We start from the raw sequence: 57,671 nt of genomic DNA, 5'->3' as shown, positions 1-57,671 counted from the left end.
AGCAGTGCTCCGCGCTCACCACCGTGGTCAGAGCCGAAGAACAAGAAGTTTTTGCGGCCCAGGCTGACCGTCCGCAGCGCATTTTCAGCGATATTGTTATCGGCTTCAGCCCAGCCATCGTCTGCATAGTACGTCAGTGCTGGCCACTGGTTCAGTGCGTACGCGAACGCCTTCGCCAGCTCTGAGTGTCGCGACAGCGTTTTCATCTTTTCACGCAGCCAGCTTTCCAGGGATTTCAGTCGCGGTTTAGCTTTCTGCTGACGCTCACCAAGACGCTGCTCTGCCGGCATTCCCCGTATTTCAGCCTCGATAGCATACAGTTCGCCTATCCGTTTCAGGGCTTCCTCCGTCAGCACTGATGGAGTACGAACGTGCACATCATGGATCTTGCGGCGGGCGTGAGCCCAGCAGGCTGCTTCAGTTATCTGTCCATTGCGGTACAGCTCGTTGAACCCGGCGTACGCATCCGCCTGCAGAACACCGCTGAAGCCCGCAAGATGGCTCTGCGGATGGATGCCTTTTCTGTCCGGGCTGTAAGCGAACCACACGGCCGGCGCCAGCGCTGACCCGGCGTTGCGGTCGTCGCGAACGTACGTCCACAACCGCCCGGTCTTCGTCTTTTTATTACCTGGTAACAGTACCGGGACGGGCGTGTCATCGGCGTGGAGTTTGCCACCCATCAGGACATAGTCCTGAAGCGCCTCTTCCAGCGGCGACAGTAGCCGGCAGCATGCATCCACCCAGCCCGACAGCAGTGAGCGACTCAGTTCCACGCCCTGGCGGCCGTATATTTCAGACTGGCGGTACAGTGGTGTGTGCTCTGCATACTTTGAGGTCAGCACGCGGGCCAGCAACCCCGGGCCGGCGATACCCCGCTCAATGGGCCGTGAAGGCGCCGCTGCCTGCACGATCGCATCGCACTGAGTACAGGCATGTTTTTCACGTACTGTCCGGATAACCCGGAAGGCGCTGCGCATCAGCTCCAGCTGTTCGGCGGCATCTTCACCCAGGTAACTCAGCGAACCACCGCACTCCGGGCAACAGGATTCTGCCGGAAGCATACGCTTTTCATCACGCGGGAGTGATTCGGGGAACGGTCTGCGGGTGCGGGTCTGACGCAGCGAGCGCTGCACTTCCGGGTCATCCACACGACCGGTCAGCGTATCGCTTTCTTTCTGAAGCACCTTCAGGTCAGCTTCCATCTGTGCGATACGACGGGATACTTTTTCGGAACGGCTGCCGAAGTTCATCCGGCGGAGTTTATCCAGCTGCGCCTGCAGGTGGTCTATTTCGCGCTCACGGTCGGCCAGCTTTTCCAGCAGGGCGCGGTTCAGCGCTTCCTGTTCGGCAAGCCGCTGTTTCAGCAGAAGGATTTCGTCAGAAGAGGTGTCGTTCATAAGCCCGTATTTTACCAGGCTTATTCAGCAACAACCAGGATAAAGAGGCCTACAACATGGTCAGAGATGTCAGCAACCGTTTAGGTTGTCGCCAGTCGATGCCTTCCATCAGCATCGCCAGCTGGGCCGGGGTCAGGAACACTTTGCCATCACGGGCAGAGGGCCAGGCGAAGCGACCACGCTCCAGCCGTTTGGTCAGCAGGCACAGCCCGTCGCCGGTGGACCACAGCAGTTTGACCTGGTTGCCGCTGCGACCCCGGAAGATGAAGACGTGGCCGGACATCGGATCGTCTTTCAGCGCCGTCTGTACTTTTGCGGCAAGACCGTTGAAGCCATTTCTCATATCAGTGGTACCGGCAACCAGCCAGATTTTGGTACCTGTTGGTAACGGGATCATCGCTTCAGCTCCTGTATCAGCAGAGCCAGGAACTTTTCGCTGACAGTGCCGTTGAGGCGGAGCGTCCCGTGCCGGAACGTTATCTCACAGCTGATACTGAGGGCTTCCGGGCTCTCAGTGGGCGGCTCTGGCTGTACGTCAGCGGCATCGAGAGTCACAGGAAGTAGCTGCGGGTTCTCTGAAGAAGGTAATAGCAGCTTTCCCTCGCGCCATTGTTGGCGCCATTTGAACAGCAGATTGGCGTTAATGCCATTTTCAAGCGCCAGTTTTGAGATGGATGTTCCTGGTTCGCAGGAGGCAGCAACGAGTTGTTGCTTAAACTCAGGAGAATAATTAGGGCAGCCTTTTCGCCTGCCGGGAGTCACATTTTTCTGCATATCTGACACTTTGGTTCCCACTACTTATTTGGTGGACACCACTTTGTCGGATGCTTCGGATTATGACCAGACGGTTCACGCTGTACGCTTACCTTCAATTTAAATGCTCCTGAAATTCCTCTTATGCGTTATTCCCTTCCAGCCAAACGCCTACACTGCTGCCGCATACCTTCAAAAATACACTCAGCAAGCTCAGGTGGAAACGACTCTGGAAGCAACGTAGATACACGCTCAATGACTTCTGGCGTGTTGGATATAATGTCATCCATCATGGACTCAACTTGTCGCCTTCCCAATCCGGTTAATTCACCATGATTGATCCAATGCCGCCGTTGAATTCTATAAATGTGGTAATAATTACTGCTACCGCGAACAGCCATTGCCAGTTTGCATCTCTGCCAGGAAATCTGATTATTACCATGACCAATTACCGGCCATGCTGATAAAACATCGTAAAGAGGCGTAAGGTGGTAATGACTTTGTGGCTCAATAGCGATACTGAAATTTTTGGCATGGCCGTCAGTAGCAGCCAACAACCAGAAAATAATTTGCGCCCTGAAGAACTGCTCTTTGTCCTGCTCAGCCTGATCTGAATGACTCAATATGTCCATAATATCGGAAATACCCGGCCCACCATCAGACTGGTATTTTCGTAACGGAGAAACACCTAAAGCCTGACACATATCCTCTTGGGGCAAACGAATGATCCATTGCCGATCGCCTGACCATCTTCTGTCGAAACGCTCAACCACTAATGCCTTTTGATCTTCAAACTGCGCAATCTGCGTTTTTGCTACAGGGATCCCGTAGTGCTCAAGAAGCAAAGAACACAGCCATTCATTTTCAACCGATGTACTCATATCCGCTTGCATGTTCCCAACCAACCCAAGCGGTAGCTTGAAGATATGCGTTGTTGGAGTATTACCTTCTGGTAAACACCATTGTTCTTCATGCCACAATAAAGCCGTTTTTTCCTGCGCACCGGCAATTGATAAACGCAAATCGTCAGTTTCGTCCTGCCGACCAGGCAACGATGCTGCCGTAGTATTACGCAATGTAGTCGCGATATCAGCTTCAGAAAGTGGGCGATAATTTACGGAAAATAAATCCGTGGGCTCTTCATCAACATTTAGTAACTGTATTGCACCAACGCAGTCTCTTCCCAGCTCAGCCAATAGGTCAAAAGGCTCAAGGCTTTCAGCCTGATAACGCACGGCTAAACGCCTGCGTATACCTTCGCTGTCAGGCAATAAATTATCAAAATAGTCACGAACAACGTTACCGCGCCAAAGCTGATTACCGGGAGTGAAAGGCAAAGAAAGCGATAAAGGTCTTCCCTGTTCATCAACTACCCATTCTGGAAGATATTGTAATGAATCCTCGCCTCTGGCCTTCTCCCAGAATCCGACCCGGAGTCCATTCATCCATATTGCTAAACGCTGCTGTGTTCGACGCATATCGTCACCATTTTTCCCGTCTGGCAGGTGAATCTTTTTGCTGTTCTGATTCTTCCATTGTTGAAGATGACATCGAGGAAAGTATCTGTGGTCCAGAAGTGAGTACCATTTCAACACCCAGCACGGTAAATACCCTGAATAGTCGCTCCATACTGGCACTGGCCGGATTCGCTTCCAGTCGGGCATAGGTTTGCTGAGTTACTCCTAACCTTTCAGAAACTTCCTTTTGTGTCAGTCCATTAGCCTTGCGAAAGCCAATCAGCAATGGGCGTATTTGATTCAAAGTTTTCAACGGATAAACAGTATTCATAAGGCATTTACCATTGTTAGAAGCGCTGATACAGTCTATAAGCTGTTTTTAAACAGTACACCCTATAAGCTGTAAATGCAAAATACAGCCTATAAGCTGTGAAATTAATAAAACACCCTATAAGCTGTAAAAAGAGGTCTCTTTATCTGATGAGTTCTCATCAGCAGCATTCTGAAACGGGAAATGATAAAGCCAGCATAGTAACCCAATCCTCAATTCAAGTTTTTCGCGCGAAAAACTTGAAGAAAAGATGTGAAATATTTCTAACGCCAGGTGCTTAGGCTAACAGTGGCAAAAATACGCTTTGATGCCAGTGGCATCACATAAGCGTCTATCAATCTGCCACCAATCAATAGGTAAAATGGTGATGCCACTGGCATCACATAAACACCTATCAATCCGTCACTAATCAATAGGCAATAGAGTGATGCCACTGGCATCAATGCCCCACCGCATTCCGCTAAAACTTCCCCGGCCCATATACAAAACAACCTGTTCGCCCTTCCTGGATTTCCCCAGGCTCCAGCACAAACGCTGCCAGGAGATCCCAATGAAACTCGTCCCTTACCTGATAACACTGACGCTGCCGTTTATCTCGTTATCTGCCAGAGCGGATTACCATCCCCAGATTAACGCCGGGAATACCGTTTCTGGCGATGTTGTTGATGGCTCAAAGGGTAACCAACATGTTTATGGCACGCTGACTGATTCCACCATCACTGGCCCCTACGCCTATAGCTACGTTGGCGATGGCGGGCAAACCAATCACATCACCGTTACCGATCATGGTGAGCTGTTTCTGGAACCGGGCGGCAGCGCTTATGACACACAGATAACCGCCGGTGGTGATCTACAGGTGAACGGTTATGCTGAAAACACCTATGTGGATAGTGGCGGACAGGTTTACGTTAACGCTGGAAACAATGGCGTCGAAGACCTAGACCAAGGCGGCCAGATGGTTAATACCACTGGCGGCTTGGTCGTTAATCGATATGGCATCGACACAAATACGGTCGTTGGAGCTGGCGGCGAACTGGACACCGGCTGGAATTATGCTTATGAGACCCGCAACACCGCGATTTCACGAAATGCCGTTATACAAAACAGTGGGATAAGCGAAGGTAGCCAAGCGGTACATTAATCGTCGCTGGCATACGACGCTACGATGTCGTCATCGACAGCCAACCTCCTGCTGGATACTGCGACACTCCCGTATAGCTTAAGAATGCCAGCAGTCAAGCAACGCTGAGAGGCAGGGGCTGAGTTGGTAACATTGGCAAACCAATACTTCACAATGGCGTAAAAACTTCTGGCCTGCCCCTCATTAGACTATAGGGATTCAATATTGTAGAGTTTGCCAAAACTATCTAGGTGATCTGGCTAATGGATAACAGGAATTATAGAAATTTAAATTTGGACCGGGAAATTATCGAAACGGAGTCTAGGCAATTCATTGAAAACAATAACTATTCCGTCCATACAATCGGGGATATACCTGGGGGAAGAAACGGTCTCAGGGTAGTATTTGCTAAACCGGGACATAACCTAGCAACCGTCGACATTTTATATAACCAAGGCGGAACGACCACAGTTCAGTATCTGACAGGGGCGAATCGTGATTTAGGTAAAGAATTGGCGGATCACCTTTATGACACCATCAATCCAGCTGAATTTGAGCAAGTAAACATGGTGTTGCAGGGTTTTGTCGAGGCTGATGTTCTATCTGTACTTGAGTTGTCAGCGGAAGAAACACATATCCAATTCAGTGAATACTCTCGTAACGCACATTCCATCGTGTGGAAAATTAACTCTATCTCATTCCAAGATGAGTTAACTGTAACGCTACACCCAACAACAGGTAAACTTCATATTCAGGGCCGCCCTCTTTCGTGTTACAGAGTTTTTACTTTCAATCTGGCAGATCTTCTTGATTTACAAGGGCTAGAAAAGGTCCTGATTCGTCAGGATGATGGCAACGCGAATATAGTCCAACAGGAAGTTGCTCGTGCCCATCTTGAATGTGTCATGGGCAATGCCTATCCCATCCTAAGTAGAGTTGTTGAAAAATTGCTCGTTTCAGGACTATGTGTTAAACTTGCCGCCCCTGATTTGCCCGATTACTGCATGTTACTTTACCCTGAGCTGCGTTCTATCGAAGGGGTCTTAAAACAACGAATGAACAATTTCGGAATGTTGGTTCAGCAAGATGGCTTCGGACCTTATTTTGATAAAGATAGATTTTCCGGTAGGTACAGTCTAAAACCACAATTTGCGTCTACTCTCAGGGCAGACCAAGCTAACTGCATCACTGTTGCCTATAATTTCTACAATAAGGAACGTCATAGCCTTTTCCACATGGAAACTGCGGTCGATACGAGCCGAGTGATCTCCGATATGGGCCGTCTGATGGGTATAGCCACAAAAGCATGGGTAATAATTAAGGATTTATATAGTGTTTGAAATCACTAGTGTTAACGTCTCAGGATCTCTGAAAGCTGTAGTCATGGCGACCAGCTATGAGAATCCTTTGTCTTCAGTTAGCGAAATTGAGACAAGACTATCTGCGCTGCTGGGCAGTAATGAGACTGGTGAGATTCTTTTTGACCTTCTATGTGCTAACGGTCCAGAGTGGAACCGTTTTGTGTCGTTGGAAATGAAATATGGCCGAATCATGCTGGATACGGCCAAAATTATTGATGAGCATGAGATCCCAAAACAAATTCTGAATAAGCTGATTTTTGCTTTATGCAACCATCCTGAATATCTAGAGGACTCAGTGCTATCGCCTGAAGATGTGCGTCACATCCAGTCATTGAACTTGTGACAGATTTATCTCCGATTTGGTCATTTTGTTGCCCACTTCCATTTTTATCTTCTTCGTTCCCCAAATCAGGCCAAATTATTTTGTCCCTCCTTCCTATGAAGAGTAAGGGGGTGCTTTTGTTTCAGGACGATCATAACAGTATGGCATCATCAAGTTCGTCGAAAACGGACGTTACTGGCAGCCCTCTTCCCTGTGCCCTCCACACAACTGAAAGTCCTGCAATGACTAGCCTAGTGTAGTGATCAATTCCCTGTAGGTTGGTCTGTAAATAGACCCGTTTAAGTTCCATGCATTTTTTGGGATCCCAGCCAGATCCATATGAAAGATTTCTAATCCAGAATGGTTATGCAATTGATTATTTTAAAATATGCAGACGTAACTCCGAACATAAGCACTTTGATGGTACTTTAATCACACTACTGCCTATCAATATCAATCAATAGGCTAAAGGGTGATGCCAGTGGCATCAAAATTTCTGCCAAACAATCTTCCCACCTGCGTTTTTGTTTTCCCATTGCTCACAACCCCTCACGCCATCACTCTGCGCTGACACCCATCCGCAACAGGAAACACATATGTCGGACTACACCTTCAACATGGGTCCCCTGCGTAGTGCGATCCATATTCAGCTTCACACCCATAACGCCACCCGGCTGTGGACCGGGCGACGGGCGACCGAGAACGGCCCTGCGCCAATCATCGGAATGCCGCGCTTTATCGAAATCCTCAACCAGATGCGCATTGCCGCAGAACATAACGATCCTTACGCCGATCTGTGGATGCTGCGTATGGAAGAGAAACTGGTGCAATCGCGTAAGCTGATGCAAGTGATGCTGGATCAGGCGAAAGCCATGTTCAGCGAATTGCCAGAAGGCATCGATATTGAAACCTGCTTCAATGTCCAGCCTGCCCGCTTTCCGCTGTTTATCAACGCCCCACTGGCCTATCAGGGTGTTTATCTGCTGACCGACTTCGACCAGCTCGCCCGCCAGCTCCTGCTGGCCTCGCATATCGCCGTCATCTCCCGCAGGGAAATGCACAACCGGTTAAATAATGGCGCAACGGTTATTCGCAGCGCCTTCGGTCTGGCGCAGAAATATCACGGTTCCGGTCTGACCCGTCAGGATTTTATCGACGACACACCGCAGGCCAGAGCCGCCATTGAACGTTTAGGCCCGCTACCGGAAGCGATACTGAGCGGCAAGCTGCGCTCATCGTTTTCATCACCATTGTCTGGCAAGGCCGAAAACCCCGGAGTCACCGATGATGAATAACCCCATAACCGGCTATCAGTCGCTGGCTGATGAAGACTATAAAATGCTGGCTTACGTCTCCTCGCTAAAAGGCCTTTTAAAGCCTTTTAAGAGTAAGGGGGAGCTGGAGCTGCTGGAGAACAACGCCCGAAGCGTGCGCGAGATGATGAAGCCATTGATGCAACGCCTGATCCAGAGCGCCAGATGCTACCCCGTTCGCCAGCTTCCGCTGATATTCACCATCGGCCCTGCCCCTTCCGGCGCGAACTTTTTGCGCTGGCGTAACCAGCAAAACAACAAATCCGGCACCCCGGCATTCTGCAACCTGATTGGCGATCCCAAAATCCCGCAACGCGCCAGAGATGCCTTACTGGAAATCGAGCGAGATCGCATCGTGTTCAATATGCAGATGTCGGTGCTGACCTTCATCATCCGCCAGGCGCGGGAATGTCAGGAAAAGATGAACCAGGCAGAAATGCTGTATCAGGGGCGGCAAAATAGCTGACGCAGGACATGAATTGCAGCACGACACTAAGCGGCTACGCGATTACTCTCAATGCACTCCCAACAGCGCGGCATGTTTTGCTGGTTCGCGCTCGTGACACTCCCGTCGCGCAAAACAACCTTTACGCTCCTGTTCAGCCTCATTCCGGGCGGATAGCCAGGCGACAGCCGTCTCGCTATCCGCCCGGACCGCCTGCATTTTTCCGGTGCCCACCGGATAACAACGGGATCCGTTTGTGCGCAAGCGCCAGTTTTTGCGATTTACACTGCTGACAGAAATCGCGCGTAACCCTACGCGGGCAGTGACCCCTTCAGCCCGCTGCACCTTAACAGCCTCCGTGCGGAACACGATATTTAAGGTGCAGCAAACAGAATATCGCCTCGCAATTTCCCTTCCCGCTCGTTTAAATCCCCTTGCTTACCTGGTAGCCGGAGCCTGCACGCTACCCGCCGTAAGGCGTGGTTCCAAATCCTTTTAATTGCGCAGCATCACACAGGCGCATCCCTTTCACCCGATGCACTCTGCATATCACCAAGCGCCGCGTTCAGCCACGCGGGAGGATCCTATGAGCGAGAAAACTTACTTCAATCTGTACACCAGCGGTCTGGGTTACGTAAACCGTGTTCGCACTGTCACCCCAAAACGCGGCGAGCCTTTTTTATGCTGTGACATTGCCGCATTAAGCGGGGCTGCCGATGACGTGGACTATGTCCGCTTTGACTGCAAAGTCACCGGCAGCGAAGCACGTAAGCTGATTGCCCGCTGCGAGCAGGCGGTCAATGAAAAGCGCAAGGTGCTGATCCACTTCCGGTTGGGCGACTTATACGTCGATATGTTCACCTACAGCAAAGGCGAGCGTAAAGGCGAAACGGGCGTCAGCCTGAAAGCCCGGCTGCTCTATATTGGCCTTGTCAAAATCGACGGAGAAGTCGTCTGGCAGGCAGGGAATCAGGAAGCAGAGGCGGAAGCTGATGCAGCCTGAATCTTTATCGTGACGCCCACTCCGGGCGTCTTTTTTTCATCACCGAAAAACAATTTCCCGTTGTTTGCCTTCTCACCATTGCGCACCCTCAGGCCATTCCTCACCAGATTCAGAGAGACAATGGCGCGAACAACGGGATGGGTTATCACACTGCTGATGCTGGGCGGCTGCACCGCGCCGCAACAGCCCGCTGTGCCTGCGCCAAAACCACCGACACCACCGCCCGCACCTGAAGTGGTGCGCTATGACCGTTACCTGCTGATCAACACCCGCCCTGACGAAGCCCAGCGCAACCCGCTGCACCAAATCGTCAACATCAACCTGCCGCTGAACCTGAAGCTCACCGTGGGCGACGCCTTCGCCTGGCTGCTGAAACAGAGCGGTTACAGCCTGTGCGCCGATGACCATCCCACGCAGTTTCTGGCTGGAAAACCGCTGCCGCTCTCGCAATACCGGCTCGGCCCGATGCAGCTGGAAGAGGCGCTAAAAACGCTGGCCGGGCCGGGTTGGCTGATGCAGACCGATGTACTGAACCGCGAAGTCTGTTTTCACCTGAACACGCCGGGAACGGGAGACCATCATGCTTAAACGTCTGGCCTACCTGACTACCGGCGCTGCTCTCCTGCTGCTGGCAGCGGCGGTGTTCTGGTGTTTCAACCGCCTGAACACCCTGGCGCTGACGCAGCAACAGACACAACGCCAGATAACACAGTGGCGCGACCAGCCACAGCCAGACAGCAATTATCGCGAGCTGGAGGTTGCCGTAAAAGACATCACCGACCGCACAGAAGCCCTTGCCAGACAGCTTGACGATGCCACCCGCGATCAGGCCGAACGACTAAACCCCATCAACGAACTGCTCAAAGAACTGAAGGGACAAATCCAGACCCTCAGCGCCAGTTATCAACACCTGCAACAACAGACCGCCACGCGCAGCCGCGCAAAGGCAAAACGCCCCGTCCCATCTCCGCTTTGGGCCGCAAAGGCCCCTTTTTCTCTTATCAGCAGCGAGTTCCGCGCCGGGCGGCAGTTCGCCGTCATCGCGCCATCCGGCTATCACTCGCTCTCACAGCTTCAGCTTGTGGCCCCCGGCGACAGCGTGCAGGGCTGGCAACTGCTGCAACTGGACGGCAGTCACGCCACTTTCCGTAAAGGCGGGCAGCGGTTGACGCTGAACGCCGGAGGATAAACCGCAATGCGCAGATACCTGTTGCTGTGCCTTCTGCTACTGCCGCTGTTTGCCAGCCCGCAGCAAACCCGTATTGAAGAACAGGCCATCACCCACACGCAGGCGCAGCAGTGGGGGCTGACAGACAGCGAATGGCAGCTCTACCAGCAACTGCGTCAGGGCGAGCGCGGCATCTGGTCGCCGGGGCTCGATCCCCTTACCACCCTCGGCGTGGAAGCTAACAGCGATACCGAACGCCAGCGCTTCGCTGAGCTGCTGGCCCGTAAAGAGCATCAGCGGGTGGAGAAAGAACTGGCATTCCAGCGTGCCTACGACCAGGCATGGAAGCGGATTTACCCGACGCTGACGCCCATCCGCAGTGTTGTCCAGCCACGTCTTGCGCTGTTCGTCAGTGAGAAATGTCCGGCCTGCGAGACGCTGGCGCAGAAGCTTATCAACGACGACCGACCGCTGGACATCTGGCTGGTCAACAGCCGTAACGACGATGCCAGCCTGCAACGCTGGGCGCAGCGCCAGCATATTGATATGCGCAAGGTCGAGCGCGGGCAGATAACGCTTAATCACGATAACGGGCGCTGGCAACGCCTCGGCGGCGGAAAACTGCCGTTATTACTGGAACAACAGGGGGAGCAATGGCGTCCCGTTTCTGTCCCCTGATAGTCATACTCGTCAGCGCTCACGCCTGCGCCGTGCCGCCGCTGTATGCGCAAATCGCCCGCCAGCAACAGGTTCCGGCGGAACTGCTCTACGCGGTGGCGCGCGCTGAAAGCGGCACCCAACTGGCGCAGGGGCTGCATCCGTGGCCGTGGACGCTGAATATTGCCGGAACTGGTTACCGTTACCCCAGCCGTTCTTCAGCCTGCCGGGCGTTGCTGGACTTCGCCCGTACCCGCAGCCTGAAACGCATTGATGCCGGACTGGGACAGATTAATCTCGGCTGGAACGGGCAGTGGTTCCCGTCGCTGTGCGCCAGTTTTGATCCGGCGGACAATCTCACCGTCACCGCCCTGCTGCTGCGCCAGCACTACAACGCATCTCCCGGAAGCTGGCTGGACGCCGCCGCCCGCTACCACCATCCCGCCGGAGGCAAGCCTGCCGCCGTCTACCGCCAGAAAATCGACCAGCAAATACGGCTGATCTCTGCATCAGGGACGTCGCCATGAAACTTCTTATTTCAGCCATACTACTGGCCGCTACCGCCGCTATTGCCGGGCCTGCCGTACCCATGCAGGCGCTGGATGAGGCCCGGTTACTGCCGGTCGTCACCCACACTCTGCATCCCGGTCAGCAACCGCGTTTGGCGTTCAGCCTGCCGGGGATGACGCCGCTGTTTTTAATCGGCGACGATCCACAGTCCACAGAATGGCTGCGCCAGCACCGGGATACATTGAAAACACTGCACGCCACCGGGCTGGTCGTGAACGTCACCACGCTGGCGCGGTTGAATGCCCTGCGGACCATCGCTCCAGCATTAACGCTGCTGCCCGTCAGCGCCGACGATATGGCAAAACACCTGCCCATCAGTGCGTATCCGGTACTGATCACCGACAAGGGGCTGGAACAGTGAGGCTCGATTTTATCCTGCGCCCGGCGGTGGAGCTTTACAGCGCCAGCGCGGCCCTGCTGGCGGCAGTATGGTGCGTGATGGCTCCGCAAGCGCTGCTGCTGACGCCTTATTTCGGCTGGCTGCTGGCGCTGGCATTGCTGGCACTGTCTGTATTGCGGCTAAAACAGGGAGTGCGCATCCTGCGCTTTCGCCGCCGCGTGCGTCATCTGCCGCTCTGGACGCTCTCTGCCAGCCGTATCCCGCAGTTACCCGACTCGCTGTTTCTCGGGCGCGGCTTTCGCTGGCTACCCACGCACACCCAGCGGCTGTATCTGTGTCGTCTGCCACAATGTGAGCACTGGCTGCGGACAGACCGCCCTTCCGACAGCGGCGGCGATCCGTTGCTGCACGGCGTGGAGCTACGCGAAGGCCACGTCACGTTACCGCTGCGAGATCGACCGGGGCATACGCTGGTCCTCGGCACCACCCGCGTCGGTAAAACCCGGCTGGCGGAGCTGCTGATTGCCCAGGATATCCGCCGTGGTGAAACGGTGATTATTTTCGACCCCAAGGGTGACGCCGACCTGCTGCGGCGCGTATGGGCAGAAGCGCACCGAGCCGGGCGGGAAAGTGTCTTCTGGCTGTTCCATCTCGGCTGGCCGGAGATTTCTGCCCGCTATAACGCCGTCGGACGCTTTGGCCGCATCTCGGAGGTTGCCAGCCGCATCGCCGGGCAGCTCTCCACCGAAGGCAACTCCGCCGCCTTCCGCGAGTTTGCGTGGCGCTTCGTCAACATCATCACCCGCGCCCTGGTGGCGCTGGGCCAGCGCCCGGATTACGCCCGCATCGCTCGTCACGTTATCAATATCGACGAACTGTTTATCGACTACGCCCGCGTCTTCCTGCCCGGTCACGACCGTCAGGCATGGGACAACGTGGTACGGATTGCCGGTGGCATCACCGAGAAAAATACTCCGCGTAACCTTCAGGGACGGGACAGCTACGTCGTCGCGCTGGAGCAGTACCTTTCCACCACCCGCCTGCATGACCCAATTCTCGATGGCCTGCGTTCCGCCGTGCGCTACGACAAAACCTATTTCGACAAGATCGTCGCCTCGCTGCTGCCGCTACTGGAAAAACTGACCACCGGGAAAATCGCCCAACTGCTGGCCCCGGATTACGGCGACCTTAACGACCCGCGCCCGGTGTTCGACTGGCAGCAGGCGATTCGCCAGCGGGCGATTGTCTATGTTGGGCTGGATGCGCTATCCGATGCAGAAATCGCCGCCGCCGTGGGTAACTCGATGTTTGCCGATCTGGTCAGCGTCGCCGGGCATATCTACAAACACGGCGTGATGGATGGTCTTCCGCAGGCGGAAGAGAAAGCGGCCATCAACCTGCACTGCGATGAGTTCAGCGAACTGATGGGTGATGAATTTATTCCGCTGATTAACAAAGGCGGCGGTGCGGGTGTACAGGTCACGGCCTACACCCAGACGCTCTCCGATATCGAAGCCCGCATCGGCGACCGAGCCAAAGCAGGGCAGGTAGTCGGCAACTTCAACAGCCTGATCATGATGCGGGTGCGGGAGACCGCCACCGCCGAACTGCTGACCAGACAACTGCCGCAGGTAGACGTGCTCAGCAACAGCGTCAGTTCCGGCGTCACCGACAGCGCCGACGCTCAGGGCAACATCGGGTTTTCCAGCAACACCCAGGATCGGGTGAGCAGCGTACAGGTGCCGCTACTGGAACCCGCTTCACTGGTGCAACTCCCCAAGGGGCAGGCGTTCGCTCTGCTGGAAGGCGGCCAGCTCTGGAAATTACGTATCCCGTTACCGGACACAGCGCACGATCCTCTGATGCCGGAAAACATCGCGCAAATCGCCCGTTATATGGAAAAACAATACGACAGCGCTCCCGTATGGTGGAACCGCCCGGAGACCGTTGTAACGGCGAAAAACGACCCTATTTTATGGCTGAACGACAGCGAAACCACGGAGAAACTGACCGATGACACCCCGGACACATCGCCATCTCATAAGCGTTGAAGTGATATGGCCCGCGCAAACGCTGCCTCTTCCCCTGCAACAGGCGGTAGATGCGTTGACGCAGGGAGAGACGCCCGACCAGATTATCGCTCGCATGAATTTGCAGGGCTTTCAGGCATGGCGCGAAGCTACATCACCGCAGGATGAACACGATATTTTTCAGGTGCGACTGGATGAGGCACACGAGGCACGATTTCTCTGTCGCTATATCACGCTTCCGCTGCACTGATGCCCGAACATGCGCCACCAGTACCTGCACACCGCCCCGGAATACTCGGCTGGATTGCATTACTTCCCGGCGTGCTGGCTGGCTTTTGCCTCGGCGCATGGATGCTGGCGATAGGACTGGAGTGGCTGGGCGAGGCGTTTTTCTGGCGGAATACCTGCGCCAGCCACAGTGAACAGGTATTGCAGGCGACATGGCAGTGGTGGCGAGTTTCCGCTGGCGCACCGGTGTGGTTAGTAGAAGATCTGGCGATTGTCAGAGGTAAGCTGCAACAAGGGATCGCAGCACTGATTGCTTCTTTCAGTGGTCAAAGCGGGTTGTTCTGGACGGAAGCCGTCACTACGGTAATCCACTGCGCGTTACTGTCTGCGGGCAATGTCACCCTCACTTTTCTGCTGCGGCTGTCGATTCTGTTGCAAGCGTTGCCGCTGTTTGTGCTCACCATTACCATTGGTCTTATTGACGGGCTGGTAAGACGCGACTTACGGCGATTTGGCGCAGGTCATGAGTCCGGGTTTGTTTATCACCACGCCAGGCGTATGATTTCATCCAGCTTGATAGCAACGGGACTGGTGTGGCTGGCGTTGCCATTTTTTCTTGTACCAGAGTATGTGTTTATACCAGCGGCAACAGGGATTGGGCTGGCAGTATCCATGACGGGCGGATCTTTCAAAAAATACGTCTGAGGCCATCATTGCCAGCCCAACTGATACAACTCTCGCTGGCAACATTTATGCTGCGACAGACGCCGAACATTGACTTTTCACTCACTAAATAGTTTACTTTTTTTATTATAGTTACACCCTGAGTGAATCTATGGCATCAAAAATAAACTGGCTGTTGCAAAACACCGCTCCGGGAAGCCTGGTTTTGCAATCCTGGCTAACCCGGAACAACATATCGCCTTCTCTGGCCTTTAAATACGCACAAAATGGCTGGTTAATAAAACTGCGGGCTGGCGTTTATGCGCGCGCAGGACGAGAACCAGACTGGAGTGATGCGCTATGGTGTCTGCAAAGCCAGCTTGAAGCGCCGGTGCATCTGGCCGGACTGAGCAGTCTCTCCTGGCAGGGCCGTTCCCATTACCTACAACTTAAGCAGAATCAATGCTGGCTTAGCGTTGAAAACAAAGCGATATTGCCCAAATGGTTTAAAGAATTTCCCGGCGTTGAGTGGTTGGTGGTATCGGCTCTGAAGCTCCCTGAATTGGATGAAAAATACCGAACTGAGCTTGAGGTTAAAGGGAAAAGAATAACCGCCAGTACGCCAGAACTGGCAGCCTACGAGCTATTAAGCGCAGTACCTCAGGAAATCTCATTTGAGCACGCTGCCGAGCTTTTTCAGGGACTGGTCAATCTCAACCCTCGTAAAGTGGAGAAGCTGCTTACGCTCAGCCAGTCCGTACAAACCAAGCGCCTGTATCTGTTTTTCGCCAGTTTCTATGAACATGCATGGCTCAAACGCGTGGATACCAGCAAAATCTACCTGGGATCGGGCAACCGACAAGTCGTTGTTAATGGCAAGCTGAACACGCAATACCAGATAACTGTGCCCGAAAATTTTACTAAGAAGGGAATAAGCCATGGATAGAACCTCACCCTACTACCGCCAGGTCGCCCTGCTGGTGCGAGCATTACCCTATGTCGCTAACGAGCCCTGTTTTGCGCTGAAAGGCGGAACGGCGATCAACTTATTCATCCGTGATTTTCCCCGATTGTCCGTTGATATCGATCTGGCCTACATCCCGCTGGAAAGCAGAGAGGTTGCGTTGCCCAACGTGCGGGAAGCGCTCACCCGCATCGCCGCTGAACTGGAAGCGCAAGCCGGGATCCATGCAGTGCTGCAAACCCATAATCCCGACGAGATGCGCATCATTGTCACCACTGACGACGCACAAATTAAAATTGAAGTCTCGCCAGTTGCCCGGGGAACACTATATCCTCCGCAAGAACGCGACGTCGTCGAAGCCGTGGAGGAGGAATTTGGCTTTGCAGCGATCCCAGTGGTCTCACTGCCCGATTTATACGGTGGCAAGCTATGCGCAGCGTTAGATCGCCAGCATCCCAGAGATTTCTACGACGTCAAAATGCTCCTTGATACACAAGGAATTGATCGCGCGATATTCAATGGTTTTATCGCTTACTTACTCAGCCATAATCGTCCATTGTCCGAAGTGCTTAGTCCACGCTGGAAGGATATTACCGAACCCTTTCAAAATGAATTCAGCGGTATGACTTTTGAGGAGGTATCACTGGAAGCGCTGAGAGAGGTCCCGGAAAGAATGCTCAGCGCGTTGAAAGCACATTTCACTCAACAGGATTTCGACTTCCTGATGTCATTTAAACGCGGGGAGCCTGACTGGAATTTAGCACCAGAACCCCACATTCAGAACTTGCCAGCCGTTCAATGGAAGCTGCGCAATATTGGCCGGATGTCGGAGGGAAAGCGCGCGCAGTCCCTGGAGAAACTGGAAAAGGTCATGACAGAATGGCTAAGTTAGTTTATTAAATTTAGTATAGTTACACCAATAGTGAAACTATAGAATTTTTTATAAACCAGCAACATTGTCTCCCAGCACTTAAAACCAGGATTGCTATTGACCTCGTAGGCGATCTGGTTTGTCAGGATCTGAAGCGCTTTGGCGCAGGCCATAAGTCCAGGTTTGTTTATCACCATGCAAGGCGTATGATCGGTTCCAGTCTGGCGGCAACGGGACTGGTGTGGCTGGCGGTGCCGGTTTTTCTTGAGCCGGAGTATGTGTTGATGCCGGGTGTTGTAGGGATGGGGCTAGCAATTTCAATAGCGGTAGGAGCATTTAAAAAACATGTATAAATCACGTTGAATAAGTAGCCAACCAGAAATGTCAGAGAGTATTATGTAATACAATACTCATTATACTATAGGTGATTAAATGTCTGAAGTAGCAAAAGCTTTAGATGCATTTATGCAATCAGATAATAGCGTGCTAGTTATAAAGGGAGATTGGGGAGTAGGAAAAACTTTTTTCTGGAACAAATACTACAATGAGAATAAAAGTAATTTAAAGCAAATTGTTTACTCATACGTATCACTATTTGGTAAGAATTCATTATCCGATATTAAAAGAGAAATTTTTCATTTAGCAAAGCCAATTAAAAAAGATAAAATCGAATCTTCTTTTCAGCTGCAAACTGAAGAGATTAGCGGTATTTATGAATGCATTCCGTGGTTAAACCCTAAAGAAAAAATAGTTCACAAAATACCATTCCTCAAACCTATTGTGAAGTATGCTGATAACACGCCTTTATTATTTAGGGCTACAAATTTAATTTCCAACCTTGAATATTCACTAATCAATAATTACCTAGTATGTTTTGATGATTTAGAAAGACGTGGCAGTGGATTATCTATAAAAGAAGTAATGGGATTTATTGATGAGCTTGCACAAAGAAAAAAATGTAAGGTAGTTCTTATATTCAATGAAGAAACATTACACAATGAAGATGATAAAGAGATCTTTAATATTTACCGAGAAAAGATAGTTGACATCGAACTAAAATTTTCGCCTACAATAAAAGAAAATTTTGACCATGTGTTTTTTACCAATACGCAGAATTATGATTATATCTTGGGCATTATAGAAAAACTGCAAATAAATAACATTAGGTTTTTCAAAAAACTGAAGCAAGTTCTCTTATCGTATGAAACTCTCCTTAAACATGCGGATAGTGATGTAAGGGAGGAATTTATTCTTCGTGCTTGTATATTATGCTGGGGATATTATACCCCATTATCTAATTTACCATATAACGAACTAAGGTTAAGACTTGAAAAAGGTGCACTATTTGCAATTTATCCTGATGAAGATTACCAAGAGAGTGAAATAGATAAAGCCTTTCAGGGATTACAAGAAAAATTCGCCTTATATTCATCATCTTTCGATACCGAAATAGACTTCTTTCTTAATAATGGCTATATTAATGACAGTCATGAATTACATAAAATTGTAAATACAAAAAACTCTGACTCCGCAGCCAGAAGATTAAATCAAAAAATAAGCAATGTATGGCGTATTTATCACCAATCTTTCGATAATAACGATGAATTATTCATTAATGGCTTAGAAGACCTCCTGAACAATGAGTTACTCAGCATATCGATAAACCGCTTTGATGACATAGTCAGAATTTTAAGAGACTTTGACATTTCTTGCGATAACTATGTTGAGGAATATTTCGCAAATATTGAACAACAGATTAACTTTTCAGAACGTGATATTGAGTACGATCTTAGTGATCTTTATTGCAATGATATTAAAGAAAGATTGAAAAGAAATATTGAAAATTTCAAAAATGGTAAGCGTAGCATTACAAATATTGCAATAAGACTATCGGAGAGCAATGGGTGGAACCCTGAGGATATTAATTATTTAAATACATTTTCAACTCAAGATTTTGCTGAATGGATGAGAACTCGAGGAAATGGGGCTGTAGATGACGTTCGCCATGGGCTATTAAAATTCAGAAATTCAAGAAGCAATGAGCCAGTCTACGATGAATTAACAGCAAAAGTCATAGATGCTTTGAAAATAATTTCAACCGAAAGCAAAATAAATTATCTAAGAGTCAGAAATATTCTGCGGATCGAACTTGACAGTCAGTAGAAATCATTCAACCACAATGAATGATTAAACCTATACATCCCAAAAATCATACCGCATCCTGAGATAAAACGATTTCAGGATGTCGTCATGAAAACTTATCCTCTTCCATTTTATATCATGTTTTTAGCATTTTCATTTCCTGCACTCGCAGCTCCCCTTACCGAACGCGAAGAGCTAACTCTGTCCCTTAACCAGCTTACCCAAATCGAAGCCTCACTCCATCGCGCCCAGCAAAGCGCCAGAACCGGCATCAACGAGCGCTACTACTTCGACTATCCGCGTATCCACGGCGATATAACCACTCTGCGCAGCGGGATTGAACATTACCTCACACCCACTCGCGCCCAGCCGCGAGTTACAGCGACGCTGACCGGGCAATACCGTGAGGAGAAAACCGCGCCATGAGTCCTGAACAAATCAGCGCCTTCCAAGCCGCCAGCCTAGTGAAGCCCGATGCCGTCAGCCTGGTGATGCTCGGCCTGTTCAGCGCCTTTCTGCTGCTGTGGGTGGTCTGGGTGCTGAATGATGCCTACCGGGGTGTGGCGACAGCGCGGGTGAGCTGGCGGGCACTGGGCAGCATCGGCGGGCGCACCATCTTACTGCTGCTGGTCAGCTTCTGGCTGGTACTGAGTTAGCGGATTTCAGGAGGAAAAATGAAAAAACGCATCTTCAGATGGCTGCTATGGTTCCCGACCCTGCCAGCATATGCCGACCTGCCGGAGATGGAAGATCCTTCACGCGGCCAGGGCGACGGCATCATGGAGACGTTGCAGAACTACGGTTATGACATCGTGATCCTGATGACGCTGGGCATCTGCGCCGTGGGTTTTCTGGTGGTTGCCAACAACTGCATCGCCACCTACTCTGAAATTCAGGGCGGGCGTAAGCAGTGGAAAGATTTAGGCGCAATGGCGGGCGTCGGCGCGGTTCTGCTGGTGATCACCATCTGGTTGCTCAACCAGGCCTCGGACATCCTGTAAGCCATGAGCACTATCCCCTTTCTCCCGGAACGGTTAAACCGCGAGCCTGCGGTGTTTCGCGGCCTGACGGTCAACGAGCTGCTGATAGCGCTGCTTGTCGGGCTGGCTACCGGCTCAATCACTGGAACCATTCCGGCAATACTGTGGCGCAACTGGAGCCTTATTCCCGGCAGCGCCCTGCCTGGCGGTACGCTAGCGATCCTCTGCGGTGGACGCTGGCTGGCACGACTAAAACGCGGGCGTCCGGAGAGCTGGCTGTACCGGGCGCTGGAGCTGAAACTGGCCCGTTTCGGTATCGGCACTCAGCGTTTCGTCCTGCACGATGGCGTCTGGGCCATTCGCCGGAGCCGACGATGAGCGCCTTTAAGCACGCGCTGGCCGCGCGGGATGCGCATATCCGCACCCTGCATATTGCGCTGGTCGCGTTATTCCTGCTGGCATCAGGCATGGGATTCGGCTGGTACAGCGCCCCACGCCAGCTCACGGTGTACCTGCCACCGGATCTCCGCGCTGCCAGCCAGCGTCCGTGGTGGGAAGTGCCGCCCGCCACGGTGTACGCCTTCGCGTTTTCAGTATTTCAGCAGATCAACCGCTGGCCGACCAACGGCGAGGCCGATTATCCCCGCAACCTCAGTGCCCTACGGGCCTATCTTACCCCCGGTTGCTACAGCCAGATCGACCGGGAATTTCGTCAGCGCCTTCAAAACGGAGAGCTGCGCGACCGGGTACGCGGCGTGTATGAAATCCCCGGTCGGGGATTCAGCGATAAGCGGGTGCAGATCCTTGACCGCGATAACTGGATTGTGACGCTGGATCTGACCGTCGATGAGTATTTCCACTCCGAACCCGTTAAGCGGGCAATGGTCCGCTACCCCATCAAAGTACTGCGCTACAACATCGATCAGCAGAAAAATCCGTGGGGGCTGGCGCTAGATTGCTTCTCCTCGCCACCGCAGAAGCTGGAGGCGGCTAAACCATGAATGTCCGCCCACTGCTAATCCTGCTGGTTGCCCTGCCCCTGCACGCCGTCGAACTGGTGAAATGGGAGCGCATCCCGCTGCCGGTGGCGCTGAACACCGGGCAGGAACGGATCATCTTTGTGGATCGCAATGTCCGGGTGGGTTATCCCGCCGCGCTGGAAGGCAAGCTGCGCATTCAGAGCAGCAACGGCACGCTGTACCTGCTTGCCAGCCAGCCGTTTGCCGCTAACCGACTGCAACTTCAGGACACAGAGAACGGTGAGCTGATTTTGCTGGACGTCTCCGCCAGCAAGGGCGAGCACATCAGGGAACCGATACGCATTGTCCGCGAAGAGAAGAAAACGCCTGATGCGAAGCCCGATGCAGTTCCAGAACCCTCCACGCCGCTTCCGGTCGCGCTCACCCGCTATGCCGCGCAGATGTTATATGCCCCGCTACGCACCGTGGAGCCTTTGCCGGGCGTTCAGCCCGAAGGCGTGCGGCTGGCAAAAACCATCACCACTTTGCTACCTGCGCTCCCCGTCAGCGCCATACCGATCGGCGGCTGGCGGCTGGATCCTTATCATCTGGCGGCGATCCGGCTTCAGAATAAGAGCACCACCCGGCTGGAACTCGATCCGCGCCAGCTTCAGGGGCGGTTTTACGCCGCCTCCTTCCAGCATCGCTGGCTGGGGCCTGCGGGCAGCGCCGAAGACACTACCGTGCTCTATCTCATCACCCACAATCATCGTCCTGAACAGGCGATTCTGCCAGAGCCAGCGCCGGAGAAGAAAAAATGAAGCTTCAGGCCAATATCCTGCTGCGGGTTCTGACGCCGCTCATCCTGCTGGCGGGCAGCGTCCTGCTGTTTCATGCCTGTCAGGATCGCAAAACCACACCGTCAACATCCTCTGCACCTGCAACGCCTCTCAGCCACGACGAGCTGAAAGCGCTGGGGATTGAAGGCGACACGCCCGCCGATACCGTCGCCACGCTGGTCGGCCAGATGAAACTCTGGCGCAAGGAGCTGGAAACGGTAAAGGCCAGCAACGCCGCACTGGTGCAGGAAAATCAGCGCCTGCGTGAGCGCGAGCAGAATACCGACAGCCGCATCAACGAGGCCATTAACCGCCAACAGAACAGCGCCTCACAGCAGCAGAACGAATTACTCAGCTCGTTACAGACGCAGATCCAACAACTTAAGGGAAACAGGACAACGGACGACTCGCTGGCCGGGCTGGGCATTGAGGGACCGGAAGCAGCCTCCGGCGAACCACTGCGCTGGATAGCGCCCGCCGATGCCCTGCCAACCGATAAAAATGGTCGTCCGCTGCAACCTGCGCTGGCCTTTCCTTCCGGGACGCAGAACACCGCGCCACAACCAGAAGCACCGCCGCCCGCCGTCGTCAAACCAGTCTACACCCTGCCACAGAACAGCACGTTAATCGGCTCGGTGGCGATGACCGCGCTGCTGGGGCGCATTCCACTTAACGGCAGCGTCACCGACCCTTACCCGTTCAAGGTACTGATTGGCCGCGATAACCTCACCGCCAACGGCATCGAATTACCCGATATCGAAGGCGCAGTGATCTCCGGCAGTGCCACCGGCGACTGGACGCTCTCCTGCGTGCGCGGCAGTTTAACGTCAATTACCTTTGTCTTTCGCGACGGCACGATGCGCACGCTACCCGCCGAAGGCGATAAAACCGGAAGCGGCACGGAAGGCAATATCGGCTGGCTGTCCGACCCCCACGGCCTGCCCTGCATCCCCGGCGAGCGCAAATCCAACGCCGCCGAATATATCGGCTCACAATTCCTGCTGGCCGGATCGTCCGCTGCCGCACAAGCACTGGCAAATAACCAGACCACCTCCACCGTAGAAGATGGCTCCATCACCACCGCGCTGACAGGCGACAGCGGGCAGTACGTGCTCGGCCAGGCGCTGGGCGGTGGCCTGAAGGAGAGCGCCGACTGGTTTAAACAGCGCTACGGCCAGATGTTCGATGCCATCTACGTACCGCCCGGCCAGGCCGTCGCCATCCATATCACCCGCCAGCTCGCCATCGACTACGATCCCAACGGACGGCGGGTGAACTACCGCACGGCGGGCGATCGCACTGGAGACCTCGACTAATGCGTATTCTGATTTTGCTGTTTTCGCTGCTGCTGAGCGCCTGTAGCACCGACCAGAAAACGCTGCTGCCGGTGGATGAAAACACCACCATGCTGAACATCTGGGGCCGACAGAATAACGATGCGCAGGGACTGTACGACGCACGATCGGTGCTGCGCCGCCCGCTGGATGACGCCACGATGACCGCGCAACAACAGCAGACCACACGCAGCGACGACAATGCCACGAAGGCGCTGTTCCGGCGTCTGCCGAATCCGGATCTGGAGATGTATATCTTTCCTCATCTGGCGGGTAGTGAAGGTGTCCCGGTGCCGGGCTATACCACCGTCCTCCCCTTCTATAACTGGGTGCAGTACGCCCTGCCCGGCGAGCGGACCGATCCGCTGTGATGATGCGCAGCGGCACCCTGACCGAACAGACGGTGGACAGCCTGTACCAGAAAGGCGCGTCGTTCGTCGATTTTCTGCCGTGGGTGGAGTATCAGCCGGAAAGCAAAACGCTACTGCTGGATGACGGGCGCTCGGTCGGCGCGGTGTATGACATCACGCCGTTCGGCACCGAAGGCCGCTCTCCGGCACGGCTGGAAGAGTTGCGCGATATCCTGAAGGACGCGCTTCAGGACAGCTTCACGGAATACGATCGCCAGCCGTGGGTGGTACAGTTTTACTGCCAGGATGAGGACGACACCGCTGTCTGGCTGGCCGCACTGCATGACTACGCCGTACCGGAAGCACGGAACTCTGATTTTACCCGTGCCTGGCTGGAGGAAATGGAACGCCATCTGCACGCCGTTTCCCGCCCGGAAGGCTACTTCATGGACGATGCCGTCAGCCATACCCGCTGGCGTGCTCAGCAGCGCCACACGCGAATGGTGGTCTATCGCTGGCTGCCCACCAAATTCCGCAATCCGCTGGAAGACTCCCCGGAAGAGGCGCTGAACACCGTGTGTGAACGAATGGTCTCAGCGCTGGCGGGCGCAGGTATTCACGCCAGGAGGCTGGAATGTGAGGCCATTCGCCACTGGCTGCTGCGCTGGTTCAATCCCGCCCCAGAAATGGCCGACTCATCCCAGCGGTTCTGGCAACAGATGGCGCAGCAGGATGACACGCCGGAACTGCACGACTTTGCCGAGAGCCTGCTGTGCAGCGAACCCCGCTCGCAGGCCACGCAGGGAACATGGCTGTTCGACCAGCGTCCGCATAAGGTCATCGTGCTGGACAGACTGCGCAAACCGCCCACCGTCGGCCATATGACCGGAGAATCCGCACGCGGCGACGGCATTAACGCGCTGTTCGACCTGCTGCCGGAAGGGGTGATTATGGCTCTGACCATCGTTGCCTGGCCGCAGGACCGGCTGGAAGAACACTTAAGCCGCCTCAGCGACCGCGCCATCGGCGAGAACGTCGAATCGGAGTACACCAAAAAAGACTGTCAGGAGGTGCGCCACTGGCTGAAAGACGGCCACAAACTCTACCGTAGCGCGCTGGCGTTTTATCTTTCCGCCCCGGATAACGTCGAACTGACTAAGCGCGTGCGCAGCCTGAACAGCCTGCTGCTGAATGCGGGTATGGTTCCGGTGCAGGAAAATGACGAACTCGCCCCGCTAAGCTCGTGGCTGCGCTGGCTACCAATGTGCTTCGACCCGGCGCGGGACAAGCGCCAGCTCTACACCCGCTTCAGCTTTGTGCAGCACCTCGCCAACCTGCTGCCGCTGTTTGGCCGCGAGAGTGGCACCGGGCATCCGGGCGTCAGCTACTTCAACCGGGGCGGCGGGATGCTGTGCTGGGACCCGCTCAACCGCGAGGACCGCGCCCAGAACGGCCACCTGTTGCTACTCGGCCCGACCGGCGCAGGCAAATCCGCCACTCTGAACGCCAAAATCGCGCAACTGATGGCGCTGCACCGCCCGCGTCTGTTTATTGTCGAGGCGGGCAACTCGTTCGGGCTGATGGCTGACTATGCCCGCGAACATGGCCTGACGGTGAATAAAATCAGCCTGAAACCCGGCTCCGGCATCACGCTACCGCTGTTTGCCGACGCATGGAAACTGGCAGAAAGCGACGTGCCTTTGCCAGAACCGGATGATGACGAGCCCGAGGATACCGACAACGAACAGCGCGATCTGCTGGGAGAAATGGAGATCACGGCCCGTCTGATGATCACAGGTGGCGAGCTGAAAGAAGACGCCCGCCTCACCCGTTCCGATCGGGCATTAATTCGCGAAGCGATTCTGCACGCGGCCCGGCTTACCGCCCACGAAAAAAGACAGACGCTGACCCAGGATATCCGCGACGCCCTGTTTACGCTGGCACAGGATGCGGCGCTACCTGAATCCCGCCGTAACCGGCTGTGGGAGATGGGCGAAGCGATGAATATGTTCTGCTCAGGGTTTGAGGGCGAACTTTTCAACCGCGAGGGAGAGGCATGGCCGGAGGCGGATATCACCCTGGTGGATCTGGCGATGTTTGCCCGCGAAGGGTACGAAGCACAACTGGCGATCGCCTATATCTCGCTAATTAACCATATCAACAACCTTGGCGAACGCTACCAGCACCTGGCCCGGCCCATCGTTAATATCACCGACGAGGCACACATCATCACCGTTAACCCGCTACTGGCGCGGTTTCTGACGAAGGGTTCGAAGATGTGGCGCAAGCTAGGGATCTGGCTGTGGCTGGCGACACAGAACCTGAGCGATTTCCCGGACGATGCGAAAAAACTACTCAATATGATCGAGTGGTGGGAACTGCTGGTGATACCACCGGAAGAAGTCGAACAGGTCAGTCGCTTTAAATCTTTGACGCCGGAACAGCGTCAGCTCCTGCTCAGCGCGACCAAAGCACCAGGAAATTATACCGAAGGCGTGGTACTTTCGCCGCGTGTGGAAGCGCTGTTCCGCGTGGTTTCCCCTGCCCTGTGGCTGGCGCTGGGGATGACGGAGAAACACGAAAAAGCGGAGAGGATGCGGATTATGATCGAGTTTGGGTGTAGTGAGCTGGAGGCTGCGATGAGGGTGGCGGGACTAGAGGTGTTTTACTAAGTGTTAGTTTGCACCACCCTCGCAATACAGAATAAATAACTAAATTTATCTTATTGTGACGAATAAAATAGAACAAGCATTTACATTTTCTTCCACGCACTGATTTTACTAGTGTGGAGTTTATAGCTCTTTAAGTGTTCTACTGGCACACTGTTTGTTATTATATACAACGCAGTGTGACAAATTGGTACTGATATGACACCTATTGAAGAGCACCTCTACTATCACGGCCCTTGTTTAAGTACGGATCTTGCTAAACACTTGGTTGAACATTTAGGAATCACCTATGATGCAGCGAGGAAACAGGTATCTCGTGCTAAAGGGGATGTTGGTCGCCTTAACTTTAATTTTCCTCACCGCGCCAGATTCCTCTATCACAAAAAGGACTTTGCTTCTGAGCGCTACTGGACAACCTTAGTTAATGTGATGCAGGACACAAACTCCAGTTATGGCATGGCTCTCTCGAGCTTAATTGCCAGAGGAGGCATAATCCCCAAAAAACATTTTACAATTGCATCGGGTTCGCCTATAGCCATGAAGGGACGCTTATCTTGCGAACAGGTATTAAAAAAATTAATTGAGCTAAAATTAGTTGAAATAGTCAATTTGCCATCTTATGGTGAGTGTATTACGCTTATTGAAAAAGATGAAAGATATTTCAAAGCTATGGGCTACATCAAAGCCAGATTAACAGGAGAGGACATACTATTAAATACAATAGTACAATGGGCTAAAAACCTAGGCTTTACAAGCTATGACATGATTCAATGTAGAAACGATGACAAAGAACTACCACGTGTAGCTAACTTTAACTGGGATATATCCGGACCATCTTATTTATCACCACTGGTAACAAACTCTGGAGTTGAAAATACAAAACCAGGATTCTTCATCTGTGATGTATTATTAGGCTCTAAAATCACACTATTAGAAATAAAACCATTTATAAATAAATGTACTTCTTTGCGAAGCTTACCTAAAGTTGGCAAATCTCTCTTTATGTTTGTCGCCGAGGATTATTCACATGAAGCGTTTAAGGCCTTAAAAAGCATAGGCATTATTCCTGCAACACCAGAAACTTTATTCGGTAAAGAGTTCTCAGAAGGAATTAGAAAACTTATTGAATTTATGGAGTTTATTGCCGGAGGTGGAGAAGTATCTTTGGAACATATTGATAACGTAATTACCAATCTGGCTCCAATAGAAGGTGCACTATCCACGTTGAGAGGGGTTTTCTTTGAATATCTAGTTGCAGAGGTCTTCAGATCATCTGGCAATGGTACAGTAACTATAGGAAAAGTTTATAAAACACAAGAAAAGACTGCGGAAGCTGACGTTACAATTCAAAATGGTTATAAGGAAATTAAATTTATTGAATGTAAAGGTTACAGCCCTTACTCCCAGATCCCAGATGATATCGTGACAAGATGGCTACAACATCAGGTTCCAACTTTCTTTAAATGGGTTAGAGAAAATATCAGTCAAGATATAGATATTATTTGTGAACTTTGGACAACAGGAAAACTATCACAAGAAAGCATAGCTGCATTAGATTCTTTGTCAAAAAAAATCAGCCCGAAAAAATACACAATTAAATATAGAGAAGCTCACGATGTGATAATGAAATTCAAGGAAACTAAAGATAAATCCCTACTCAATACCTTTGAAGAACATTTCGTGAAAAATCGTTACTCTCCAAAAAATAAACCCTATATCGCTCGGTCCGTTAGATACTCAAAAAAAGGACCTAATCATTGACTATTTAAATAATGTTCACGGTAAACTTTCATTCTCAAATCATGAATAAAAATTATCGTGAACACGAATTATCAAATCATATCTTTACCGCTATTTACTATATAGCCAAGGGGTTATTTATCATGTCCTCAATATATTATTCATCACCTGCATCAGAATATCAGGTTATCACATTGTAAGCATCCCGGTCGATATTTTCAGCCTTCAATAGGTGGAAAGTATAGCGCCATTAATCCTCTATAGCACTATAACTAACAGATAGTTTTGTAGGATTACTCAAGCTCAACATTCCATCCTCAGGATTATAACTAAACATTTTTATATTTCAGCATAGACATAATGTATCATCATTAATTTCTCTACTTGCTGATTGATACTCAATATTCTCATGCAAAAATATAAAGATCCATAAAAATTGTTAATCTAATACGCAATAACAATTACTACATAGAGATGATTTTCCGAGTTTTCTCTTTTTAACAATCTTCCCACATTGTGGACATTTAACTGAATCGCCAAATGATTTACTTGTGCTATGCACAGAAGTTATATGATCTGTCTTGTTCCTTTTACTCGGATAATTGTTAGTCCTGACATTAGAAACTGCATTCCCCCTTTCCGTTTGGAATAGTCTTTCCAACTCCCTTTTTCTATTCGCAGCTACAATTTTTTCACGCGCAATCCTATCACTCTCTAGTTTTTCCTTTGCGGTGTTAATCTCTCCTAAAACCTGTTTTTTCAAAGTATCAGGATCAGCGAAATAAATCTTCTTCTCATCAGGATCGAAAGATAAATCATTAAAATCTACAAGCTGGCAATCCCACTCATAAGATATAGATAAAGCAGAGTTCATGAATGGTTTTTTGTAGTAACATTTCAGTATAAGTTTCTGATTGTCTGATGATAAGTTCTTGGCCTCTTCATCAAAAACAAATACATTTGAGCGATTACTATATCCTACATCAAGAGTTGTAAATTTCTCACAATCAAAACTGAGAAAAACCCACATAATGTATGCATTATTTGCTTTGTAAAATGCCTCTCGACTAACAATGACTTCAATAAATGTTGTTGATACTTGTAATTCAAATACAATTGAATATTCACCTTCTATACTGACTGCACTAACATCAGGTTTTCTCCAGTGTTTAGCTATTCCTGAACGGTTAGTTTCTCTAAATGTTGACTCAACCAATACATTATTAGAAAAGAAACCATCTTGTCTTAAAATCTCTGCTAGCTTAAATTTATTTTCTCTGTGAGCTTTTCCTTCCTTTTGCCCATTAAATTTCATGGCAAGGATTTCATCGTGCGTTAGATTTGTTGTAGTTTTAATTGGACAATCGTCAGAATTCTTTGTGTGCGCGAAGAAAAATGACCTATTAATATCTCCCCTCAGCACAACTGGTTGGTAACATACACTGCATAAAGCAATAGGTTTTTCATGACGAGCTACTTCGAGTCGCCGTCTAAAAATAAAGACATCCTCTTCACTTGCATTATCAAGAAATGCATCTACATCAATATCCTTGTCTTCTTCAGTTAAAAATATCTTTGTCATATTTCTAATCAAGATTGCCTCCTGAGCACAACTAAAAATATCTATATTTCATTTAAGAAGCCTCTCAAGGGGAGTTTGCCACTTCAGCAACCGCTCAACTGCCGTATCCTCTAACAAGAACTGGCGGGCTAATTGCAGGCGTTCCATAATCTGTGCCTTCTGCTGCTCATCAATACTCGCCACGTCCTTTTCTACATCACGGAGAAACTGCTCTATACGCTTATCTTCGGCCCACTGTATCATGATACCGTTCAGTTCGGCTAAGCTAGCTGTATATGCCTCTTTTTCCCTTCTAATCCGCTCCTTTTCCCGATATCTCTTTTCATTCACCTCCCACTGGATCCGCCGAGCTTCAGCTTTGACTCTCGCCTCTTCCAATTGCTTCTGAATCAACGGAACAGCATCACGCATCGCGGAAATGATTTTCGGGATCTGGCTGATAAGCCCGCACTGTTTTGTCTGGCGAAACTCAACCTGCCAGTTAGTTGACGAGTATGGCGAGTAGAGCTGTAGAAAGAATCGTCCGGTAGGTAAGGCATGTTTAATGACATAGCGAAATGGCTTGTCATACTTCCCCCTCATCCAGCGGAACATCGTCTCATCGCGGATATATCGGCCATTAACCTCTTTTGCCGGAACATATTCCGTCATTTCAGCCAGGTTAAAGGCGAACAGTATATCCCCAACGCAGATAATACTGGCTGAACAAGGGCGCCATAAACTGTCATAGCGCAAACCTCCCTCTTTTGGGTCTTCTTTGATATCTATGCCCTGACAATGAAATCCTTCATTTCCTTCAGCTAACCTTACCCAATACCCTTGCTTTCCCAGTGCAGCAAAGAACCGACTCAGAAAATCGATAGCACTGTTGAATCCCGTTTCTGAAACATTCAGATCGAGTAGCTTCTTTTTCGTTGGTTTGTAGTAGCCGTCTTTTGTGACGGAAGAGACGGGAAGGTAAGTTTTGAGATCATCGATCAGTGCATAGCCACTGCCCGCTGTCCTTGCTCGCTTTCGCGGTGCTGGCGCTGCTACTTTTGATGATATTTTTGTGGGAAGAGGAATGGCCTGGCTGGTTTTTCTGTGGGATTTTACTACCTTGCCACTCTTCAAATCAGGCAAAGCAGGTACCGCCGGTGCAGATCCTTTCGCTAGCGCCTTCCAGTATCCGGCGAGCGGTCTCGGTATTCGTAATTCAGCGCATCGTTTTGTCAGTTGTTCTTTGCTTATGTTATAGAGGGAAGTGATTCGCTCTGCAGGCTCGCGCCAGACAAGATGATAAAGTTCTTCCCTGGCGTCAGGTAACGTTTGAGTGGCATTAGTGTGCAGACTTTCTGTCATGGCATTCTCCCTTTGCGGGAGACATTATCAGAGAATCTGTATGGCAGATGCTTGAATTAAATCACCTTTTTGATGAGAAGTTTGTAAGAATATAGTACCGATTCAATGCTGGATTTTTTAACTAGCTACATGGTGCCTCACATACTCCATAAGCTCCTCCCGCTCTATGCTTGATAATGACCAAAATATCAGCATTAAATCAGCTAAATCATCATCTTCGGCATAGAAATAGGCCAGTGGAACACGTAAAACCTCTGATAACTTCTGCACAATCTCAGTATTGGGCTCGTGAACTCCCTTTTCATACCGATTGATGCGTGTACTCGCAACAAATTCATCTATACCTGCCGCAACCCCCAAACGTTTCTGAGACAGCCCGCTGGCTAACCGGGCCTGTTTCAAGCGTCGGCAAAAAATATCGTTGTAATGATTAGTCGTTTTCATAACTACGAGAATCGTAGTTTTCGCTTGTCGCAGATACTACGATTAACGTAGTATTGAGTTGTAGATAGAGAGAGGTCAGGCATTTTCATCGGGTGAGGTGCTTAGCATCTGCCGAGACACGTCCAGTAATCGCAATTGCGAGTCTGATGAAAGCGTGGCAAAGTTGAGGATCAGTTCAGCAAGATTCTCATCAGAAGTGAACAACCATGGCAGAGGAACATTCAGCGCATCCGCAATCCGCGCCATAGTTTCCATGTCGGGTTCATAAACCCCTTTCTCATAACGATTAAAACGAGTGCTCGCACCAGAGTGGTTAACCGCCGCAGCAATCCCTACAGCAGCTTGTGAAATACCTAGCCGCTGCCGAGCTTCTTTCAATCGTTGAGTGAAGACATCTCTCTGTCTTAGTCGTTTTTTCATAACTACGAGATTCGTAGTTTTTTAACGACCTGGATACTACGAAAAACGTAGCATCAAGATTCAAAGAGGTAACAGGAATGACTAAACAAGACTGGCACCCAGCCGATATCATCGCCGCCCTGCACAAGCGCGGCACCAGTATGGCTGCGGTCTCGCGGGAAGCGGGGCTGGCGTCCTCCACCCTCGCGAATACGCTTTCACGTCCCTGGCCGAAAGGCGAATGGCTGATTGCCCGCGCACTCAACGTTCACCCGGCAAAAATCTGGCCTAGCCGTTATGAGGAAGAAGGCGAACTGCGGCAACCGAAAAATCCGCTCCCCGTCAGGTGCAGATTATGATTATTTCCGATGCCAGCCTCCACAGTATCTCTACGCCAGCTCAGGTTCAGCAGGCCGCCATACCACCGCCAGCGGAAATGCCGTTTCTCGCAGCTCCGGTGCGTAATCGCTCCACCTTCCACTACGCCCACTTTTCCCGTTATGCCCTGCTACGTCCTATCGCTCGTGAAACAGGAAGCAAAATCTATCTACAGGAAGAACCCATCTGCGGTTTTTGGTATCTCAACCATGGCGTCGTCGGTTTACACCACACGCTGGAAAACGGCAAAGAGATGCTGGTCCGCGCCTGCCAACAGGGCGACTGGTTTGGCTATCTGGGGTTATTTGGCTCGGAGTTCTACCATTGCCACGCCAGCGTTTTGCAGACAGCATCGCTATGCCACATCATTCCTCACTCCAACAGCGATTTCCTGCATCATCACCCGCAGTTCGCCCATTTTCTGTTAAATCAGGTGGTAGCAAGCCTTTCCGATGCAGAGCATCGCATGGCCTGGATCGCCCGTTACCGCACCCGTCACCGGGTCCTGAGCAGCCTCTGGTATCTGACACAGTATTTTTCCGGCTATGACTGGACGTGGCGTGAAGTAGCTGAGTTTGCCGGATGTGAGACAGAAACTGCATTAAGGTTCAGTAAGGAATTAAGGCAGGCGGGTATCTTGGACGATTCACAGCGCCGCCTGCATGTTCTTCATCCGGAACTACTACAGGCTGTGTTCCGCAATATAATTTAACAAGATAATTATCTAATTTTTTCATGCAAATACCGCTATGGCAAGATACGAGTTTTCTGATACGGCTTTGTCATCAATCTCGTCTCTGTTTCCCCCCTGAGTACTCACATAAAGTGAAGTCCCCTATAATTATCAATGGCATTTTTTGGTATTCTTCCACGCCACAAGTCAAACTGAATTACGGATAGATTCTTACATGATGGAGGTATCCGCATGATATATTTAGTGATTACCTTGGGAATATTACCCTATTAATTTCGTTAAATGTTTCAGCTCTAAATTCAAGAAACCCAATCAATAGCAACAATGCAAATATTATCAGTTTAATATCTCCCTCATTAATCATTGTTTTTTTCGCATGAGCGATTAAGTTTCTTTTATCTTTCACATCCTTAACAACTTCTGCCAACGCACTCCAAAGTTGAATTTTACTAATATCTTCACCCGAATGTAATTCCTTTACGACAACTCTAAGTTTTTCATCAAGTGAAAGATGTTCCAAAGCATAATGCAACTCTTTATGTATCTTGGCTTTGTAATTCTCGATATGACAAGAAATCACTGCTTCCAAAGCAGAAAAATAAACAAAAAATGACATTTTTAAGTTATTAGAAGCATAAAGACGTTCAGCTTCAAGAATTAACTCTTGATGTATACTTAGTTTTTTAAAAATATTTTTCTTAACTCCTCGAATCAAAAATTTCGCCACACCTTCACCTGATATACTCATAATATCTGCACAAATACTACCAGACAATGTAATGGTGCATTTTTGATTATCATAGTCCGCAACATAAAAATTTAATTCACCATTTCCATAGTTACGTTCATAATAATCATCACCAATAGGATAACCATAATCCATAAGTTCAAAATCGATTAGATATCCATAGTCATCAGAAAAGCTGAACACCTCTCTTAGTGAATAGTCTTTAATATATGCTTTCTGAAATGGAGTCACATCTTCATCAATATCAAATTCTATGTTTTTTTTAATCTTGCGAGATTCGCCTCCAACCAAAAAAGTAATAATGTCACTTCTTTTATTTTCTATTTTAGATTTCAAGTTATTCATATACGTTTCAAACTATCCATTGAATTTAAGTTATTTTTAACACATCTGAATCTATAATACTTTTATTATCAACTCTAAGCAATTACCTTTCAGGATATATTACTGATTATAGTCGATTTTCAAACCGTTCTTCTAGGCTTTGACTGATAAAGTACATTTCAGGGAAAATAATGTAATTAACTGAGAAAAATCATCACTCGCAAATTAGATAAAAAAATGGCATCAGATGGACACTCATAACTCGATCGTAATGCGAACTACAATCATAATGTCGTTGAACGGTGCTTTGGTCACCTGAAAGAACATAGTTATGCGCTACGATAAAATGTAATATTGCGGAGCGGCAATGGTAATATCATCCACCACCTTCATCACCCTGGCCGGAGATTGCTGCAAACGAATCTGCTGCGCCATATAGGTCATATACGGGTCCATATGGCTGAAGATCATGCGATACCCGGCACAAAGATGATTCAGCCGCTCGTGTAGTCGATGCTTCGGACAACCGCCCTGGCAGGCAAAGCGCCACGGACAACGCTGGCAATCATCCGGGAGCTGCGCTTTCTGCTGGCCGAACCGCCGTTGTGCTTTACCCACAACCAGCTTTTCCAGCGGCTGCTGTAGCAGATTACCCAGCCGATGCTCCGCATCCACATAGTGATCGCAACTGTAGATATCACCGTTCTGCTCAACCACCAGCCCGCGTCCGCAGGTGGGCTGCATTACGCATATCGCCGGGCGTTCGCCCAGCCACGCCGCCAGCGTGTTATCAAAAAGCTGAACGAATACCCGCCCGACATCATGGCGCACCCACTCATCGAAGATGGCGATCATAAACCGCCCGTAATCCTCTCCCGTCACTGACCATGGCAACAACCCACGCTGCGCGTCATGCTCCACTACCGGAATGAACTGGAGAAATTCAGCTCCCACCTCGCGCGTCAGAAAGCGGTAAATTTCCAGTGGGGCTTGTGCCGTCACGTTGTTCACCACGGTCAGGATATTCACCTCCACACGATGACGCTTCAGCGTATCCAGGGCCGCCATCACCTGATCGAACACGGGCTTACCGCTGCCCGTCTTACGGTAATGATTATGCAGATGCGCCGGACCATCCAGCGATATGCCCACCAGAAACCGATGCAGTGCCAGAAATGTCGCCCATTCGTCGTTAATCAGTACGCCGTTGGTCTGGATGCTGTTGGTAATACGTTTATCCCCGGCATAGCGCTGCTGGAGCGCCACGGCCCGGCGATAAAAATCCAGCCCGGCCAGCGTCGGTTCACCGCCCTGCCAGGTAAAGTTCACCTCCGGGCCAGGTGATGCAGCGATGTACTGACGAACATACGCTTCCAGCACCTTATCGGACATATGTCGCTGCCCACAGGTATCACGCAGCACACCCAGCCCTTTTGCTAGGTAAAAACAGTAATCACAGGCCAGATTACAGCGCCAGCCCGCAGGCTTCGCCATCAGATGAAAAGCGTGTTTCATAGCGTCACCAGTATCAACGTGGCAATCATCAGCAATACGCCGGAGAAAACGCACTGTAGCCAGCATTCTGGCAGCAGAGTGCGTAGCCTCACGCTGACAGGCTGGAATACCAGCGTGCAGAGAAAAATCACGGTCACAATAGCCATATTGACGTAACCAAACTGCATCGCCGGTGGCAATGCGCCGGTATCCGGCGCCGTGCGATACAGATAGCTGACCACCGTTCCGGCGCTGCCGAACACCATCATCCAGTTACAGTACACAGCGATATGTTGGCGCGGGATCCCGGAGAGCTGCGACATCAGCGGCGCTAGCACGGAACCGCCACCTAATCCGGTTAACCCGGCTACGGCACCGCCAGCGGTACACAGCAGCATCCCGGTACTGCGCGTCCGGTTATCCGGTTGTACGTTTTCCTGAGTTGTCTGACGTGAATATCCACAGCGCAATGCCAACCCCACCAGGACCAGCGCAAACAACATCAGCAGCACCTTATCCGACAGCAAAAAGCTGGCGTACACGCCTGCCTGCATTCCCGTCGCCATACCCAGCGACCAGAGCACCAGCAGCCGCGAATTTAACCGGATACCCTGACGCCAGAAGGCGCAGACGTTAATCAACGCACTCAGCATCACTACCGTCAGGGACGTCGCGGCCAGCACCTGCACAGCACATTGCGGAAACAACAAATGCAGCACCGGCACGAGCAGGATACTGCCCCCGACGCCAAACAGCGCCGAGAGCAGGCTGGTTGCCAGACCACAGCCGCATAATGCGGCAATCATCCATGCAGTCATCACTTACTCCACCGGAACAATGACGGGCAGGTCTTCACCAATTGCCGTCATTTTGCGGCCAATATCCTGACGTAATTTATCGCGGATCCGCGCATGTTCAGGGCTGGCAATCAGGTTCTGGCGCTCCCACGGATCATTCAGCAGATCATAAAGCTGGCTCTCCACGTAAATCGTCGCGGCAGACTCATTCCACGGATCGCTGCCGGGCGCGACAATTTCATATTTCCAGCGCGTGGTGCGCAGCGCCCGCCCAACTTCCGACTCGCTAATCTGAATCAGTACCTCCTCGTCCCAGTGCCCGGCATCCAGCGCCGTTTGCAAATCACGGCCCACCATCGCATCCGGCACTGTAATGCCTGCGGCGCTTAACATCGTGGACGGGATATCCAACAACGTCACCAGATGCTCCACCGTTCTGCCACCGCTGAACGGCCCGCCCCGCGCCACGCAGGGAATACGAATACTGGACTCATGACACGAACGTTTGTATTCATCGTTGCGGGTGCGGAAGTGACAGCCGTGATCGCTGAAGAAAAGAATAATCGTGTTGTCGTACTCCCCACTCGATTTGAGGTAATCGACAATGCGCCCGAGGTTCTCATCAAGGTTCTGGCACATGCCGTAATAATCAGGAAGGTTCTGCGGCCAGTCGCCGGGGCGGTTAATCAGATCCGGCGGCACCGATGCGGTCTGGAAGCGTTCAGCGTAGCCATCCGGGGCGACAAAACGCGCCATATCGTTCTGGAAGTGCGGCTCCAGATAGGAGAGAAACAGCAGGAATGGATTATCCCGCTGGCGATTTTGCAGGTAATCGAGCGCGAACGTGGTCTGGTCATCCACCCGGTAGCCATCGAAATGCACCGGCTGGTTATTGTTATCGAAAAAGTGACCGCCGTAAGGGTGCGATGTATGTTCCAACGCATCTGCCGCCAGCCAGTATTGCCAGCCGCCGCGCAGTGCTTCCGGCACCGGTTTTTCATCCAGATCAGCCAGGTGCCACTTCCCGATATAAGCAGTGTCATACCCCGCCTGATTGAACAGCTTCGCCAGCGTCACCTCATCCTGCCGCATGGCGATATTGTTGCGGTAACAGCCGTTCTGCGTCGGGTAGCGCCCGGTTTGCAGGCAGGAACGCGCCGGGCCGCAGACCGGCTGGACAGTAAAGGCGTTTTCGAACTTAACGCCCTCGCGGGCAAGCTGGTCCAGAACAGGTGTGGTACTAACTGCAGGGTTGTAGCAGCCCACCGTGTCCCAGCGCTGTTGATCGGTGAAAAAGACCAGAATATTCGGTTGCATCATGTTATCTCCATTAGAGTGTGGCAGGTGCGCAGACATCTGCCGTTTTCTGGCGTGGGGTCGAAGTCAGCAGGAAAGCTGACAACAGAGTGAACGCGGCAGTGATACTGCCAAGGATCAGATAGGCGCTATGGAAGCCGATGGTGTCGTACAGGTGGCCTGCGACGGTCGATAAAATAATGGCGGCAGACTGCTTGATAAACATCACGCCTACCAGATAGATAGTCCCTGACAGGCGGGTATCAAAAACGTCAGCAATATATTTGAAAATACCAATCAGCAGGAAAGGTACTTCAAAATTATGCAGCATCCGTAAAAAGAGCACTTCGATCGGTCCGGTGGCAAAGGATGAACCAACGATCCGAATCGTCATAATGGTGCCAGTAATTAATAATGCATTCTTGCTGCCAATATATTTATTAATCAGCAGAGGAATAAAAAACATTACGGCGGCATCACCGAGATTCCCGGCAGTTGTAATATAACCAAATGCTCTTGCCGCCTGTTCCTGATGGTCAAAGAAACGGGTAAAGAAATTAATAAACTGCTGGTCAAAAACATCATAAATACAGGCCACGCCTAATACATATAATGTGAAATACCAGAACCGTCGGAGTTTAAACAGCTCCCACACGCTGACCTTCTGCTGGCGGACCTGTTCCGCTTCAATGCCCGGCAATGGCTCAGAACGGGCAATCAGCAGGATCACCACCAGCAGCAAAGCCAGTGCCGACCCGATCCAGTAAATCCAGGTCGGATCGAAACCATACAGAATGCCAGAAATAGTTGCGCAGGCTGCCGATCCAAAGCAGCCAAACAGCCGGGGACGTCCGTACTCAAAGCCCCGATTACGGCTAACCTTCTCGACAAATGCCTCCACCGCGCCATAGCCCGCGTGGAAGATAAATCCCAGATACAGCCCGCCCACCACCAGCCCAATCGCAAACTGGCTTTGCAGCAGCGGGGTATACACGTAGATAAAGAACGGCGCGAAGAGCACCATCAGGATAACGATCAGCCACAGCAGGTGTTTTTTCGGTCCAAGCTTATCCGTTACCCAGCCCAGCAGTGGTTGCAGACAAATAGCCGCCACGGCAAAAGAGGAGAACACCATACCTATATGCGTTTTATCCAGCCCCACCATTCGAGTTAGCCACATGGGTAAAAACAAAAAGCAGGAAGACCAGTTGTAGTAATAGAACAGGAAAAAGAATCCCCAGAGGATCACATTCCATTTTGTATCGCGTTGAATAGCCATAATGCCCTCAGAGTCGAAATACCATCACGGTGAGAATAAAGAGCATCTAAAAACCTGCTTATAACCGTTGTCATAACGCCACAGGAAATTAGCGTGAACGGATACACAGTTTATGGCTGATTTATTTATTCGCAGCGGCAAACTCTTTTTCCGCATGGAACAAATGAAGTGAAGCGGATCATAAATAATGGGCGGTCACTTATGATGATGGTCATAAACTACCCATTGGCTTCCTGTCATCGTTTTTTTAATTTCAACAAACAGGATGGCAAGTATGAAAAAAACAACCGGATGGCTCTCTTTACTGGCGCTGTCAATTTCTCTGGTCTGCCACCAGGCGGCAGCAAGCAGCCGCTTATCTGCGTCGGCAATTCGCGTGATGGATGCACAAGGCAACAACGTCAGTCAGCCTCTGCTGGACAATAATCCGGCCACCCAGTGGCAATCGAAACGGGATTACAACCGCTGGCTGGAAATGGATTTAAAAGGGACGTATCAGCTCAGCGAGCTACAGCTCACTACCCCACTCAACACGCTAACGCGCTTCGACGTCTACAGCAGCGATAATGGCGTGACTTACCGCAAAATCATCTCCGCAAAGACTGGCAAACCGAACGAGCGACTGCCGCTCAACGTTCGCGCCAGCCGCCTGCGCATCAACATCACCGACTACTCGGCGGGTGCAAAGGGCGTGGTCAACGATATCTCTCTGATGGGGGATAAAATCAGCGATACCGCGCCGATGCCGCCTGCGATTCGGGTTGCGGATTACACCACCACCGAGTGGGCTAAGCGTCATGAGCGTCGCCAGAACACAGCGTATCGCCAGCAGGAAGTCGTCAGCGAAGCACAGGCGCTGGTTGAGCGGGTGCTCGGCGCACAGTACCAGAATCGCTTTATCTTCGCGGTTGCGCCCTCCACCACTGGCAAAGACAGCTTCACCGTGAAGGAAGCCGACGGCAAAATCAGCATCAGCGGACCAAACGGTATTTCACTGGCCTCCGGGCTGAACTGGTATCTGAAAAATTATCTGCACGTCAATTATGACCCACTGAATGTGTCCAATCTGAGCATACCGACAGACTGGCCGATGCCGAAAGGCGTAACAGAGAAAGACACTCCCTATCAGTACAAATATGCTCTGAACTTCTGCACGCCATCCTACACCATGGCCTTCTGGCGCTGGCACGATTACGAGAAATTCCTCGACTGGGCGGCAATGAATGGCGTCAACCTGATGCTGGATATCGTCGGTCAGGAAGAGGTCCAACGGCGGATGCTTAACCAGTTCGGCTACAGCGATAATGATGTGCGCCAGTACCTCCCCGGCCCGGCTTACTTCGGCTGGTTCTACATGGCAAATATGCAGAGCTTCGGCGGCCCGCTGCCGCAGAACTGGTTCGCCCAACGTACCGAGCTGGCGCGTAAAATCCACGACAGGATGGAAGTGTACGGCATCACGCCGGTCTTCCCCGGCTTTGCCGGGCAGGTGGCGGATACCTTCGCCGCCAAAAATCCACAGGCACAGGTGATCGATCAGGGCGACTGGGTTGGCTTTGTCCGCCCGCCGATGCTGCGCACTTACGTTAAACAAGGCGAGGACTATTTCAGCAAAGTCGCCGACGTTTATTACCAGACGCTGAAAGCCACCTTCGGCAATATCAGCCACTACTACGCCGTCGATCCGTTCCATGAAGGCGGCAACCGCGCCGATCTGGATATGGTGAAAGTGGCGCAAACTGTGCAAAACAAGATGCTGGAGCACGATAAAGACGCGGTATGGATTATCCAGAACTGGCAGGAGAACCCCACCGACACGTTCCTTAACGGCCTGAAAAAGGATCACGCGCTGATCCTCGATCTCTACGCCGATAACAAGCCCAACCATGCTATTCGCCACGAGTTCAGCAACACGCCGTGGATCTGGAACATGCTTCACGCCTTCGGTGGCCGCATGGGCTTCTCCGGGATGCCGGAAGTGCTGGCACAAGAGATCCCGCAATCACTGGCGGAATCGAAGTACATGAAAGGCGTGGGCGTCACCGCTGAATCGCTCGGCACCAACCCGATGCTATACGAAATGCTCTACGACATGGCGTGGGAAAAATCGCCGATCTCTTCGACGGCGTATATCCACAGCTGGCTAACCAGCCGCTACGGTGCGCAGTCGCCGGAGATTGAGCAGGCGTGGGATATTATGGTGAAAACCGCGTATCACCGCCGCAAAGACCGCCAGCGGGCGGAAGACTCGATCATCGACGCCAAGCCCGGCTTCGGCGTCACTCGCGCCTGCACCTACTACACCGCGCTTATCGACTATGACAAAGCCGAGTTTGAAAAAATCCTGCCGCTCTATCTGAGTGTTTACGACCGCTTCAAGGATAACCCGGCGTATCAGCACGATCTGGTGGATATCACCCGGCAGGTGCTGGCTAACGCCTCGTATGAATATTACCGCGCCTTTGAAGATGCCTGGCTGGCAAAGGATTACAGCGCCTTCAATCAGCTTTCCGGCAAATTCCTGCGTCTTATCAAACTTCAGGATCAGGTGCTCGGCACCCGCCCGGAATTTATGCTCGGCACCTGGCTCAACAGCGCCCGCACGATGCTCAATGGCATGGACGACTGGACCCGCGACCAGTTCGAGTTTAACGCCCGGGCGATGGTCACGACATGGGGAACCGAGCAGGCCGCCGACGCCGGGCTGCGCGATTACTCTAACCGCCAGTGGCAGGGACTCACCGGTGACTTCTACTACCAGCGCTGGGCAACCTGGATTCAGGCGCTGAAGGCTGCGGCGGCGACCGGGCAGAAGCAGGATGCCATTAAGGTCCACTGGTTCCCACTGGAATACCGCTGGGTTAATCAGACCGGTAACGGTTATCCGACGCAGCCTTCCGGGCGCGATATCCGCCAACTGGCGCAGCAGGCGCTGAAAGAATTCTCCGTCACCAGCGAAGACTTACGCCCGTACCGCGAAAGTAAGGATAAGCGCAATCTGGCGCTGAATAAGCCGGTCTTTACCCACGGCGATATCATCAACGCCGAATTCTCGACCGAGCGCGTGGTGGACGGACAGTCCTCAACGCTGTGGGGCAATAAAACCTGGCCTGCGGATCTGATTATCGATCTTCAGGGCATGCAGAAGGTAGACGGTATCGAGCTGGAGTTTGAGCAGACGGCGGAGGATATGCGTAACCCGGTGGTCTCCGGCTGGACGGTGGAAATTCAGGACGCACAGGGTAACTGGCGCACCATTCAGGATAAATCGAAAGACTTCTCGCAAAAGCAGGTCGTCAACGCGGTGCCGTACAAAGGCGAAGCGCAAAAAGTCAGGGTCACGCTGACCGGTGCAGATTTCAAACTGCGCCCGGTTCTGAAGCCACAGCTGGCGGAAGTTCGCGTGCTGGCGGCAACCCAATAACCCCATCCTGAACCCTAAGAGAATGCCCGTACTGCGGCATTCTCCCTTTCTGCGAGAAAGCTTATGAACAGAAATACCCTGCTCTGCGCCCTACCGCTGCTGGTATCCGGCATCGGCCTGCCCGTGATGGCGGCGGATATTGATATCGATGATATTCAGCAAGAAGTAGATACTGGTCAGGACCAGGTGCCCGTATCAAAGCCCTGGAAAGTCCGCGCGGGCCTGCTGATCGAAACCGAAAACAAAGAAGGACAGTCGTTCGACAAAGACGGCTTTTTTGAACCCACATTATGGATGGATTTCTCCCGCGATCGCTGGACGTTTTACGGTTCCTATTATCAGGAAACACACGGCACCAATTACAGCGATGGATTCAGCCGCGACAACTGGTTTAACCAATATGAGTTTGACGCCCGCTATCTGATGGTGGACCAAAAAGATCTGGCGCTGGGCATGACCTTCCACTTCAGAAATTACACCTTTATTTATCAGGATAACCCGGAAAAAACGCAGTCCGGCGGCTATAACTCCCAGCGCTGGTCGTTCCAGCCCGACTGGCGAATTAATTTCACCGATAAATTCAAATCCACCGGCTGGGTGACGGTCTACAACTGGTACAACAATCTGCATGAAAACGGTCTGGCGAACCGGGAATTAAAAGGTGAAGGCGGCTTCGAATATCGCTTCAACCCGACCATTGCGGTGCGGCTGAATTACTTTATCGATCGGGGATGGAATACCAACAGCGACGACCAGACCGGTGAGTTCTGCCGCTCGCAGCTACGCCCTTATATCCCAATTACTTTCTCGCTGTTTGACGCAGGCCCCACCACCATAACCCCTTACGGGCGCTGGACGCTGGATGTCTGGTCGCAAAACGCCTCACGTAACCAACGGATGCACACCACGGAAACCCGTACCGGCATCTTTATCGAGCAAAAGCTGTCGCCCCATCTCTCTATGACGCTGGATTACGCCTATGAAGTGCAGGCCCGGCACGATTTATCCCCCGGCGATAAGCCTGTTGTGAAGTTCCACAAAACCGGCCTCGGTTTTATCTATAGCTTCTGAAAGAGGATTACCATCATGAGTACACCAATATTACCGTTCCTGCCCGATAACACAGACTGGATTTATCAGCCCGATCTCAGCGATGAATTTAATGGCCCGGACCTCGACTCTCGCTGGTGCCCGTATTACCAGGCAAGCTGGGGCGATCTGGATGCCTCCCGCGCCCGCTACCGCTTTATTACCGAATCAGACGGCACTGTCAGCCTTGAGCTGTACGTCGATAATGCCGGGCAGGGATACTGGCAACCGTGGCGCGCCAGCAACAACACCTACAAAGTCGCGGGTATCACCGGCGGCACGCGGGACTATATGAATCAGTGGCCGAGCGGCGGTTTTCCTATCACCAACCATATGCCGTATTACGATGCCTTTGCCACCCGCTACGGCTATTTTGAAATCCGCACCCGCTTTCTGAGCGGCAACGGGCTGGCCCCGGCCTTCTGGTTCCTGGGGATGCAGGATGCGGCGTATACCGAAAATATGGAGGTTGATTCACCGGAAGTCTTCACCCTCGAAAACGTCGTAAAATTTAATCTGCTGCCGCGACAGGGAATGCAACAAGTCTCCATTCCGACGCCTTATGGCGAGGGGACTGAACTCCCGGATCTGGAAGATGGCTACCATATTTATGGTCTGGAGTGGGACCCGGAATATCTGAAGCTCTATATCGACGGGCAACTGGTTTCTACCATTGATGCGGCAATTGATTACCGCATGTTCCCGCTGATTTCCCTTAATCACCATGAAACTAATAACGCCGAAGTGGGCAATATCTACGATAACGATCCGCCGCTGCCGAACGATGAGACATTTACCATCGACTATTACCGGGTATTTAAAAAAGCGGATACGCCCGCCGCCCCGTGGCCGAATTATCAAAACCCGCTGTTGCCCGGCTATAACATCGCCGAACGCGCCTTTATTAATATCTACGGCTATGACGGCGATAACTCCACCTCAAGGGAAGGCAAGCTGAACGACGGCGATCACTTCAGCGTCGCGGACACCTATCCTAAAGGCAGCGGCACCGAAGAGGAAAATGAGCGCTGGTACAACGACCAGTTCCGCTATATCTACATCGAGTGGCATCAGCCAGTGGATTTCGACACGCTAGTCCTCTATGCCACACAGGCACAATCTACCGCGCCGCAGAATATCCGTATTGAGGTTTCCGCCGACGGCTACGGCGGCTGGACGGTTGTGAAGCCAGATTTCGATCTGGACTGGCAGACGGACGATTCGGGTATTGCCGAAGGGCTGAAAATTACGCTGGATACGCCATTGCAGCAGAATCAACACGCCCGCCTCGTCATCAATACTGCGCCGGAAAGCTACGCTTTGAGCGAAATTGAAATCGGCACACAAATTAACGCCACTACCCGCTTTAAATAATTCTCCACGGCGGCATCTCCTGCCGCCGTTAATTTTCATATCCTGATATTCAGTTTCTTCGGGAAAACCTGCTGAGAGTGCGATAAACCCACGGCATCCGTCTCATCCGGAGTACCATATGCCTGTTCGTCACGTTGTCCTGTCTTCATTAATCTCACTGGCTGTGCCTGCCGCGCAGGCTATCACCACACCGGAAATCGCCGCCTCCGCATTGTCGCCGGAATGTGTGCAATACCAGATTGTCGGCGTCTGCTACTGGCTGTTCTGTTCGCCATTTGGTTGCTCGGTACGTACATCGGTGAAGGTACGGCATTTCCGCCCGGACCTGGTGGTATCAGCCTACAGCGTAACCGGACAAAATCCGTGGACCGAGATGTCGCCACTCAGCTCACCGCTGCCCGGTATCGCTGAAGCCGGTGGCGATACTAATCCCCGCGCCGTCGGCCAGCACAGCAAAGTGCGCTTTAAAAATGCTGATGCGATTGGCTTCCCTGCCGGTGATGCACTGGCGAACTTCTTCGCTCAGTTCGGCTACGTCTGCGCTCCGTCGTCACAGCCTTTTCTCCCCTACTTTCTCAGCACGCTGGATGCGCTCGCCTGGCGCAGCGGCGTGCCGGAAATGTTCTACCCGGAGGCGTTAACGCCAGGACTGCGTGAGGTGAGTAAAGACGGCGATATGTGGGGCAATATCTACCCGCGAGCCGGGGCGCTCAGCCAGACACATGACTATAAGACCGGGGCGGTCATCGCCCAACGCGCTGCCGATCTGGTAACGCGCAATGGTCAGCCGCATGTTTATATTCCGCTGGCTGCCAGTTCACATGACGGCTACTGGCCTCCAGACCCTGTTACGGAAGGCGACAGCAATAACCACCAGTGGCAGATGCTGGTCCCCCAAAAATCCGCCTCCTGCGCGATCTTCCCGGATGGATCCTCCACCGATTCTTACGCCGATAAACTGGCGGAAGATGGCGCGTATGTCTGGACGCTGTGGCGGCCCTACAAATGCTGCCCGCGTCGTGGGCAGACCTTTCTTGGCAGTAGCGGAGGTTAACCATGCGCCCGGTATTCTGTCTTTTATTCGTCGCCTTTCTCGCTCCGGCGGCTGATAAATACCAGTATCAGCAACAGGGGGCGATCAGCGACTGGATGTATTACCGCATCGGTGGCGGTGCGGCCATTCCCCCTTCCGCAACCCGGCGTAACACCTTCCCGCTGACGGCAGGCATAAGCTGGAACAGCGATATGATGTGCGGCAATTTCGATATCGATACCACAGTGCGCAACCAGCTCAACGGGGTGACGGACGGCTTCCAGCAACTGATGGGAGAGGTTATCGAAAGCGCGACCAGCGCGGTCGCCAGCCTGCCCGCGATGGTTATCCAACGTGCTAATCCCCAGCTCTACGATCTGTTAACCAACGGCGTGCTTCAGGGACGACTCGACTTTGATAAATCACTGTTAAGCTGCCAGAAGATGGCTGGCAAGATGACCGATTATGCGCTCGGTCCGGCATGGACGCAGAGCGCTCAGGCGGAGAACTATCAGGGCATTGCGGCCAGCGAAAAAGACGCCGTTCGCGCCGACCAGCGAGCGGCTGAAGAAGCGGCAGAGAAAGGCAAACGCTGGGTTGGTGGTGAACATCGCGGCGGCAAAGGTCAATCGCCCATCAAACTGGTTCGCGATACGACGGTCGCAGGCTACAACATCCTCAATAATCGCAGCGCGACCAGCACAAGTTCAGTATCCAGCAACGACTGTCAGGGTGAACTTTGCCAGGTATGGAGCAAACCCGACGACGCTGCGCAATGGCTGACGCGAGTGGTTGGCGAGCAGACCATTAACGTCGCCCCGGATAACGATCAATCCGGCGATACGAGCCAGCAAAGCGGCGCACAATCCGGCGTCGGGCTGACGCCGCTGATTCAGGAAGAGCAGGATAAGATCCAGCCACTGATTATCGATATGGTGAACCACAGCCAGCCCGTTAATGATGACACGCTGGCGCAGGCCAGCGGCGGCGAGCTGCATCTGACACGCGGCGTGATCGAAGCACTGCGCGACGATCCCGATGCGGCGGTGCTTATCCAGCGACTCTCCGGCGAACTGGCGCTCTCCCGCGTGATGGAGCAAGCGCTGATGGCCCGGCGCACACTGCTGGCTGGGATGCGCGAACCCAATGTATCCGGTGAAAAAGAGGCACAAACCGCGCTGACCCAAACCACCGCCCAGCTCGACCAGGAACTGTCACAGCTTAAGCTGGAGCTGGATATGCGTCAGGCACTGGCGGATAACGCGGCGCTCACCATCCTTGAACGCCAGACAACGCGAGCGAAGACCAAAGGCCAGGCTGTCGGCGTAGAAGACGACACCGATAAACGGGTGGACGATCTCAACAAGCCCACTGGCGGGGATACACAATGAAGCGGCTGATGCTCTCCAGCACCCTACTGCTAACCTGCATGGCAATGATGTTTTATCTATCATCAGGTAACGCGCTGCAGATTAACCGCAGCGATCTGCTGCTCTGGCGTATAACGCTGTACGCTGCAATGTCCGGTGTGGGCTGGCGTCTGTACGATCGCTTCCCTCCGTATCGCCCGACCATCCGCCGAATCGCGCTGTGGTTTATCGTGCTGGTTGCACTTAATGAGATTGTGCCGGAGGTGTTCCGGTGACAACCAACAGCTATCTGGAATACTTTCTGACGCTGCTCGGCTGGGTAGTCAACAACGGGTTGTGGAATGCGATTAGCGCCACCGGATTATTCGCCCTGCCGCTGCTGATTAAGTTGCTGGCGTTGTGGTTACAGGCCAGAAGTCAGGGGGCCGATGAAGGCAACAAAGCCGCGCTGTCCCTGGTTTGGACCGAGCACCTGATGTACACCTCGCTGCTGGTGATTATGTTCACCTGCGTGCCAATGTTGAATATCGACCTCGATACCATCAAATATGACACCACACGCTCGAAGCAGTGCGGCATGTCGGTGCCGCAGCCCGCCGATACCGGCTATCAACCGATTATAAACTCGCTGGGCGGTAAAACCGCCGCAGTCCCGGTCTGGTGGTATTTTATTCATGTGATCAGCAAAGGCATCACCAGCGCAACGGTTGCCACCCTTCCCTGCCAGCCTGACCTGCGTCAGATCCGCTTTGAGGTGCAGCACACCCGAATCAAGGATCCGGCACTGGCTCAGGAGTTACGTGATTTTGTTGAAGAGTGTTATGCCCCTTCCCGCGCCCGTCTGAAATTCCGCGCCGGAGAGCTGGACGATGACACCAGTGACGATACAGCCTGGCTGGGATCATCTTATTTTCTCAACACGGCTGGTTACTTCGATACCGACCACGCGCTTTCACCACATAGCGCTTGGCCGTACAGCGCATCACGCGATGCCGGGCTGGCCGATACAGGAGCCGGTGGCTACCCTACCTGTAAGCAGTGGTGGGTGGACGATACGGTTGGGCTGAAGGCCCGGCTTCTGCAACTCCCGGCCCCGGATATCTGGACGGCGTTTAAAAAGATCGGCCAGTCCCAGGCCGTTTATGAAGAGGCCGTGCTGCGTTCGCTGGTCAGCGAGCGCAATATGCAGGTATCGCAGGATGGACGCGTTTACCCCGGCTACGGCGGTAATGTCGATGGTACGCTCACCAACGCCGCCACGCGGTTAGCCTCCACTGCTGGGAATATCATAGGTAGTGCAGTGGCCTTCCCGGCGTTTGACAGCGTGCGTCAGGCTCTGCCAATGGTACAGGCGTTGCTGCAAATGGCGCTGGTGATTTGTATTCCACTGATAACGTTGTGTTCGGCGTGGGACGTGAAGGCGGTGATGACGCTGACGTTTGTGCAGTTTGCGCTGTTTTTCCTGACGTTCTGGTGGGAGTTGGCCCGGTGGCTAGATAGCTGGCTGCTGGGCGTACTCTACAGCAGTGATACTCACAGTAGCTGGAATCTGGCCGGGATCCAGAACTCGCAGGATGATGTGATTATCAACCTGGTGATGGGATCTATGTTTCTGGTGCTGCCAACGTTCTGGCTGGGGGCGATGACGTGGGCTGGAGCCAGGGTTGGCGTAGCGGTGAATGGAGCGCTGGCGGGTGGGGTTAAGGTGGCGCAGGATAGTGGGGGGAAGGCTGGGGGAAAGTTGTTATGAATTTGCCCTCACCCAGTCAAACTATAGATCCAGACTAGCGCCATTTTTACGCAGCCACTCCTTACGCTCTCTCCAGTCAGGCATCACCTTGTCAACTTCATTCCAAAAAGCGTCTGTATGATTACGATGGTGAAAATGACATAGTTCGTGGACCACGATGTAATCTATGATCTTCGCTGGGGCCATCATACATTTCCAGTGGAAATTCAGCGTACCGCTATGACCGCAACTGGCCCAGCGATATCCCATTTCCTTCACCCGGATTTTTTCTGCCTTCACTCCGACTTTGGGCGCAAAAAACAGAGTACGCTCTTTGATGCGCTGCTGGCCTTTAGTTATATAAAAGTCTTCAAACGCGCCTTTCGCTGCGGCTATGCCACCTTTTTCAATAAGCTGCCGATTAAGGCAAAAGCGTCCGTCTTTCAGGATTAACGGCAGATGCTGATCGGAAACCAGAGATAAGCGATACATGCTCCCCAAATAGAGAAAGGTCTCGCCGTTTACCCATTCGCGCGCCACCGTAGTAGCATTAAGATCTTTCCACTCTGCCAGGTTACGATAAATCCACATGCGTTTCTGAAAAACAACGGTATCCGCCTGTTCAGGAGTAAAGTGTACTGGCGGGCGAACAATGACCTGACCATCTCTTTCGATAACGATATCCGTTGTACGCCGGGTGGTACCTGGCGCGAGATGATAGTCGATGTCCTTCACCCGTCTGTACATCATGGTTTTTTGCTCTCCGCTGAGTTCTGGAGTAACGCATTATGTCTATTTTTTGCCAGTTTCATAATTTCTACCGCAATTCGTTCTCTTGCCTGTTTTAATTCAGGAACTCCGGTTAGCGTCAGAGCCGTTTTGATCTCACTACGGGTTTTCTTTTGTTTGCTGCTGTTATGCCAGTAATCGATGCTGCCGATGCTTTGTTGCAAAAGTTCAACAATTGCTTCCATCAGCGCTCTAATTTTGGGTTTTACTGAAACGGGTATCTCTCCGTCCGGGAACGCTTCATGAACAATATGTTCATAAAACGTAGTGGCTTCCCGACTCATTCCCTCTTCCCCATCCTGGCGCCCGGTAATCGCAACGTTACGCAGTTTCTCTAACTCTTCCGCCAGCTTCTTCCATTGATCCTGATACAGGTCGATCAATTGTTCCACTTTTTCCGAAAGGCTCTTATAAAAAGCTGGATCTTCATCATGGTGAACAGTGCAATGCTTACGAATTGCATGCTCCATTTCGCTGGCTTTCGCCTCATCATTGCCGTTGGTATGCTGGTTTAGCTGTTCAATGAAGTTATCTGAGAGCAATTCAACGGGAGGTACCGTAGGGTTAATCCCCAGACTGATTAGGTGCTGATTAATCAGATCGCGTACCTTCTGGCCGGCATCTCCCAAATCCAGCGAATCGTCTTTATAACGCTCTTTGGTCACCCGCTGGATATATCCCAGACGCTTTGCCGGAATACGATAAACCTGGCCCGCACTATGCGGCAGGATGATATCCAGACTGCTGAGGAATTTTTTCAGGTACACATCAAAATCCGCACGCAGTTTCTCGTCTTTTAGCAAACGAACAGCATCGTTCACCGCGGCTGCTTCTGCTGCTATGTCGGGTAATCGTCCCTCAAGGAAATCATGGATGCCATTAACCTGATGGTACGAGAACAAACTCAACAAGCGCTGATAGCGCTCCTGCAGCACCGGGACCTCTGAATTGATATTTTTTAATCCTTCGGCCAGCTCCTGGCGCTCGTCGCTGGCAGCATAGAGGGTTAAGGCCTCGGTAAGATGGTGAGTAAGGCCGATATAATCCACAACAAAGCCTCGTTGCTTACCTTTTTTTACCCTGTTAGTACGGGCAATTGCCTGTAATAACGTATGCTCGCGGATTTTTTTATCCAAATACATGACCTGCTCAATCGGCGCATCAAAACCGGTTAATAACATGTCACAGACAACCAGGAAGGCGATTCCTGTATAAGGTTTATCAGGATCATCAAATGCAAATGGCTTACAGAAATTTTCTACCGCATTCCAGGCGCGGGCTTGTTTACGTGTCTCGGTAATAAATGCCGCTTCGTTGGTGCCATCACTGGATATCACGACAGCAGCTTTGAGGAACTTGATCCGATTAATTAATTCGTGGTCAGGTACATCTGTAGATTCAAGCTCATCCATTTTCTCTTTTAATGCTTGATGGATAGCCTTCTGGTAACGGACTGCAGCCAGTTTGGAGTGACACACCACCTGAGCTTTAAAGCCATTAGGAAAAATATGCTCCAGATAGTGTTTCACCATATCGCGCGCGATAGCGGCAATACGTTGCTCCGCTTCCAGAATGTCGCCTGTGGCGCCATACTTTTTCTTAATAGCATCTAATTCTTCTTCAGTTCGGTCTTTAAAGAGATTCTCAAACTGCGTTTCAAAGCCATGTTTATCGTTCAGCGCGGCATCAGCAGTCCTGCCTTCGTAAAGGATCTGCAATGTGGTGCCATCTTCAACGGCATCCATTAATTTGTACTTATCGATATATTCGCCAAAGCGTTTGACGGTACGTTTCTCACCGTGGCGTTCTGTAATCAGCGGTGTTCCGGTGAAGGCAATGCGAGCCGCATTTGGGAAGGCCTCAAAAATATTACTTCCCAGATCAGAGCTCTGGGTACGGTGTGCTTCATCGATCATTAACACAATTCGCGAAGAGGTATTCACTACGCCAAATGTTTTACCCGTTGGAATAGCCTGGTAAGTTCCCAGCGCTTTAGCAACGGATACAGGGAGGCTTTCCTGCGCGACCAGAAACTTATGCGCCATCACCATATTAATATCGGAAGTGTTGGTGGTTAACTCTTTTCGTAGCGTATTGTTGCTTTCAATAACATTGACTCGCCCACCGATCAGTTGTGCCGTCGCTGTTAGCTGTTCCTCCAGATCGAGACGATCATTGATCAATATTATTTTATAATCGTGAAGATCGTTTGAAACGCGCAGCATTCGGGCAACAAAAACCATCGTCAGGCTCTTACCCGACCCCTGGGTATGCCAGACTACACCACTTTTTTCTTCTGGGGTTTTACCTTCACGTAAACGCTGTAATATCTTATTGGCGGCGCGAAATTGCTGATAACGGCAGACAACCTTGATGCGCGGGCCAGCATCGGTATCCATAAATACAGAGCATGTACGCAGGATGGATAACAGATTCGCTTTATTTAACATGCCATTGATTAACTGTTGCTGTGCACTCATATCGCTGGCAACATTGTCTTCCTGCGGCCATTGTGTCTTCCAGGGATAAAAATGTTCTTCCCCGGAAGTAATCGTGCCGTAATCCGCTTCAACGCCTGTTGTTCTGACCGCAAATAAATTACTGTGAAATAAACGTGGCTCCCCCTCTTTTAACCCCTGCTGTGCTGTTACTTTACGATTGTTCATATAACGCTGGAGCTGAATATATGCTTCAGACATTGGATTGGAACAGGTTGGACCACCTTTTTTACACTCCACGACAATCAGCGGAATACCATTAATAAATAAAACAATATCGGGAATGATAAATTGTTTTACGCAACCTGGGGTATCAATCCGGAACTGGTTTATCGCCAGAAAGTGGTTATTTTCCGGGCGTTCGAAATCGATTAATTTAACTATTGGGTCAGACTCACCGGTGGCATTATTAATATCTACCTGTGATTTAAACAGTAGCTTTTGGATCGCCTCATTAGCTTCCAGTAAAGTACGGTTGGGTTGTCGCAGGATCTGCTCTTGCAGATCCTGTAACTGTTTGTCAGTTAACCATGTTTTTCCGTCTGATCCAGCGTTTAAGTGCGCTACTGCGTTAGTAAAAATCTGCGGCAGCAGCCACTGTCGGAAGCTGCTACGCATACTTTTAGCCGGATCGGAGGGAATGTCCTGTCCCTGGTCAATAATCGTCCAGCCCAGTAATTGCAATTGCTGCAGAAAGGGCTGTTCAACTTCCGTGTATTCAGACATGGCTGGACTCCATACTAGTATCTGCTAACCTTACTCTAACTTTACCATTAAGAAGGTCATGCATTAAACCAGACTTAGTTCTAATTAATTTATTCAATATCTCTTTTTCATTTTTTATTTTTGATGAGCACGCCATTAGCTTATCACTAATAATAATTTGTTCATTAATTGAGGGGACGGCAACTAATAGCTGACGCATCTCTCCGACATTAAAATGCTGTTGTGCCATCCCTCCCTGAAGGCGTAAGACTTGCTCTTTACCAAACGAAGAATTAATCCAAAAACATAGATAATTTTTATCTACAGAATCTTTAGGGGATGATATTAATATATCAATACAATTACATCCATTAAATTCATCAGGAACAACTGCACTTGTCCCTGGATAGCCTGTTCTAACCGATAAAATATCACCCGTTTTTATTTGACTTTTACTCAAAAGTGCATTGGAAAAAGGTGATATATATACAAGGTTATAAGGATCAAGACCATCTTCCCTCACATTGGCTGAGCGAAACGCAGGAACTCCCTCTTCAACATAATACTTCGTTGGCTGGATAACGATACCCACGGTTATTCTTGAACAAAGTTGACTGCACTGCTGAACATCCCATTCTTTTGGGATCCAACCAATGCTTGTCTTTTTATACAAATCAGGTTGCTGACCTCGGGTTTGGCGTAATCTGCCATTACTATCAACACCTCTTGTAAATAGATCGTACATCATCCCCGCTTTTATTTTTTGATATTTATTTATCAAAAAATTAGTGTTTTCTATAGCCTGATCAACAGTCTTCAATATATCTGCGATCTTTTTTTGTATACTCAAACACTTGGGATATTTTATATGTAATATTCTTCCTAAATCCCTTGGGACATGAGGAACCCCAGTGCCGGTTCTCCTACTTTGAATCCACTGATACTTATTAACTAATAAATAGTATAATAAGTCACTGCGAATATCTTTTTTGGGTGTAAGTTTACAAACAGTTGATGAAACAACACCATTTAATCCACTACAACAAAGCCCACTTCTTTCGCCATCCCAAAGCATCAATACATCTTCTTCATTTGCCTTTACAGCAAATGTAGAACAAGCATATCCATCATTATTTCCAGATAATGCTCCCGCTCCCAAATATGGTTCATAACCACTTAGAGGAAACGGACTAGTAATAACTTTCCTTCCCTTCTGAAAAGAAACAAGCTCACTAAGAGAATGTACTACCCAATCATTCATAACCAAGCTCCATTAAAAAATCGTGCAACTGCTTAGAAGCTTTATCTCTTTGACTCTCTATTTCTTTAGCTGTTATTGCATATTTAACCCACAAATTTTCAATGACAGCAATACAAGCTCGTTGCTCTGTCCTTAAGTATCGATTATAAGTGTTTAATAGTAGTTTTTTTAATCTCGCAACAATAACCACACGAGCTTCATCCTGTGATATTTTTTCACGTGCACTTAAAACTAGCTCGTCACGCTTATTCTCGATCGCCTTGATAACTTTCTTCAATTCTTTAGCTTCATCTTCAAGCACTTTATGACGCTTCAATTGGGCTTCTATTTGGGAGATCTTTTCCTGATACTCTTCGGCACTTCCCAATCCCGGATCACGTTTACATAGTTTCACCATGCCTTTAGCGTCTTTCAGCTTCGACTTCAGCTCTTTCACCTGATCTGAGGACATCACACCCGTGTCATCAGTATCCTCAAAGTCTTCGTCATCCGCCGCCGAAAATAATGCCTGCAGCTCGGCTAAACGAGCTTGCGCATTAGCTTGCTCTTCTAAAACCTCAGGGAATTGGCTTTGCAGAATATCTTCACTAGGGATCAGTTCCGCACCCCAGCCACTTGCAGCAATAGATTTGAAGTCTGCCTTAAGGTAGTCCACATAACTGGCGAAGGCACCACGCACCTGGAATGACGTTAACAAGTTTTGCTGTGCAAAAGCTTCATGGATGCTCTCCATCAACTGACTACGCATTACATACACATTGCGTGGCCTGGCATGTTGGTTAGCTGCATCAGGGGCTAACGCTTCAACAATCGGGAGATTGTTTTCCCACCATTTTTCCAGTTGTGTCATAAGCGCCTGGTTCGCTTTTAATACACCCGTATGTTGATTAACAAACTCAGCAATGTCACGCTTTGCCGTCAACGTGGGGGAAAAATTCATGTACTCTGTATCACGAGGTACAAAAATATCTGCCTGTAATCCAGCATAATTTTGCCAGAAATGGCCGAGACTTTCGATTTCTGCAAGCGGAATACCGCCATGTAAGTGTGCACGAACATCATGGGGTTCTGGCGGCGGCGCATTATCCACGTAACGACGAATATTACAGTTATAATCTTCTTTGATAATCTCATCAGTTGGGACGACACGCGCATATCCTGGGATATTGTCACTCTTACGGTATGCGTTGATAATCTTATCAATATCTTCTGGGCGTAGATGATTCTGCGCTTTATCTTCGCTGTACTCCCGATCGGCGTTTATAAACAAGACAGACTTGCGTTTGTCTGCTCCTTCTTTATTCATCACCAGAATACAGGCTGGTATTCCCGTACCATAGAACAGGTTGCTAGGTAAACCGATGATAGCTTCCAGGTAACCATGATCGATAAAATATTTCCGAGCTTCACGTTCATCGCCGCTGCGGAATAATACACCATGAGGCATAACGGTCGCCAGACGACCATTATGTTTAAGTACAGCTAACATATGCTGTACAAACATGAGATCGGCCTTTTTCCCTTTTTCCGGTAACCAAACGGGAAAACGCCCAGGGAAGATAATCCCCTTTTTAATATAATTCTGACTAAATGGAGGATTCGCAACTACACGATCAAAACGCAGAAGCTCGTTATTTTCATCTTTATGTTCTGGTTCGCGAAGTGTATCTCCCTGACGAATATCCGCATGAGAAATACCATGTAGAAGCATATTCATCTTACAAATTGACCATGTAGTTCCCATTTTCTCTTGGCCGTATAGCGCAATTTCATCAGCGTCACCACCTTTCTCGCGCAGGTAGTCACGCATTTGAATCAGCATTCCCCCCGATCCAACTGTTGGATCGTAAACACTCATGCCTTCCTCGGGATCGCAAATCTCGACACAAATACGCACAACCTCAGATGGGGTATAAAATTCTCCCGCTTTTTTACCCGCTGAATCTGCAAAGTATTTAATCAACCACTCGTAGGCAGCACCTAATAGATCCGGAAATTCGAAATCTTCATCTTTCAAGGGAATTTTTTCGAAGTTAAGAATAAAATCAGATAACGTATCGTCATCTAATGTGCGTTGGCCAATTTTATGGTTAAAATTAATTCCTTTTAACACGTCCTGTAAAACATCAATGTTAGCTTCTTCAATCGCTTCCAGCGCTTTATTCAGGGCACTGCCAACCTCAGTTTTTACATGTTTCAGTGCAGGACGTATTACCGCTTTCTTATTCCCTTTGTCATCTTCTACAATCTCTTCCCATGATTCACTCCAACGAGCACGCGGAGGCACATAGAAATACTTTCCTGAGTAGTTATCGGGATCCTCAAGCGCCAGCTCGATGTCCAGTTCAGACATCCCCTGTTCTTTAAACTGCTTGCGTAGTTCAACCTGACGCTGATCGAACAGGTCGCTGGCACGCTTAAGGAACAACATACCAAAAATGTATTCTTTGTATTCACTGGCATCCATGCTGCCACGTAAGTCATCACATGCGCGGAGCAATAATGTTTCTGACCTGCTCCCCGTTGATTAGTACACCCCGATGTTAGTAATGTCTTCATAAGCCACATGAGGACATCCCCATGAAGAAGCGTTTTTCCGACGAACAGATCATCAGTATTCTCCGCGAAGCCGAAGCTGGGGTACCCGCCCGTGAACTCTGCCGCAAGCATGCCATTTCCGATGCCACGTTTTACACCTGGCGTAAGAAGTATGGCGGTATGGAGGTGCCTGAAGTTAAGCGCCTGAAGTCGCTTGAGGAAGAGAACACCAGACTCAAGAAGCTGCTTGCCGAAGCCATGCTGGATAAAGAGGCGCTTCAGGTGGCTCTTGGGCGAAAGTACTGACGACAGACCAGAAGCGGGAAGCCGTGATGTTGATGTGTGATGCGACCGGTCTGTCGCAACGTCGTGCCTGCAGGCTTACAGGTTTATCCCTGTCGACCTGCCGCTATGAGGCTCACCGTCCGGCTGCTGATGCGCATTTATCAGGGCGCATCACTGAGCTGGCACTGGAGCGCAGGCGTTTTGGCTACCGTCGTATTTGGCAGTTGCTGCGCCGTGAAGGGCTTCATGTTAATCATAAGCGCGTGTACCGGCTTTATCACCTCAGTGGCCTGGGCGTAAAACGCAGAAGACGTCGTAAAGGGCTGGCAACAGAACGTCTGCCGCTGCTCCGTCCGGCGGCGCCCAATCTGACCTGGTCGATGGATTTCGTCATGGACGCACTTTCCACCGGTCGCAGGATCAAGTGTCTTACCTGCGTCGATGATTTCACAAAGGAATGCCTGACGGTCACTGTTGCCTTTGGGATTTCAGGCGTTCAGGTCACGCGTATTCTGGACAGCATTGCACTGTTTCGAGGCTATCCGGCGACGATAAGAACTGACCAGGGGCCGGAGTTCACTTGCCGTGCACTGGATCAATGGGCCTTTGAGCATGGTGTTGAGTTGCGCTTAATCCAGCCGGGCAAGCCAACGCAGAACGGATTTATTGAGAGCTTTAACGGACGATTTCGCGATGAATGTTTGAATGAGCACTGGTTCAGCGATATCGTTCATGCCAGGAAAATTATTAATGACTGGCGGCAGGATTATAACGAATGCCGCCCGCACTCCACG

General features: G+C 51.0%; 55 protein-coding genes and 1 pseudogene (1 of these 56 running past the window's edge). 38 read left to right on the top strand and 18 right to left on the bottom strand.

The genetic code is table 11. The features are described 5' to 3' along the window. The 5 genes from tnpC to OGV85_RS04880 all read right to left on the bottom strand — a co-directional run. Positions 1 to 1,397, bottom strand: the 5' portion of a protein-coding gene (gene tnpC / locus OGV85_RS04900) for an IS66 family transposase (protein WP_003843773.1). 142 nt of this gene lie to the left of the window's left edge; the window shows 1,397 of its 1,539 coding nt (coding positions 1-1,397); its start codon is at positions 1,395 to 1,397; the stop codon falls past the left edge of the window. 49 nt (positions 1,398 to 1,446) lie between these two features. Continuing rightward, entirely contained in the window at positions 1,447 to 1,794 is a 348-nt protein-coding gene (gene tnpB / locus OGV85_RS04895; protein WP_003843771.1) for an IS66 family insertion sequence element accessory protein TnpB, read from the bottom strand. After that, the gene (tnpA, locus tag OGV85_RS04890; RefSeq protein ID WP_032939119.1) at positions 1,791 to 2,171 is read right to left on the bottom strand and encodes an IS66-like element accessory protein TnpA; all 381 of its coding nucleotides are present in this window, start codon (positions 2,169 to 2,171) and stop codon (positions 1,791 to 1,793) included. Before tnpA ends, tnpB begins: the two co-directional genes overlap by 4 nt. A 128-nt stretch (positions 2,172 to 2,299) precedes the next feature. Continuing rightward, a complete protein-coding gene (locus OGV85_RS04885) occupies positions 2,300 to 3,628 on the bottom strand; it encodes a type II toxin-antitoxin system HipA family toxin (RefSeq protein ID WP_061548423.1) in 1,329 nt (442 codons plus the stop codon). A 4-nt stretch (positions 3,629 to 3,632) separates the two neighbouring features. After that, entirely contained in the window at positions 3,633 to 3,938 is a 306-nt protein-coding gene (locus tag OGV85_RS04880) for a helix-turn-helix domain-containing protein (protein WP_072291329.1), read from the bottom strand. A gap of 550 nt (positions 3,939 to 4,488) precedes the next feature. On the opposite strand from OGV85_RS04880, the gene OGV85_RS04875 reads away from it, so the two are divergent. The 28 genes and pseudogenes from OGV85_RS04875 to OGV85_RS04740 all read left to right on the top strand — a co-directional run bounded on the left by OGV85_RS04875 (position 4,489) and on the right by OGV85_RS04740 (position 28,027). Then, positions 4,489 to 5,079 carry an autotransporter adhesin family protein gene (locus OGV85_RS04875; RefSeq protein ID WP_247752384.1) on the top strand — a complete coding sequence of 197 codons (591 nt, stop codon included), beginning with the start codon at positions 4,489 to 4,491 and terminating at the stop codon, positions 5,077 to 5,079. A gap of 242 nt (positions 5,080 to 5,321) precedes the next feature. Then, entirely contained in the window at positions 5,322 to 6,398 is a 1,077-nt protein-coding gene (locus OGV85_RS04870; protein WP_181522655.1) for a type II toxin-antitoxin system RnlA family toxin, read from the top strand. Further along, complete coding sequence (locus OGV85_RS04865) at positions 6,391 to 6,762, top strand: type II toxin-antitoxin system RnlB family antitoxin (RefSeq protein ID WP_181522656.1); 372 nt, start codon at positions 6,391 to 6,393, stop codon at positions 6,760 to 6,762. The genes OGV85_RS04870 and OGV85_RS04865 overlap by 8 nt, the downstream gene beginning before the upstream one ends. A gap of 575 nt (positions 6,763 to 7,337) precedes the next feature. Continuing rightward, positions 7,338 to 8,036, top strand: coding sequence for a PFL_4669 family integrating conjugative element protein (locus tag OGV85_RS04860; protein ID WP_181522657.1), 699 nt, complete (start codon positions 7,338 to 7,340; stop codon positions 8,034 to 8,036). Beyond that, complete coding sequence (locus OGV85_RS04855; RefSeq protein WP_181522658.1) at positions 8,026 to 8,520, top strand: DUF3158 family protein; 495 nt, start codon at positions 8,026 to 8,028, stop codon at positions 8,518 to 8,520. Before OGV85_RS04860 ends, OGV85_RS04855 begins: the two co-directional genes overlap by 11 nt. A gap of 565 nt (positions 8,521 to 9,085) precedes the next feature. After that, entirely contained in the window at positions 9,086 to 9,502 is a 417-nt protein-coding gene (locus tag OGV85_RS04850; RefSeq protein ID WP_001291902.1) for an STY4534 family ICE replication protein, read from the top strand. 120 nt (positions 9,503 to 9,622) lie between these two features. Continuing rightward, entirely contained in the window at positions 9,623 to 10,090 is a 468-nt protein-coding gene (pilL2, locus tag OGV85_RS04845) for a PFGI-1 class ICE element type IV pilus protein PilL2 (protein ID WP_061548155.1), read from the top strand. Further along, positions 10,083 to 10,691 carry a hypothetical protein gene (locus OGV85_RS04840; protein WP_061548154.1) on the top strand — a complete coding sequence of 203 codons (609 nt, stop codon included), beginning with the start codon at positions 10,083 to 10,085 and terminating at the stop codon, positions 10,689 to 10,691. The genes pilL2 and OGV85_RS04840 overlap by 8 nt, the downstream gene beginning before the upstream one ends. A gap of 6 nt (positions 10,692 to 10,697) precedes the next feature. Beyond that, a complete protein-coding gene (locus OGV85_RS04835) occupies positions 10,698 to 11,348 on the top strand; it encodes a TIGR03759 family integrating conjugative element protein (RefSeq protein ID WP_061548153.1) in 651 nt (216 codons plus the stop codon). Continuing rightward, positions 11,324 to 11,854, top strand: coding sequence for a lysozyme family protein (locus OGV85_RS04830; RefSeq protein ID WP_061548152.1), 531 nt, complete (start codon positions 11,324 to 11,326; stop codon positions 11,852 to 11,854). Before OGV85_RS04835 ends, OGV85_RS04830 begins: the two co-directional genes overlap by 25 nt. After that, on the top strand, positions 11,851 to 12,258 hold the full coding sequence (locus tag OGV85_RS04825) for an integrating conjugative element protein (RefSeq protein ID WP_061548151.1): 408 nt from the start codon (positions 11,851 to 11,853) through the stop codon (positions 12,256 to 12,258). Before OGV85_RS04830 ends, OGV85_RS04825 begins: the two co-directional genes overlap by 4 nt. Then, a complete protein-coding gene (gene traD / locus OGV85_RS04820) occupies positions 12,255 to 14,288 on the top strand; it encodes a type IV conjugative transfer system coupling protein TraD (RefSeq protein ID WP_061548150.1) in 2,034 nt (677 codons plus the stop codon). Before OGV85_RS04825 ends, traD begins: the two co-directional genes overlap by 4 nt. Continuing rightward, complete coding sequence (locus OGV85_RS04815; RefSeq protein WP_061548149.1) at positions 14,251 to 14,517, top strand: hypothetical protein; 267 nt, start codon at positions 14,251 to 14,253, stop codon at positions 14,515 to 14,517. Before traD ends, OGV85_RS04815 begins: the two co-directional genes overlap by 38 nt. Further along, positions 14,517 to 15,200: a TIGR03747 family integrating conjugative element membrane protein gene (locus OGV85_RS04810; RefSeq protein ID WP_061548148.1), complete on the top strand. Its 684-nt coding sequence runs from the start codon at positions 14,517 to 14,519 to the stop codon at positions 15,198 to 15,200. The genes OGV85_RS04815 and OGV85_RS04810 overlap by 1 nt, the downstream gene beginning before the upstream one ends. 130 nt (positions 15,201 to 15,330) lie before the next feature. Next, a complete protein-coding gene (locus tag OGV85_RS04805) occupies positions 15,331 to 16,104 on the top strand; it encodes a type IV toxin-antitoxin system AbiEi family antitoxin (protein WP_061548147.1) in 774 nt (257 codons plus the stop codon). After that, entirely contained in the window at positions 16,097 to 17,014 is a 918-nt protein-coding gene (locus tag OGV85_RS04800) for a nucleotidyl transferase AbiEii/AbiGii toxin family protein (RefSeq protein WP_061548146.1), read from the top strand. Before OGV85_RS04805 ends, OGV85_RS04800 begins: the two co-directional genes overlap by 8 nt. A gap of 68 nt (positions 17,015 to 17,082) precedes the next feature. Then, a pseudogene (locus OGV85_RS04795) lies at positions 17,083 to 17,346 on the top strand (IncC plasmid conjugative DNA transfer DtrJ family protein); the annotation flags it as partial. Positions 17,347 to 17,425: 79 nt separating this feature from the next. After that, on the top strand, positions 17,426 to 19,156 hold the full coding sequence (locus OGV85_RS04790; RefSeq protein ID WP_181522659.1) for a P-loop NTPase fold protein: 1,731 nt from the start codon (positions 17,426 to 17,428) through the stop codon (positions 19,154 to 19,156). Positions 19,157 to 19,243: 87 nt separating this feature from the next. Further along, positions 19,244 to 19,561, top strand: coding sequence for an integrative conjugative element protein, RAQPRD family (locus tag OGV85_RS04785; RefSeq protein ID WP_061548143.1), 318 nt, complete (start codon positions 19,244 to 19,246; stop codon positions 19,559 to 19,561). Further along, the gene (locus tag OGV85_RS04780; protein WP_049059556.1) at positions 19,558 to 19,791 is read left to right on the top strand and encodes a TIGR03758 family integrating conjugative element protein; all 234 of its coding nucleotides are present in this window, start codon (positions 19,558 to 19,560) and stop codon (positions 19,789 to 19,791) included. Before OGV85_RS04785 ends, OGV85_RS04780 begins: the two co-directional genes overlap by 4 nt. Before the next feature lie 18 nt (positions 19,792 to 19,809). Beyond that, positions 19,810 to 20,136, top strand: coding sequence for a TIGR03745 family integrating conjugative element membrane protein (locus OGV85_RS04775; protein WP_044059507.1), 327 nt, complete (start codon positions 19,810 to 19,812; stop codon positions 20,134 to 20,136). Between the two features lie 3 nt (positions 20,137 to 20,139). Beyond that, positions 20,140 to 20,493 (top strand): TIGR03750 family conjugal transfer protein, encoded by a 354-nt coding sequence (locus OGV85_RS04770; RefSeq protein ID WP_061548142.1) that lies wholly within the window; start codon positions 20,140 to 20,142, stop codon positions 20,491 to 20,493. After that, positions 20,490 to 21,116, top strand: coding sequence for a PFL_4703 family integrating conjugative element protein (locus OGV85_RS04765; RefSeq protein ID WP_061548141.1), 627 nt, complete (start codon positions 20,490 to 20,492; stop codon positions 21,114 to 21,116). Before OGV85_RS04770 ends, OGV85_RS04765 begins: the two co-directional genes overlap by 4 nt. Continuing rightward, entirely contained in the window at positions 21,113 to 21,895 is a 783-nt protein-coding gene (locus OGV85_RS04760) for a TIGR03749 family integrating conjugative element protein (RefSeq protein ID WP_061548140.1), read from the top strand. The genes OGV85_RS04765 and OGV85_RS04760 overlap by 4 nt, the downstream gene beginning before the upstream one ends. Continuing rightward, positions 21,892 to 23,229, top strand: coding sequence for a TIGR03752 family integrating conjugative element protein (locus OGV85_RS04755; RefSeq protein WP_061548139.1), 1,338 nt, complete (start codon positions 21,892 to 21,894; stop codon positions 23,227 to 23,229). The genes OGV85_RS04760 and OGV85_RS04755 overlap by 4 nt, the downstream gene beginning before the upstream one ends. Beyond that, complete coding sequence (locus tag OGV85_RS04750; protein WP_061548138.1) at positions 23,229 to 23,618, top strand: TIGR03751 family conjugal transfer lipoprotein; 390 nt, start codon at positions 23,229 to 23,231, stop codon at positions 23,616 to 23,618. Before OGV85_RS04755 ends, OGV85_RS04750 begins: the two co-directional genes overlap by 1 nt. Further along, positions 23,618 to 26,269 (top strand): conjugative transfer ATPase, encoded by a 2,652-nt coding sequence (locus OGV85_RS04745; protein ID WP_286553175.1) that lies wholly within the window; start codon positions 23,618 to 23,620, stop codon positions 26,267 to 26,269. The genes OGV85_RS04750 and OGV85_RS04745 overlap by 1 nt, the downstream gene beginning before the upstream one ends. A gap of 195 nt (positions 26,270 to 26,464) precedes the next feature. Further along, positions 26,465 to 28,027: a hypothetical protein gene (locus OGV85_RS04740; protein ID WP_061548136.1), complete on the top strand. Its 1,563-nt coding sequence runs from the start codon at positions 26,465 to 26,467 to the stop codon at positions 28,025 to 28,027. A gap of 418 nt (positions 28,028 to 28,445) precedes the next feature. On the opposite strand, the gene OGV85_RS04735 is transcribed toward OGV85_RS04740, so the two are convergent. From OGV85_RS04735 to OGV85_RS04720, 4 genes are all read right to left on the bottom strand, one after another. After that, the gene (locus OGV85_RS04735; RefSeq protein WP_181522660.1) at positions 28,446 to 29,600 is read right to left on the bottom strand and encodes a DUF6035 family protein; all 1,155 of its coding nucleotides are present in this window, start codon (positions 29,598 to 29,600) and stop codon (positions 28,446 to 28,448) included. Between the two features lie 36 nt (positions 29,601 to 29,636). After that, positions 29,637 to 30,929: a hypothetical protein gene (locus tag OGV85_RS04730; RefSeq protein WP_061548134.1), complete on the bottom strand. Its 1,293-nt coding sequence runs from the start codon at positions 30,927 to 30,929 to the stop codon at positions 29,637 to 29,639. A 117-nt stretch (positions 30,930 to 31,046) separates the two neighbouring features. Next, positions 31,047 to 31,373 (bottom strand): helix-turn-helix domain-containing protein, encoded by a 327-nt coding sequence (locus OGV85_RS04725; RefSeq protein ID WP_061548133.1) that lies wholly within the window; start codon positions 31,371 to 31,373, stop codon positions 31,047 to 31,049. Between the two features lie 75 nt (positions 31,374 to 31,448). After that, complete coding sequence (locus OGV85_RS04720) at positions 31,449 to 31,793, bottom strand: helix-turn-helix domain-containing protein (protein ID WP_061548132.1); 345 nt, start codon at positions 31,791 to 31,793, stop codon at positions 31,449 to 31,451. A gap of 77 nt (positions 31,794 to 31,870) precedes the next feature. Between OGV85_RS04720 and OGV85_RS04715 the strand changes: the two genes are divergently transcribed. Together OGV85_RS04715 and OGV85_RS04710 are read left to right on the top strand one after the other, a co-directional pair. Further along, entirely contained in the window at positions 31,871 to 32,131 is a 261-nt protein-coding gene (locus OGV85_RS04715) for a helix-turn-helix domain-containing protein (protein WP_061548131.1), read from the top strand. After that, a complete protein-coding gene (locus tag OGV85_RS04710; RefSeq protein ID WP_061548130.1) occupies positions 32,128 to 32,862 on the top strand; it encodes a Crp/Fnr family transcriptional regulator in 735 nt (244 codons plus the stop codon). Before OGV85_RS04715 ends, OGV85_RS04710 begins: the two co-directional genes overlap by 4 nt. Before the next feature lie 229 nt (positions 32,863 to 33,091). Here the strand turns inward: OGV85_RS04710 and OGV85_RS04705 are convergent, their stop codons facing one another. The 5 genes from OGV85_RS04705 to OGV85_RS04680 form a co-directional block, all read right to left on the bottom strand. Further along, the gene (locus OGV85_RS04705; protein ID WP_061548129.1) at positions 33,092 to 33,937 is read right to left on the bottom strand and encodes a hypothetical protein; all 846 of its coding nucleotides are present in this window, start codon (positions 33,935 to 33,937) and stop codon (positions 33,092 to 33,094) included. Positions 33,938 to 34,252: 315 nt separating this feature from the next. Continuing rightward, positions 34,253 to 35,431: an anaerobic sulfatase maturase gene (locus OGV85_RS04695; protein WP_061548128.1), complete on the bottom strand. Its 1,179-nt coding sequence runs from the start codon at positions 35,429 to 35,431 to the stop codon at positions 34,253 to 34,255. Further along, entirely contained in the window at positions 35,428 to 36,228 is an 801-nt protein-coding gene (locus OGV85_RS04690) for a sulfite exporter TauE/SafE family protein (RefSeq protein WP_286553145.1), read from the bottom strand. The genes OGV85_RS04695 and OGV85_RS04690 overlap by 4 nt, the downstream gene beginning before the upstream one ends. A gap of 3 nt (positions 36,229 to 36,231) precedes the next feature. Further along, positions 36,232 to 37,524, bottom strand: coding sequence for a sulfatase family protein (locus OGV85_RS04685; RefSeq protein ID WP_181522826.1), 1,293 nt, complete (start codon positions 37,522 to 37,524; stop codon positions 36,232 to 36,234). 13 nt (positions 37,525 to 37,537) lie between these two features. Then, positions 37,538 to 38,782, bottom strand: a complete 1,245-nt coding sequence (locus OGV85_RS04680) for an oligosaccharide MFS transporter (protein WP_061548126.1) — start codon at positions 38,780 to 38,782, stop codon at positions 37,538 to 37,540. 274 nt (positions 38,783 to 39,056) lie between these two features. Between OGV85_RS04680 and OGV85_RS04675 the strand changes: the two genes are divergently transcribed. The 7 genes from OGV85_RS04675 (at position 39,057) to OGV85_RS04645 (ending at position 48,822) form a co-directional block, all read left to right on the top strand. Beyond that, positions 39,057 to 42,206, top strand: coding sequence for an alpha-N-acetylglucosaminidase TIM-barrel domain-containing protein (locus OGV85_RS04675; RefSeq protein ID WP_061548125.1), 3,150 nt, complete (start codon positions 39,057 to 39,059; stop codon positions 42,204 to 42,206). Positions 42,207 to 42,269: 63 nt separating this feature from the next. Continuing rightward, on the top strand, positions 42,270 to 43,277 hold the full coding sequence (locus OGV85_RS04670; RefSeq protein WP_061548124.1) for an OmpG family monomeric porin: 1,008 nt from the start codon (positions 42,270 to 42,272) through the stop codon (positions 43,275 to 43,277). Positions 43,278 to 43,292: 15 nt separating this feature from the next. Continuing rightward, positions 43,293 to 44,669, top strand: a complete 1,377-nt coding sequence (locus tag OGV85_RS04665) for a glycoside hydrolase family 16 protein (RefSeq protein ID WP_061548123.1) — start codon at positions 43,293 to 43,295, stop codon at positions 44,667 to 44,669. 118 nt (positions 44,670 to 44,787) lie between these two features. After that, complete coding sequence (locus OGV85_RS04660) at positions 44,788 to 45,723, top strand: TIGR03756 family integrating conjugative element protein (protein WP_181522662.1); 936 nt, start codon at positions 44,788 to 44,790, stop codon at positions 45,721 to 45,723. A 2-nt stretch (positions 45,724 to 45,725) separates the two neighbouring features. After that, positions 45,726 to 47,093 carry an integrating conjugative element protein gene (locus tag OGV85_RS04655; RefSeq protein WP_061548122.1) on the top strand — a complete coding sequence of 456 codons (1,368 nt, stop codon included), beginning with the start codon at positions 45,726 to 45,728 and terminating at the stop codon, positions 47,091 to 47,093. Continuing rightward, positions 47,090 to 47,347: a hypothetical protein gene (locus OGV85_RS04650; protein ID WP_061548121.1), complete on the top strand. Its 258-nt coding sequence runs from the start codon at positions 47,090 to 47,092 to the stop codon at positions 47,345 to 47,347. The genes OGV85_RS04655 and OGV85_RS04650 overlap by 4 nt, the downstream gene beginning before the upstream one ends. Beyond that, a complete protein-coding gene (locus OGV85_RS04645; RefSeq protein ID WP_061548120.1) occupies positions 47,344 to 48,822 on the top strand; it encodes a conjugal transfer protein TraG N-terminal domain-containing protein in 1,479 nt (492 codons plus the stop codon). Before OGV85_RS04650 ends, OGV85_RS04645 begins: the two co-directional genes overlap by 4 nt. 21 nt (positions 48,823 to 48,843) lie before the next feature. Here the strand turns inward: OGV85_RS04645 and OGV85_RS04640 are convergent, their stop codons facing one another. From OGV85_RS04640 to OGV85_RS04625, 4 genes are read right to left on the bottom strand one after another with little or no spacing between them, the layout of a single operon-like run. Then, on the bottom strand, positions 48,844 to 49,551 hold the full coding sequence (locus OGV85_RS04640) for a M48 family metallopeptidase (protein ID WP_061548119.1): 708 nt from the start codon (positions 49,549 to 49,551) through the stop codon (positions 48,844 to 48,846). Next, entirely contained in the window at positions 49,548 to 52,814 is a 3,267-nt protein-coding gene (locus tag OGV85_RS04635) for a type I restriction endonuclease subunit R (protein WP_181522663.1), read from the bottom strand. Before OGV85_RS04635 ends, OGV85_RS04640 begins: the two co-directional genes overlap by 4 nt. Next, a complete protein-coding gene (locus tag OGV85_RS04630; RefSeq protein WP_181522664.1) occupies positions 52,807 to 54,054 on the bottom strand; it encodes a restriction endonuclease subunit S in 1,248 nt (415 codons plus the stop codon). The genes OGV85_RS04635 and OGV85_RS04630 overlap by 8 nt, the downstream gene beginning before the upstream one ends. Continuing rightward, the gene (locus tag OGV85_RS04625) at positions 54,047 to 56,554 is read right to left on the bottom strand and encodes a type I restriction-modification system subunit M (protein ID WP_286553129.1); all 2,508 of its coding nucleotides are present in this window, start codon (positions 56,552 to 56,554) and stop codon (positions 54,047 to 54,049) included. The genes OGV85_RS04630 and OGV85_RS04625 overlap by 8 nt, the downstream gene beginning before the upstream one ends. 80 nt (positions 56,555 to 56,634) lie before the next feature. Between OGV85_RS04625 and OGV85_RS04620 the strand changes: the two genes are divergently transcribed. Continuing rightward, positions 56,635 to 57,671, top strand: a protein-coding gene (locus OGV85_RS04620; protein WP_286553126.1) for an IS3-like element ISSen4 family transposase whose coding sequence is annotated in 2 segments (ribosomal slippage) — positions 56,635 to 56,893 and positions 56,893 to 57,671 — 1,038 coding nt annotated over the 2 segments. Because the reading frame shifts where the segments join, the coding sequence is not laid out codon by codon here. This gene is flagged as partial in the annotation.

The sequence above is a fragment of the Citrobacter sp. Cf132 genome (assembly GCF_030333885.1).
GTDB lineage: Bacteria > Pseudomonadota > Gammaproteobacteria > Enterobacterales > Enterobacteriaceae > Citrobacter > Citrobacter freundii.
Note: the sequence above shows the minus strand (reverse complement) of the source record. Positions and strands in the feature narration are given on the sequence as shown.

Bases quoted from the DNA above. Each gene is read 5' to 3' on its own strand.
- pilL2 (WP_061548155.1), top strand. From the start codon at position 9,623: ATGGCGCGAACAACGGGATGGGTTATCACACTGCTGATGCTGGGCGGC.
- OGV85_RS04830 (WP_061548152.1), top strand. From the start codon at position 11,324: ATGGCGTCCCGTTTCTGTCCCCTGATAGTCATACTCGTCAGCGCTCAC.
- OGV85_RS04780 (WP_049059556.1), top strand. From the start codon at position 19,558: ATGAGTCCTGAACAAATCAGCGCCTTCCAAGCCGCCAGCCTAGTGAAG.
- OGV85_RS04705 (WP_061548129.1), bottom strand. From the start codon at position 33,937: ATGAATAACTTGAAATCTAAAATAGAAAATAAAAGAAGTGACATTATT.
- OGV85_RS04660 (WP_181522662.1), top strand. From the start codon at position 44,788: ATGCCTGTTCGTCACGTTGTCCTGTCTTCATTAATCTCACTGGCTGTG.
- OGV85_RS04770 (WP_061548142.1), top strand. From the start codon at position 20,140: ATGAGCACTATCCCCTTTCTCCCGGAACGGTTAAACCGCGAGCCTGCG.
- OGV85_RS04850 (WP_001291902.1), top strand. From the start codon at position 9,086: ATGAGCGAGAAAACTTACTTCAATCTGTACACCAGCGGTCTGGGTTAC.
- OGV85_RS04655 (WP_061548122.1), top strand. From the start codon at position 45,726: ATGCGCCCGGTATTCTGTCTTTTATTCGTCGCCTTTCTCGCTCCGGCG.
- OGV85_RS04680 (WP_061548126.1), bottom strand. From the start codon at position 38,782: ATGGCTATTCAACGCGATACAAAATGGAATGTGATCCTCTGGGGATTC.
- OGV85_RS04715 (WP_061548131.1), top strand. From the start codon at position 31,871: ATGACTAAACAAGACTGGCACCCAGCCGATATCATCGCCGCCCTGCAC.
- OGV85_RS04640 (WP_061548119.1), bottom strand. From the start codon at position 49,551: ATGATGTACAGACGGGTGAAGGACATCGACTATCATCTCGCGCCAGGT.
- OGV85_RS04785 (WP_061548143.1), top strand. From the start codon at position 19,244: ATGAAAACTTATCCTCTTCCATTTTATATCATGTTTTTAGCATTTTCA.
- OGV85_RS04690 (WP_286553145.1), bottom strand. From the start codon at position 36,228: ATGACTGCATGGATGATTGCCGCATTATGCGGCTGTGGTCTGGCAACC.
- OGV85_RS04815 (WP_061548149.1), top strand. From the start codon at position 14,251: ATGACACCCCGGACACATCGCCATCTCATAAGCGTTGAAGTGATATGG.
- tnpB (WP_003843771.1), bottom strand. From the start codon at position 1,794: ATGATCCCGTTACCAACAGGTACCAAAATCTGGCTGGTTGCCGGTACC.
- tnpA (WP_032939119.1), bottom strand. From the start codon at position 2,171: ATGCAGAAAAATGTGACTCCCGGCAGGCGAAAAGGCTGCCCTAATTAT.
- OGV85_RS04710 (WP_061548130.1), top strand. From the start codon at position 32,128: ATGATTATTTCCGATGCCAGCCTCCACAGTATCTCTACGCCAGCTCAG.
- OGV85_RS04745 (WP_286553175.1), top strand. From the start codon at position 23,618: ATGATGCGCAGCGGCACCCTGACCGAACAGACGGTGGACAGCCTGTAC.
- OGV85_RS04750 (WP_061548138.1), top strand. From the start codon at position 23,229: ATGCGTATTCTGATTTTGCTGTTTTCGCTGCTGCTGAGCGCCTGTAGC.
- OGV85_RS04675 (WP_061548125.1), top strand. From the start codon at position 39,057: ATGAAAAAAACAACCGGATGGCTCTCTTTACTGGCGCTGTCAATTTCT.
- OGV85_RS04760 (WP_061548140.1), top strand. From the start codon at position 21,113: ATGAATGTCCGCCCACTGCTAATCCTGCTGGTTGCCCTGCCCCTGCAC.
- OGV85_RS04765 (WP_061548141.1), top strand. From the start codon at position 20,490: ATGAGCGCCTTTAAGCACGCGCTGGCCGCGCGGGATGCGCATATCCGC.
- OGV85_RS04790 (WP_181522659.1), top strand. From the start codon at position 17,426: ATGTCTGAAGTAGCAAAAGCTTTAGATGCATTTATGCAATCAGATAAT.
- OGV85_RS04885 (WP_061548423.1), bottom strand. From the start codon at position 3,628: ATGCGTCGAACACAGCAGCGTTTAGCAATATGGATGAATGGACTCCGG.
- OGV85_RS04685 (WP_181522826.1), bottom strand. From the start codon at position 37,524: ATGCAACCGAATATTCTGGTCTTTTTCACCGATCAACAGCGCTGGGAC.
- OGV85_RS04870 (WP_181522655.1), top strand. From the start codon at position 5,322: ATGGATAACAGGAATTATAGAAATTTAAATTTGGACCGGGAAATTATC.
- OGV85_RS04740 (WP_061548136.1), top strand. From the start codon at position 26,465: ATGACACCTATTGAAGAGCACCTCTACTATCACGGCCCTTGTTTAAGT.
- OGV85_RS04835 (WP_061548153.1), top strand. From the start codon at position 10,698: ATGCGCAGATACCTGTTGCTGTGCCTTCTGCTACTGCCGCTGTTTGCC.
- OGV85_RS04810 (WP_061548148.1), top strand. From the start codon at position 14,517: ATGCCCGAACATGCGCCACCAGTACCTGCACACCGCCCCGGAATACTC.
- OGV85_RS04720 (WP_061548132.1), bottom strand. From the start codon at position 31,793: ATGAAAAAACGACTAAGACAGAGAGATGTCTTCACTCAACGATTGAAA.
- OGV85_RS04695 (WP_061548128.1), bottom strand. From the start codon at position 35,431: ATGAAACACGCTTTTCATCTGATGGCGAAGCCTGCGGGCTGGCGCTGT.
- OGV85_RS04635 (WP_181522663.1), bottom strand. From the start codon at position 52,814: ATGTCTGAATACACGGAAGTTGAACAGCCCTTTCTGCAGCAATTGCAA.
- OGV85_RS04725 (WP_061548133.1), bottom strand. From the start codon at position 31,373: ATGAAAACGACTAATCATTACAACGATATTTTTTGCCGACGCTTGAAA.
- OGV85_RS04800 (WP_061548146.1), top strand. From the start codon at position 16,097: ATGGATAGAACCTCACCCTACTACCGCCAGGTCGCCCTGCTGGTGCGA.
- OGV85_RS04805 (WP_061548147.1), top strand. From the start codon at position 15,331: ATGGCATCAAAAATAAACTGGCTGTTGCAAAACACCGCTCCGGGAAGC.
- OGV85_RS04880 (WP_072291329.1), bottom strand. From the start codon at position 3,938: ATGAATACTGTTTATCCGTTGAAAACTTTGAATCAAATACGCCCATTG.
- OGV85_RS04665 (WP_061548123.1), top strand. From the start codon at position 43,293: ATGAGTACACCAATATTACCGTTCCTGCCCGATAACACAGACTGGATT.
- OGV85_RS04755 (WP_061548139.1), top strand. From the start codon at position 21,892: ATGAAGCTTCAGGCCAATATCCTGCTGCGGGTTCTGACGCCGCTCATC.
- OGV85_RS04670 (WP_061548124.1), top strand. From the start codon at position 42,270: ATGAACAGAAATACCCTGCTCTGCGCCCTACCGCTGCTGGTATCCGGC.
- OGV85_RS04860 (WP_181522657.1), top strand. From the start codon at position 7,338: ATGTCGGACTACACCTTCAACATGGGTCCCCTGCGTAGTGCGATCCAT.
- OGV85_RS04840 (WP_061548154.1), top strand. From the start codon at position 10,083: ATGCTTAAACGTCTGGCCTACCTGACTACCGGCGCTGCTCTCCTGCTG.
- OGV85_RS04825 (WP_061548151.1), top strand. From the start codon at position 11,851: ATGAAACTTCTTATTTCAGCCATACTACTGGCCGCTACCGCCGCTATT.
- OGV85_RS04650 (WP_061548121.1), top strand. From the start codon at position 47,090: ATGAAGCGGCTGATGCTCTCCAGCACCCTACTGCTAACCTGCATGGCA.
- OGV85_RS04630 (WP_181522664.1), bottom strand. From the start codon at position 54,054: ATGAATGATTGGGTAGTACATTCTCTTAGTGAGCTTGTTTCTTTTCAG.
- OGV85_RS04875 (WP_247752384.1), top strand. From the start codon at position 4,489: ATGAAACTCGTCCCTTACCTGATAACACTGACGCTGCCGTTTATCTCG.
- OGV85_RS04775 (WP_044059507.1), top strand. From the start codon at position 19,810: ATGAAAAAACGCATCTTCAGATGGCTGCTATGGTTCCCGACCCTGCCA.
- OGV85_RS04855 (WP_181522658.1), top strand. From the start codon at position 8,026: ATGATGAATAACCCCATAACCGGCTATCAGTCGCTGGCTGATGAAGAC.
- OGV85_RS04730 (WP_061548134.1), bottom strand. From the start codon at position 30,929: ATGACAGAAAGTCTGCACACTAATGCCACTCAAACGTTACCTGACGCC.